Source organism: Actinoplanes sp. TBRC 11911 (assembly GCF_012933445.1).
Lineage (GTDB): Bacteria > Actinomycetota > Actinomycetes > Mycobacteriales > Micromonosporaceae > Actinoplanes.
Window position 1 is genome coordinate 169767 of the sequence record NZ_JABBNC010000002.1, and the last position, 57671, is coordinate 227437.

Here is a 57671-nt window from a genome sequence, read left to right on the forward strand (position 1 = left end):
CGGCCGCGCCGGCCCACCGTGACCACCAGCCGGGACCGGGCGTGCTCGACCGCGTTGGTCACCAGTTCCGACATCAGCAGGCGGGCCGGATGCAGCAGGCTCCGCATCTGCCAGAGCAGGCAGGCATCGGAGACGAGGTTGCGGGCCAGGCTCGGCGCGTCCGGTTCGGACCCCAGGCTCAGGCGGAGCCGGTCGGTCATCGGCAGCCGGCCGGCGATCGCCACCCGGGCCTGCCGCACCTTCGCGTGCACCGGCAGCCCCTGGCCGCTGCCCAGCCGCTGCACCCGGTCGGCCAGCGGAAGGTCCGGCGGGATGCACAGGGCCAGCTGCACCGGCGGGTCCTTGAGGGCGGCCGTGTGCCGGGCCTCCAGCCAGGTCGGCAGGCTCAGCCCGGCCGGATCGTCGAGTTCGGACAGATCCACGATGAGCGCCTCGGGATGCTCGGCGAAGCACTTCTGCAGGGCGCACGTGGCCGCCTGCCACAGCTTCCGGTTCCACGTGCCCCGCACGGCCAGCAGGGCCACCGCGGCGTCGACGTCACTTTCGATCCGGACGTCGGGCAGACACGCTGCGCTCACAGGCATACCGTTACGGTAGTGGTGCGGGGTGATCGTTGCGCGCTCGCTTAGCTCCGCCGGGTGATCGGACTTAAGTACTGCAACGTTGTATAGTCCAACTTCGTGCCGCCGGGCCTCAAGGACGTTGCCGCGCGGGCCGGTGTGTCGATCAAGACGGTGTCCAACGTCGTCAACGGATACGTGCACGTGGCCCCGGCGACCCGCGCCCGGGTGCAGGCCGCGATCGACGCGCTCGGCTACGTACCGAACATGGCGGCCCGCCAGCTGCGCAGCGGCCGCTCCGGGGTGATCGCGCTGGCGGTCCCCGAACTCCAGTCACCGTACTTCGCCGAGATGGCCGGGCTGATCGTCCAGGCCGCCGAGCGTCGTTCCTGGACCGTCCTCATCGACCAGACGGACGGGCACGCCGAGCGGGAACGCAATCTGGTCGCGGGGCTGCGCCGGCACGCCATCGACGGCTTGATCTTCAGCCCGCTCGCCCTGGCCGGAGACGATCTGCCGAAGCGTACGGAAACCCCGATCGTGTTGCTCGGTGAGCGGGTGTGGCACGGACCGGCCGATCACGTGGCGATCGACAGCACGGCCGCCGCGGCCGAGGCCACCCGCCACCTGATCGGCCTGGGCCGGCGCCGGATCGCGGCGATCGGCGTACAGGAGGACCCGTCGGCGGTGACCGCGCATCAGCGGCTGGCCGGCTACCGGCTGGCGCTGGCCGAGGCCGCGCTGCCCCCGATCGAGGCACCCGCGGCGAGCTTCCACCGTGCGGACGGCGCCGCCGCGATGGCCCGGCTGCTGGACGGGGATTCCCGCCCGGACGCGGTTTTCTGCTTCAACGACCTGCTCGCCCTCGGCGCCATCCGGACGCTGCTGTCCCGCGGCTGCCGCGTGCCCGGCGACGTCGCGGTGATCGGCTTCGACGACATCGAGGACGGCCGGTTCTCCACACCGACGCTGAGCACCATCGCGCCGGACGCGCCCCGCATCGCCCAGCTGGCCGTCGACCTGCTGGGCGAGCGGCTCGGCGACGGCTCGGCCGCCGCCGGACCACCCCGCGAACTGCGCGTCGACCACCGGCTGGTGATCCGGGAGAGCACCGCGGGCCAGGGCTAGCTTGCGCGCATTACCCGGGCACGAGCTGCCTAAAGCCGGGGCTAGGGACAGACTTCGACGTGAGTCGCAGGCAGGCGGACCGAACGGCCGTCGTCAGCCATCTGGATCAGCAGCTCGTACGCCTCGGGGCAGCCGACCTCGTCGAACGCGAAACACTGCTCGATGATCGTGCGAGTGTCGAACGCCTGCACGCCGCGCCGCTGGGCGAAATCGAGCGCGGAGCGGTCGTCAGTCACGAGTAAACCGCCAGCCTGCCCGTACTGCAGGTGGTAGATGAGCTCCGCCTCGCCTAGGTGCTGTGTCGGCGTTCCGGGCAGAGCACCCAGGGCTCGACGAATATTGTCGATCTCGGTCAGTGCCGTGGGTGTTCCGGATATTTCCACGGGGTCACCCAGCCAGCCGGCATCGAGGATCTGTTGCAGATACGGCGCCGCGGGGAGGCCGCGCTTGACCTCCCACTGCACGGTTTCGGTCCACCGGGCGCGATAGCCATATCGCTGTTCAAGAAGATCGAGGCGGCCGATGGCGGCGAAGTTCGACAGCGTGCAGGTATCGAAGTAGACGTCGCCGACGCGGGCATTCACAGCGCGTATCCCTCGCTGTCGTCCTGCGGCGTGGTGCGTCCGCTCGGCGGCGTCAACTCGTCGAGGAGGACGTCCGGGTGTATCTGCAGCAGATCGGCGAGAGGTCGGACGCTGACCTTGGCCTGGACGTACGCCTCGATCGTCCGGCCGAGCAGGGTGCCGGGTGCGCGGCGGTCATTACGTGCCTGGAGGTCGGCGACCCGGCCGCTTCGCAGCGCGATGCGATTCGACGACAAGGACCTGATGCGGTCGCGGCCCGCGGAATTCACCACGCCGACGTTGTGCAGCCGGAAGGCGAGCGCGTCGAGGCTGACGCCGAACCGCCCGAGCAGCGCCGCCACGATCTCCTCGCTGACGCCGTGGGGGACCGCGGTGCGGACCGCTCTCTCGGGCATGAGGAAGGCGGCGGCGAAGGCGTTCGCCCTTGTTTCCGCCCGTGACTTCGTGCCGAAGACGTCCTCATCGACGAGCAGGTCCTGAGAATCACCAGCCATGAGATGCCCAAGCTCGTGTGCGATGGTGAATCGTTGCCGGGTTGCCGAGATCCCGCTGCTGACCAGAGCGGCCGCCAGCCCATCAGAGGCGACGCTCAAACCGTCGAGCCCGTCCGGCAGCGGCTCGAAGCCGATGTCGAGGCCGAAAGAGCGTTCCAGGAGATCGCACAGATCGGAAAGTTGATACGGCAGGTCGTTGTCGCCGATGCCCATCGCCCGGCGGACTCGTTCGGCGAGGGCTACGCCCTGGTCGTGCGCCGTGCCGGACCGCAACGGGTCATCGAGGACAGTCGCGTGCCAGTCGAAACCCAGGTCGGTGAGCAACCTGTGCAACTCGAGCAGGAAGTTGACGCGGGCCAGCGCGGCCTGCAGCGCGGGACTGGCGTCGGGCTGTGCTCGCGCGGCGACCGCCACCGGTGGCGCGGGAGAATCGGACAGCAAGTCACTTGCCGACAGTTCGAGGTGCTCGGCAATCAACGCGACTTCGAGGGACTTGAAGTTCCGGGCGCCGTTCAGCGCTTTCGAAAGCGCGGTGGCGTCTAGCCCGATGGCTCGCGCCAGGGCTTGTTGACTGACCCCTCGGACGCTCATGGCAGAGCGGATCCGGGAGCGAAGCATGTCGGGCGTAACGGGCATGACAAGAACGCTAGGCGGCGGTTGCGGAAATCGCAACGACGCTGCCTAGCGGCACTTGCGTGATGAGGCGAGAGCTGCGTTGTGGTGCGAAAAGCGCAATAAACGAACAGGCGTTCGAGCTAAATTCGGGTCGCGCCTGGGCCGGCTGTCACCGTCCAGCAGGTGGGGGCGGTGAACCGGTGGCCGGCGTACGCGGTCTCGACGGCCTTGATGGTGTCGGCGGCGCGGTCGGTGTCGATCAGGGCCAGGACGCAGCCGCCGAAGCCGCCGCCGGTCATCCGGGCGCCGTACGCGCCCGCCGACAACGCGGCCTCGACCGCGACGTCGACCTGGGCGACCGTGATCTCGAAGTCGTCGCGCATCGAGGCGTGCGAGGCGGTCAGCAGCGGGCCGATCTCGCGCGGTCGGCCGGCCTTGAGCAACGCGACAGTGTCGAGCACGCGCTGGTCCTCGGTGACGATGTGCCGCACGCGGCGGCGCATCACGTCGTCGTCCAGGCGGGCCAGGGCCGCGTCCAGATCGTCGGGCGTGACGTCACGCAGCGCCCGTACGCCCAGGATCCGCGCGGCGTCCTCGCAGCTTTTACGGCGTGCGCCGTATTCGCCGTCGACGTGCTGGTGCGGCGCGTTGCTGTTGATCACCAGCATGGCCAGCCCCGCGGCCGCCAGGTCGAACGGGATCTGCTCGACCTCGTACGTGCGGCAGTCCAGGAACAGCGCGCGGCCCGGCTGGCAGCGCATCGACGCGGACTGGTCCAGGATGCCGGTGGGCGCGCCCACGTAGGCGTTCTCGGCGCGCTGGGCCAGCGCCGGTCGCTTCTCCAGCGGCAGGTCCAGGCCGCCCAGGTCGGTCAGCGCGGTCAGCACCGCCGACTCCAGCGCGGCCGAGGACGACAGGCCGGAACCGACCGGCACCTCGGAGGACAGCGCGATGCGGGCGCCGGGCACGTCGAACCCGGCCTCGCGCAGCGCCCAGACCACGCCGGCCGGGTAGCTCGCCCAGCCGGTGACCTCGCCCGGCTCGGTGATGCCGAAGGAGACCGGCTCGTCGGCGAAGGTCGAGCTGACCGTCCACTCGCCGGCCGGGGCCGGGCCGACCGCGGCGACCGTGCGCTGCGGCAGGGCGAAGGGCAGCACGAAGCCCTCGTTGTAGTCGGTGTGCTCGCCGATCAGGTTGACCCGGCCGGGGGCCGCCCACAGACCGGTCGGTTCGTCGCCGTAGACCTCGCGGTAGCGGCCGGTGGCGTCGGAGGTGACTGTCATGATCGTGATCAGATCACGCGACGTGCGAGCGGTAGAAAGCCCAGGCGTCGCCGATCATCTCGGCCAGCGTCGCCTTCTCCGGAACCCAGCCGAGCTCGTCGCGCGCGCGGGCCGAGGAGGCGACCAGCGTGGCCGGGTCACCCTCGCGGCGCGGCGCGAACTCGATCGGCAGCTCGGCGCCGGTGACCTCGCGGGCCGCCTCGACGACCTGCTTGTTCGAGAAGCCGTTGCCGTTGCCCAGGTTGTAGATGCGGTGCTCACCGGCCTTCGTCGCGTCCAGCGCCAGCAGGTGGGCGCGGGCCAGGTCGGCCACGTGGATGTAGTCACGGACGTTGGTGCCGTCGGCCGTGGGGTAGTCGTCGCCGAAGATCTGCAGCTTCTCCCGCTTGCCGGCCGCGACCTGCAGGGTGATCGGGATCAGGTGGGTCTCCGGGCTGTGCCGCTCGCCGATCTCGTACGCGTCGCGGATGTAGGCTCCGGCGACGTTGAAGTAGCGCAGCGAGACGGCGGCCAGGTTGTGCGCGTACGCCTCCGAGGTCAGCGCGTGGTCGAAGGTGAGCTTCGTCGCGCCGTAGGTGTTGGTCGGCGCCTTGACCGCGGACTCGGTGATCGGCAGCTCGACCGGGTTGCCGTAGACGGCGGCGGTGGAGGAGAAGATGACCCGCGGCACCCCGGCGGCGCGGATCGCGTCCAGCAGGGCCAGCGACTTCACCACGTTGTCATGCCAGTACAGCTCGGGCTTGACCATCGACTCGCCGGCCGCGATCAGGCCGGCGAAGTGCAGCACCGCGTCGAAGCCCGCCCCCGGGGTGAGCACCCGGGCCGCGTCGCGGATGTCGGCCTCGACGAAGGTCGCGTCCGGCGCGATCGCCTCGCGGAAGCCGGTGACGAGATTGTCCAGGACGACCACCTCGTGGCCGGCGTCCAGCAGCAGGCGGCTGGTGACGCTGCCGACATAGCCGGCACCCCCGGTGACGAGCAGTTTCACGTCAGACCCTTTCCATCGTTGGGATCCATCGTAACCTATCAAAAAGAAACAATTCCGCACATCCGGGCGCCATGCCAGCCGTGGCCAGCAGCCCATTAGACTCTGCGTTTATGGCCGATCTCAGCCGCCGTCCGAGAGTGCTCTCCGGCATCCAGCCGACCGCCGACTCGTTCCACCTCGGCAACTATCTCGGAGCCGTGCGGAACTGGGTCGCGATGCAGGAGACCTTCGACGCCTTCTACTGCGTCGTCGATCTGCACGCGATCACCATGGGGCACGACCCGGTCGCGTTGCGCAACCGCACGCGGGTGTCGGCGGCGCAGCTGCTGGCCCTCGGGCTCGACCCGGATCGGTGCACGCTGTTCGTCCAGTCGCACGTTCCCGAGCACGCGCAGCTCGCCTGGGTGCTGTCCTGCATCACCGGCTTCGGCGAGGCCGGCCGCATGGTCCAGTTCAAGGACAAGTCGGCCAAGGCCGCCGACACCACCACCGTCGGGCTCTTCACGTACCCGATCCTGCAGGCCGCCGACATCCTGCTCTACCAGGCCGACCAGGTGCCGGTCGGCGAGGACCAGCGGCAGCACCTCGAGCTCACCCGCGACCTCGCGCAGCGCTTCAACACCCGCTACGGCAAGACGTTCACGGTCCCCTCGGCGTACATCGTGAAGGACACCGCGAAGATCACCGACCTGCAGGACCCGACCGCGAAGATGTCGAAGTCCGCGTCCTCGCCCAACGGCATCATCGAGCTGCTGGAGGACCCGGCCCGCTCGGCCAAGAAGGTCAAGTCGGCGGTCACCGACACCGGACGCGAGATCACCTTCGACGAGACGAACAAGCCGGGCGTGAGCAACCTGCTGACCATGTACGCGGCGCTCACCGGCCGGGCGATCGAGGAGCTGGTCGAGGCGTACGCGGGCAAGGGTTATGGGGATCTGAAGAAGGACCTGGCCGAGGTGGTCGTCGAGTTCGTCAAACCGGTCCAGGAACGCACCCGCGCGTACCTCGACGATCCCGGATACCTCGACAAGGTGCTCGCGATCGGAGCCGAGAAGGCGCGGGCCGTCTCCGCCGTCACGCTCGCCGCGGCGTACGAGAACGTGGGTTTCCTCGCCCCCGCCCGCGAAGCCTGATCGAGGGCCGGGACGGACGTGGCCGCTGGCGCCCCGACGACGCGGATCGGCGTCGCGATCGACATTCCCGAACCGTGGGGCAGGCAACTGACCCACCGCCGGGCCGCCAGCGGTGACCCGCAAGCGGCGTACACCCCCGCGCACGTCACCCTGCTCGGGCCGACCGACGTGCCCACCGAGGCGATGACCGCGGTGGAGAAACATCTGGAGTCGGTGGCGGCCGCGCACCGGCCGTTCACCATCCACCTGCGCGGCACCGGCACGTTCCGCCCGATCACCGAGGTCGTCTTCGTGACCCTCGCGATCGGGATCAGCGAGTGCGAGATCCTCGCCGGGGCGATCGCGTCCGCCTCGGACATCGAACGCGACGCCCGCTTCCCCTACCACCCGCACGTCACGATCGCGCAGGACGTGCCGGCGCCGGCGCTGGACGCCGCCTTCGAGGACCTGTCGGCCTTCTCGGCGCGCTTCGAGGTCGCCTCGTTCACGCTGTTCTCGCACGGTGGCGAGGGTCCCTGGCGCCCCCGGCGCGACTTCCGTCTGGGCGCCTGAGTTTCGCGCGTGGTGATTTCGGTTACCGTCGGCCGGTGAACCCGATCGACCGGGCGTACGCCGCCGCCGAAAAGCGGGTGATGTGGCTGCGTCACCGATCGAGAGTTTTCGATCACTTCAGCCGGGCGGTGCTGCGCTACGACGAAGTCCAGGGCGGGCGTCTCGCCGCCGGGATCGCGTACTACGGCTTCTTCGCGATCTTCGCGCTGCTGCTGATCGGCTACTCGATCTTCGGCATCCTGCTGCAGCGCAACGCCGCCCTCTTCGACGTGGTCCGGGACTTCCTCAGCCAGAACCTGCCGTTCATCGACGTGCAGGCGATCCTGGACAGCGGCCGCACCGTGGGCATCGTGGGCATCGTCGGCCTCACCATCACCGGCATCGGCTGGGTCGAGGCGATCCGCAGCTCCCAGCGGCTGATCTGGCAGCTCAACCAGAACCCCGGCTACATCATCGTCCGCCAGGCGCTCGACATGGTGGTCCTGCTCGGCGTCCTGCTCCTGCTCGCCCTTTCCCAGCTTGCCGTGTACGGGGTGGAGCAGCTCCTGGAGTTCATCGACGCCGGATTCCTGCACACGGTGGCGAGCTGGACGCTGACGATCGCGGTCAACATGGTGCTGGCGGCGGCGCTGCTGGCGGCCGTGCCCCGGCTGCGGATGACGGCCCGACGGCTGGCCCCGCCGGTGCTGCAGGTCGGCATCGGGATCACGCTGCTCAACACGGTCGGGCGCTCGTTCGTCGGCCTGGTGCAGCGGAATCCGGCGTACGGGCTGGTGGGTTCGGCCGTCGGCGTGCTCGTCTACCTGTACATCTTCAATCAGCTGCTGCTCTTCGGCGCCTCGTGGGCGGCGACCAGCCCGCACGGCCGCGTCGTCGATCTGTCAGCTGACGATAAAACTGCTCCGGTGGGGCAAAATACCTGGATTCGGCACAGCGGCCCGGAATGATGGGCCCGTGGGCACTCTCGTGACGCTTGACCTGCCGCCGGGCTCGCCGGTCGCGGATTTGCCCTGGGTGATCACGATCGGTGCGCTCGGTGACGAGGAGGACTGGGAGCCGGTGGTTTGCGGGCCTTACGAGTGGGCGCATGCGCTCGCGCTGGCCCAGGCGGTGGTTGCCGACGAGGATCTGATGGCGGTGGTGGAGCCGTTGTTGCCGCGGTTAGATGCGGACGCGATCCGTGCGGAGATCGAGTTGGCCCGCTCGGCCGGTGAGTCCGGCGACCCCGAGGGGGACGTGGTGGAAGATCCGGAGACCCGGCGCGTACGGCCCGGGAGGGCGCCTACCGGGGCTGAGGTGCGCGAGGGGTGGGCGCGGATCGCGGAGCGCCTGACCAGCGGAATCAGCTAGACGATCAGTAGCCGGGTTGCTGTTTAGGCGCGGCAGCCAGCGAAAATAGTCGGCCGTGCAGCCGCGCAGCCGCGCAGCCGTGCAGCCGTGCAGCCGTCGAGCCGTCGAGCCGTCGAGCCGTCGAGCCGTGGAGCCGTCGAGCCGTGGAGCCGTCGAGCCAGCGCAGCCGAATAGTCGGCCGCCCAGGCACCCGGCCGCCCAGTCACCGAGCCAGCGAGTCGGCCGGCCACCTGGCTAGCCGAGCGGCGCCCGCGGGCCGGAGGCGGCATGCTTTTATGCTGATATAGGGGATATTTAGCCGTTTGGCGAGCGGCGCTGCGGGAGTTCTGACGCCTGGACATGGCTGTCGTCTCAGGATGCGGGCACGAGCGATCGCATCGTGGACGAATGTCCCAATAGGACGCTCGCTTCATGCGGATTCGCGGCCTTTGTCCCATCGATTCGGCGCCTAAATTTGCGACCTTGGAGAGTTACGCCCACATACGAGCCCTAACTCTCCAAGGTTCCGAATATCCGGCCGTCGCGGCTGGGGCGGCGACAGTTGAGACGGTCAAAGGTCATGAAACGGGGCGTTTGGCCATCCGATCGAGGCTGGTCGGGGGCTGGTCGGCTAGCGGTTGAGCAGGGTGCGCATGCCGGCGACGTACGTGTGGCGGTCGGGGTAGCCGGTGAGCATGTTCTGCAGGGCGAAGCCGGGGATCATGCCGTAGATCGCGCTGGTCACCGCGTCGATGTCGGTGGTGGCGGGTAGCTCACCGCTCTCCACGGCGTGGGCCACCAGTCGTCGCACGCTGGTCCGCAGCTCCTCGAACGTGTTCCGCACGATTCCGCCGATCGTCGGGTCCAGGGTCGCCTCGCCCCACACCTGCAGGGCGATCCGGAGGTTTCCGTCCGGGCCCATCTGGCGGTCGATGCCCTCCAGGATCAGCTCCACCGACTCGCCGAGGGGCAGGTGCCGGTCGGCGACGGCGTCGATGTGCCGGCCGAACTCGCTGGCCACGCGGGCCGCGATGGCGGTGATGATGTCGTTCTTCGATTTGAAGTAGCGGTAGACCGCGCCGATCGACAGCCCAGCCTCCTTGATCAGGTCCTGCATCGACGTGTTGTGCAGGCCCTTGCTCAAGAAGCAGGTGCGGGCGGCGGCGAGGATCTGCTCGCGGCGGGCGTTGAGGTGGTCCTCCGAGACTCGTGGCACGACGCACAGTATAAAACGAACGCTCGTTCTTGATTCGATCTCGGCTCCGGGTGCATGCTGAGGAAATAAAAGAACGAACATTCGTTTTAGGAGGAGATCATGCGCCGCAGTGCTCTCCGTCTGGGCGTTCTCATCGCGATCGTGGTGGTCGCGGCTCAGGCTTTGCTGATTCCCTTGTTCGCCGCGCCGGCTGCGAAGCTGGCGGCGCGCGATCTGCCGATCGCGGTCGCCGGGCCGCCGCAACTGGTGGCCGGGTTGAACGTGGCGCACCCGGGCGCATTCGACATCACGACGGTGGCCGACCCGGCCGCGGCCGACGCCGCGATCCGGGACCGGGACGTGTACGGCGCCGTCGTCGTCACCGCTGCCGGGCCGGAAGTGCACGTCGCCTCGGCCGCGAGCCCGACCGTGGCCATGTTGCTCACCCAGGCCGCCGCGGCCCTCAACGTCGCGCCGACGGGTGGCGGTGCACCCGCCGGCGCGGCCACCGGTCCAGCGGCGGGGACGACTCCCGATGCGGCGACCGGTCCGGCGGCGGGGACGACTCCCGATGCGGCGACCGGTCCGGCGGCGGGGACGACTCCCGGCGCGGCCACCGGTCCAGCGGCCGGTGCTACTCCCGGCGCGGCCGCCGGCCTGGCGGCCAACGCGACTCCCGGTGCGGCCACCGCCCCTGCCGCCGGTGCGGTCGTTCCGGTGCGTGACGTCGTGCCGGTGGATTCGGACGATGCTCGGGGTGCCGGGTTCGGGGCCGCGTTCCTGCCGCTGGCCATCACCAGCCTGCTCGCCGGGGTGCTCGTCTTCCTGCTGGTGCGGCGCCGGGGCGCTCGGGCGATCGCGCTGGTCACGTTCGGTGTCCTGGCCGGACTCGCGGGGGCCGCGGTGCAACAGGCCTGGCTCGGGATTCTGCCCGGCGACTACCTCGCGGTTGCCAGCGTGCTCGGCCTGTTCGCGCTTGCCATGGCCGGGACCACGGCCGGGCTCGGTGCGCTGCTCGGGCGGGGTGGGCTGGCCCTCGGGGCGGTCGTGCTGTTCCTGGTCGGCAACGCGCTGCCGGGCATCGCGGCGGCTCCCGAGCTGCTGCCTCAGCCGTGGGGTGCGGTCGGTCAGTGGCTGCCGATCGGCGCCGGTGGGACACTGCTTCGCTCGGTCGCTTACTTCGACGGCAACGGTGCCCTGTTCGCGGGGACGGTGCTCTCGGCGTACGCAATCGGGGGTTTGGTCCTGGTCGTGCTGGGCCGGCACGGAGTGAGCCGGACGCGGCCCGAGCTCGCCAAGGCGCCGGAGAGCCCGTCGGAGCTGGTCACGGCCTCCTGAGATAGTGAGGGCATGGTCCTCACTCGGCGATGGGCGGTCTTCCTGACGGTGGTCGGAGTGTGGAGCTGGGTCATCTGGCCCCGCTTCGCGCTCGCCATCGTGCAGGACGACCATTCGTTCTCCGGCGGCGCGCCCACCGCCTTCTTCTGGGTGCACGCCTTCCTGATCGTGACGTCGCTGGCCTTCGGTACGGTGCTGGGTGTCCTCGGCGTCCGGGCCTGGCGGGCAAGTCTGCGCGCGACGCGGACAAGCCCGCGCAAGACGCGGCAAACCGAAGAATTCGTGGCTGTCGAACGCTCCGCGCCGCAGGATTAACGGCATGTTACGGCTCAAATCGCGCTTACTTCGGCCTATACCGACCTTCGGCCCTTAGCGATTGCGGCTGCATAACGGTGCGCCAACAGTCCGGCTCAAACTTCGGTTGCGGCTCTGGCCTGCGGCTACGCTCCCCGCGTGAAGACTCACCGGCAGATGTCGGTGCGCGTTGGAAGGAGGGCGTCTTGCGCCCAGTACGTGGGAAGCGAATCGTTGCGATTCTTGCAGCGGGCGGGATGGCTCTCGCCGCCGCCGCTTGTGGCGACGCCCCTGACTCGACCCCGAGCGGCAGCGGAGGAGCGAGCGCTGCCGCCGCGTATCAGGCCTGTATGGTCACCGATACCGGTGGCATCGATGACAAGTCGTTCAACGCCTCGGCGTGGGCCGGCATCCAGGCCGCCAAGGGCCAGGCCAGCAACGTCGATCCGAAATACGTCGCGTCGACCTCCGAGGCCGACTACGAGCCGAACCTGCGCGGCTTCGTGACGAAGAAGTGCAACTTCATCCTCTCGGTCGGCGGCCTCATGGGCGACGCCACCAAGAAGGTCGCGTCGGAGAACACCAGCTCACAGTTCGCCATCGTGGACAGCGCGATTGCGGGCGCGAGCAACGTCTACCCGATGCAGTTCGCCACCCACCAGGCCGCGTTCCTCGCCGGATACCTGGCCGCGGGCTACTCGAAGTCGGGCAAGGTGGCGACGTTCGGCGGTCTGAAGATCCCGCCGGTCACCATCTTCATGGACGGCTTCGCCGACGGCGTCGCGCAGTACAACAAGGTGAAGAGCAAGAACGTCCAGGTGCTGGGCTGGGACAAGGCCAAGCAGAACGGCTCGTTCACCGAGGACTTCGCCAACCCGGCCAAGGGCAAGGCGCTGGCCAGCACCTTCACCGCGCAGGGCGCCGACGTGATCATGCCGGTCGCCGGCGGCACCGGCCTGGGCGCCGCCGAGGTCGCCAAGGCCTCCAGCGGCAAGGTCTCGATCATCTGGGTCGACCAGGACGGTTGCGTCAGCACCCCACAGGACTGTGACGTCTTCCTGACCACGGTGGTCAAGAACATCAAGGACGCGGTCGACAAGGCGGTCGTGTCCGGTGCCACCGGTCAGCCGCTCGCGGCCACCCCGGGCTACCTGGGCACGCTGGAGAACAACGGTGTCTCGCTGGCGCCGTACCACGACTTCGACAGCAAGGTCGACCCGGCGCTGAAGGCCGAGGTCGACAAGCTCAAGACCGACATCACATCGGGAGCCATCAAGGTCGAGTCGGCCAGCGCGCCTCAGTGATCCTTGACTAGGTAACATTCGGCCGCCGCACGGTTGCGAGTTTGGTTCGCGACCGGGCGGCGGTTCGACATATCCATCGGGGGCAGAAGGGCAGGAGATTCCGCTGAGACTCGAACTGCGCGGCATCACCAAACGCTTCGGCGACCTGGTGGCCAACGATCACATCGACATCACCGTCGAACCGGGCGAGGTGCACGCCCTGCTCGGCGAGAACGGTGCCGGCAAGTCCACCCTGATGAACCAGCTCTACGGCCTGCTTCAGCCGGACGAGGGCGAGATCCTGGTGGACGGCGAGGTCCGCACGTTCCGCAGCCCGCGGGACGCGATCGCGGCCGGCATCGGCATGGTCCACCAGCACTTCATGCTGGTCCCGGTGTTCACCGTCGCGGAGAACATCGCGCTCGGCGCCGAGGAGACCCGCGGCGGTCCGCTGGGCTGGCTGGACCGGCGGCGCAACCGCCGCGACGTGCTGGAGACCTCCACCAAGTACGGCTTACCGATCGACCCGGACGCGCTGGTGGAGAACCTCCCGGTCGGCGCACAGCAACGGGTCGAGATCGTCAAGGCCCTCACCCGCGAAGTCGACCTGCTCATCCTCGACGAGCCGACCGCGGTGCTCACCCCCCAGGAGACCGACGAGCTGCTGCGGGTGCTGCGCGCTCTGGCCGAGACCGGCAAGTCGATCGTCTTCATCACCCACAAACTTCGCGAGGTCAAGGCCATCGCCGACCGGATCACCGTGATCCGCCGCGGGCGTACGGTCGGCACCGCCACCCCGGATACGTCCGAGGACGAACTGGCCGCGCTCATGGTCGGCCGCGACGTCAGCCTCGAGGTCACCAAAAAGCCGGCCACGCCCGCGCACGAGGTGCTCAAGGTGACCGGCCTGGTCGTCGACGACGACCGTGGGGTGCGCGCCGTCGACGGGGTCGACCTGGTGGTCCGCTCCGGCGAGGTGCTGGGCATCGCCGGCGTGCAGGGCAACGGGCAGACCGAGCTCGTCGAGGCGATCATGGGGTTACGCGAGATCCGCGCCGGCCGCATGGAGCTCGAAGGCCAGAACCTGACCGGCATGAGCACCAAGAAGATCCTGCGGGCCGGCGTCGGGTACGTGCCCGAGGACCGCAGCCTCGACGGCGTGGTCCGCGAGTTCTCGGTCGCCGAGAACCTGGTGCTCGACATGTACGACAGTGCGCCGTACGGCAACGCCTGGCGCCTCGACCCGAAGGCGATCGGATCCTCGGCCGCCCAGCGGGTCGAGCAGTTCGACATCCGTACCGGGTCCACCGACTCCGCGGTGAGCACGCTGTCCGGCGGCAACCAGCAGAAGGTCGTGGTGGCCCGGGAGATGTCGCGCCCGCTGCGCCTGCTCATCGCCTCGCAGCCCACCCGCGGCGTGGACGTCGGCTCGATCGAGTTCATCCACAACCAGGTCGTGCACGAGCGCGACATCGGCACCGCGGTCCTGGTGGTCTCCAGCGAGCTCGAAGAGATCTACAGCCTGGCCGACCGCATCGCGGTGATGTACCGCGGGCGGATCCTGGCCATCGTCGCGCCGGACACCCCGAGCGAGGAGATCGGCCTGCTGATGGCGGGCGTGACCGGCACCGCCGGGGAGGACGAGAAGTGACCACCGAAGAAGTCGAGGCGCCCCCCGCGCCGGAGAAGAAGCCGGACTCCTTCGTCACGCTCTTCCTGCGCAACCTCTGGTCCGCCAACACGGTCACCGTGACCATCCTGTCGATCTTCCTGGCGCTGGTCATCGGCGCGGTGCTGATCGTCGTCTCGGACTCCGAGGTGCTGTCCCAGTTCGGTTACTTCACGTCAAGGCCCGGCGACGCGCTGAACTCCAGCTGGGCTTTGATCAGCCACGCCTACGCCGACCTGTTCAAGGGCGCGATCTTCGACCCGGCCTCGGTGCAGGCCTGGATCAACGGCACCGGGACGTGGCAGGCGGCGTTCAACCCGATCTCCGAGACACTGACGTACGCGGCGCCGCTGGTCTTCACCGGCCTGTCCGTGGCGATCGCCTTCCGTGGCGGCCTGTTCAACATCGGCGGCCAGGGTCAGTCGATCATCGGGGCGATCTGCGGTGGCGTGGCCGGCTTCGCGATCTCCCTGCCGGTCGGGCTGCACCTGATCGTGGCGATCGTCGCCGGGGCCGTCGGCGGCGCGCTCTGGGGCTTCCTGCCCGGCTTCCTCAAGGCCCGCACCGGCGCCCACGAGGTCATCACCACGATCATGCTGAACTACGTGGCCCTGCTGTTCCTGAGCTGGCTGATCCTGCAGAGCGGCATCCAGGATCCGAACCGCACCGACGCGATCAGCAAGACCATCGGGCACAACGCGCAGCTGCCGGCGCTGCCCGCCCCGCTGCGGGTGCACCTCGGCATCGTGCTCGCCGTGCTGGCCACCGCCGGGGTCGCCTGGATCATCAACCGGTCGTCGTTCGGCTTCGAGCTGCGCGCGGTCGGCGTGAACCCGCCCGCCGCCAAGACCGCCGGCATGAGCGTCGCCAAGACGTACACCCTGTTGATGGTCGTGGCGGGTGCGCTGGCCGGTCTCGGCGGCGCGACCCAGGTACTGGGCACCGCGGACCGGCTCACCGCGCAGGTCGCCGGCCAGATCGGATTCAACGGCCTGCTGGTCGCCCTGCTCGGCCGGAACCGGCCGTGGGGCACGCTGTTCGCCGCGATCCTGTATGGCGCGCTCAGCGCCGGCGGCAACCTGATGCAGGTGGACGTCGGTGTCTCGCTCGAACTCGTCACGGTCCTGCAGGCCCTCATCGTCATCTTCATCGCCGCCCCCGCCCTGGTGAAGGCGATCTTCCAGCTCCGCGCCGCCCGTTCCGCACGGCTCGGCGCCTCGATGGCGAAGGGCTGGTGATCCACGTGTCGACCGCGACCGCGGAGGACCTGACCGAGGTCAGCGCCCCGGAACGCTTCTGGAACCGCCCCCGGCGCCTCGGTGCCGGCGTGGTGATCATCGGACTGCTGGCGATCTGCCTGTTCGGTCCGCTCGCCTCCTCGAAGACCGCGAGGTTCACGCTGAGCGAGGACAGCGGCGGCGCCGCCCTGTCCATCAACGGCGACGTCGGGGCGTACCTGTTCGGTGCGATCACCGTCGTGCTGGGCGTGCTGATGCTCGCCGGTGTCGCCAAGCGCTGGCACACGGCGTTCCTGGTGATCGGGATCGTGACCTTCGTGTTCTCGTTCCTGTGCTGGCAGGTGGCGGGCAACTTCCTGCCGGTGGTCTCGATCGCGGACGGAACCTTCGACTTCGCGCTGCCGCTGATCCTGGGCGCGCTCGCCGGGGTGCTGGGCGAGCGTTCCGGTGTGGTCAACGTGGCGATCGAGGGCCAGTTCCTGATGGGGGCCTTCGCCGCCGCGCTGGTCGGCACGCTGGCCACCAGCGTCTGGGCCGGGCTGATCGGCGCGGTCCTCGGCGGGGTGCTGATCGCCGCCCTGCTCGCCGTGCTGGCCATCCGCTTCCTGGTCGACCAGGTCGTCGTCGGCATCGTGCTGAACCTGCTGGCGCTGGGCATCACCGGCTTCCTGTACGAGCGGCTCATGCAGCCCGACTCGGCGAAGTACAACCAGCCGCCGCACATGCCGACGTGGAGCATCCCCGGCCTGTCGAACATCCCGGTGATCGGGCCGGTGCTGTTCCGCGCCACGCTGCTGCTGTGGATCGCGTTGATCCTGGTCTTCGTCATCCACTTCGCGTTGCGGCGCACCCGCTGGGGCCTGCGCACCCGCGCGGTGGGTGAGCACCCGACCGCGGCCGACACGGTCGGTGTGCGGGTCCGCGGGCTGCGCTACACGAACGTGCTGATCGGCGGCGCCATCGCGGGCGCCGGCGGCGCGTACTTCACGCTGATGGCGACCAGCGCGTTCAACAAGAACATGACCGGCGGCGCGGGCTTCATCGCGCTGGCCGCGCTGATCTTCGGCCGGTGGACGCCGTTCGGGGCGCTGGGCGCGGCGCTGTTCTTCGGGTTCACCCAGCAGCTCGCGTACTACCTGAGCGCGGGCGTGGGCTCCTCGGTGCCGAACCAGTTCCTGAACATGCTGCCGTACCTGGCGACGATCGTGGCGGTGGCCGGTCTGGTGGGCCGCGTGCGCGCCCCGGCGGCCGACGGTGTCCCGTACACCAAGAGCTGACCAGTCAGGCAGAATCGGCGGCATGGAGATCGACTGGAGTGGCTTGCGGGCCTCGGCGATCGAGGCCATGTCGCACGCCTACGCGCCGTACTCCGACTTTCCGGTCGGGGTCGCGGGGCTGGTGGACGACGGCCGGGTGATCGTCGGCTGCAATGTGGAGAACGCATCGTACGGGGTCACGCTGTGCGCCGAGTGCGGGCTGGTCAGCTCGCTGCACGCGACCGGCGGCGGGCGGCTCGTGGCCGTCTCCTGTGTGGACGCCAACGGCAACCCGCTGATGCCGTGCGGGCGGTGCCGTCAGCTGCTCTGGGAGAACGGCGGGCCGGAATGCCTGGTCGAGGCGCTGCCCCGGCCGCTGAAGATGTCCGAGCTGCTGCCGCACGCGTTCGGGTTCGACGACCTGGAACGCGTCACCGGGTCGGCGGCCGGCCACGAGGTGCCCAGCGACCTGGCCAAATGGCGGGGGCGCGGCACGGTCTTCGTGCACCCGGACCTGTCCGGCGGCGAGACGGTCTGGACGGCGTACTGGGAGCGCTCGGGCGGCGCGACCGACGACGCCGAGAAGGGCGTGCTCGAAGAGGGACCGAACTTCCCCACCACCGCGCAGGCGGTGTCCTGGGGCCTTGTCCGTACGCCACGGATCGTGGTGGTCGACGCCGACGGCGGCCTGAGCTGGGCCGGCGAGTCTGAGCCGCCGGACGGCATTCCCGAGAGGTGGCAAAATGAGTGAGTTCGCGGCCGTGGACGTGATCCGGGCCAAGCGGGACGGGCGTCGGCTGAGTGACGCGCAGATCGACTGGGTGGTCGACGCGTACACCCGGGGGATGGTCGCCGACGAGCAGATGTCGGCGCTGGCCATGGCGATCCTGCTGCGCGGCATGGACCCCGGCGAGATCGCCCGGTGGACCGCCGCGATGATCGCCAGCGGGGAGCGGCTGGACCTGTCGTCGGTCACCCGGCCGACCGCGGACAAGCACTCCACCGGCGGCGTCGGCGACAAGATCACGCTGCCGCTGACCCCGCTCGTGGCCGCCTGCGGTGCCGCGGTGCCGCAGTTATCCGGCCGGGGGCTCGGCCACACCGGAGGCACGCTCGACAAGCTCGAATCCATTCCGGGCTGGCGGCCCACGCTGAGCAACGACGCCTTCCTGCGACAGTTGCAGGATGTAGGGGCGGTCATCTGCGCGGCCGGTGCGGGCCTGGCCCCGGCCGACCGCAAGTTATACGCCCTGCGCGACGTCACCGGCACGGTCGAGGCCATCCCGCTGATCGCCAGCTCGATCATGAGCAAGAAGATCGCCGAAGGCACCGGCGCGCTGGTCCTGGACGTGAAGGTGGGCGCCGGGGCGTTCATGAAGGAGCTGGACGCCGCGCGCGAACTTGCCTCGACGATGGTGCGGCTCGGCAAGGACAGCGGGGTCGAGACGGTCGCGCTGCTCACCGACATGAACACGCCGCTGGGGTTCGCGGTCGGGAACGCTGTCGAGGTGGCCGAGTCGCTGGAGGTGCTGGCCGGGGGCGGGCCCGCCGACGTGGTCGAGCTGACCCTGGCGTTAGCCCGGGAGATGCTGGCCGCGGCCCGGATCGATGCCGACCCGGCTCAGGTGCTGGCGTCCGGGGCCGCGATGGACTCGTGGCGGCGGATGATCCGGGCGCAGGGCGGCGATCCGGACGCGACGTTACCGGCGGCCGCGGAGACCGAGGTGCTGCGCGCTTCCGGCGCCGGCGTGGTGACGGAGGTCGAGGCGTACGGGATCGGGGTCGCGGCCTGGCGTCTCGGCGCCGGCCGGGCGCGCAAGGAAGATCCGGTGAGCTTCGGCGCCGGCGTGCAGTTGAAGGTCAAGCCGGGGGACCGGGTGAACGCCGGGGACGTGCTGCTTGAGCTGCGAACCGACGACGCGAGCCGGATTCCGGCGGCGCTGGCGGAGGCCTCGGCGGCCGTCGTCATTGGTGAGAAGGGTCCCACCCCTACAAAGCTTGTGCTGGACCGCATAGCCTGACGCACCATGACGAAGGCCGCACCCGACCCGCGCGCGGTCCGCGAGGCAAGTCTCGACGAGCTGGAGCGGCTCGGCCTGCCCGTGCCGCCGCCCGCGTTCCCGCTGATCTGGGAGCCCGGCGACACGATCGACCTGCGGACCACCGCGGAGATCGAGGCGCGGGCCGCGGTGCTGCACGTCGTGGTGGCGCGATGCTTCGGCATGCCCACCGAGGTCGCGATGAGCTGGCTACTGGGGTCTCATCTGGTGGAATTCGTCACACCGCCGGAGTGGCAGTTCGTGATCGGGGCGAAGGGCGATCACCGATCGTTCGTGCTGCACCATGACGCGGTGTTCGCACTCGCCTGGCTGCTCGGGCTGGCGCGGCATCTGGATCCGACCGCGCCGCCCGAGGAACGCCTGATGTCGCAGATGCCGGATCTGCCGTCGGGGGAGTCGTTCAACAGTTGGCGGTCGCGGTCGCTGATGTCACCGCGGGATCCGATCGAGGCGGCCGTCCTGCTTGATCTCTACTACTGCCTGGACTGGGCGTTCCAGGAGCTGGAGCAGAACGGGATGCCGTTACCCGGGGAGATCGACGGGAACGCGATCGGGCAGCGGCGGTGGGCGCTGGAGTGGGCGGTGATCTTCCAGGGGCCGTTCCACGAGAAGCCGGCCGAGTGGGAAGAGGTCGATCTCTCGATCTAGCTGTGCGGCGGCGTTGCCGCGTTGCCGCATCAGCGGTACAGCGTCAGCTCGACCGCCGCCGTCACCGTGACGTCCTTGTCCGGAAATTTCGGCATATGTCGTGCGCTGGGAGTCATGCCGATCAGCGTGTGGGCCTCGGCGGCGGTGAGCTTGAGCTCGCGTCGCAGCGTGTGGGTGCTCCCGGCGGTGAAATGATCGCCGAGAGCCTGGGAGACTTTTCCCGATTTATCAGGATCCACCCCGATCATCCCGTACGCCTCCACGAGCTCGACGAGATGATCGGCAGCCGGCGTCACGACGAGCAGAATCCCGCCCGGCCGGAGCACGCGACGGAACTCCTCGCCGTTACGGGGCGCGAAGACGTTCAGGATCACCGAGGCCGCCCCGGAAGCCACCGGCAGCGGCCCCCACAGGTCCGCCAGCACCGCCGCGGCCCGCGGGTGGACCCGGGCCGCCCGCCGCAGCGCCGGCTTCGACACGTCCATTCCCAGGCCGGTCGTCGCGGGCAGCGCGTCCAGCACCCGGGCCAGATAGTCGCCGGTGCCGGTCCCGGCGTCGAGCACCAGGCCGTCGCCCGCGCTCGAGCGGGCCAGCGCCTCGGCGATGAAGTCGTAGTGGCCGGCGGCCAGAAATGCCGCGCGGTCCGCGACCATCTCGGCGGTGTCGCCCACGTGCGGCATCCGGCCGGCGGTCAGATCCGCGTACCCCTGCCTGGCCATGTCGAAGCTGTGGCCGCGCGGGCACCGCAGGCTCCGATCGGTGCGGGAAAGCGATTCACGGCACACCGGGCACCTCAGGTACGGCAATGCGCCGTCGATCATTCAACTCCTGCCTTTACCCTCGTTTGATGGCCGCCATCGCACAATCCGACATCGTCCAGGCCCCGAAGGCGCTGCTCCACGACCACCTGGACGGTGGCCTGCGCCCCGCGACCATCATCGAGCTCGCCGACGCCGTCGGTCATCAGCTTCCCGCCGGTGAGCCGGCTGCGCTGGGTGACTGGTTCGTCGCGGCGGCCGATTCCGGCTCGCTGGAACGGTACCTGGAGACCTTCGCGCACACCGTCGCCGTCATGCAGACCGTCGAGGGCCTGCACCGGGTGGCCAGGGAGTGCGCGCTCGACCTGGCCGCCGACGGCGTCGTGTATGCCGAGGTGCGCTACGCCCCCGAGCAGCACCTGGAGCGCGGCCTCACCCTGGACCAGGTGGTCGACGCGGTGAACGCGGGCTTCGTCGAGGGCAGCGCCGAGGCGGCCGCCGCCGGCAACCCGATCCGGATCGGGGTGCTGCTGACCGCCATGCGGCACGCGGCCCGCTCGCAGGAGATCGCCGAGCTGTCCGTGCGCTACCGCGACGCGGGTGTGGTCGGCTTCGACATCGCCGGGGCGGAGGCGGGCTTCCCGCCCACCCGGCACCTGGACGCGTTCGAGTACCTGCAGCGTGAGAACTTCCACTTCACCATCCACGCCGGCGAGGCCTTCGGGCTGCCGTCGATCTGGCAGGCCATCCAGTGGTGCGGCGCGGACCGGCTGGGTCATGGCGTACGGCTGGTGGACGACATCACAGGTTCGCCCAGCGGCGGTGACACGGTGCTGGGCCGGCTCGCCGCCTACGTACGCGACAAGCGGATCCCGCTCGAGCTCTGTCCATCGTCCAATGTGCAGACCGGCGCCGCGCGCTCGATCGCCGAGCACCCCATCGGACTGCTGCACGATCTTCGCTTCCGGGTGACGGTGAACACCGACAACCGCCTGATGAGCGGCACGTCCATGTCGCGGGAGATGGCTTTGCTGTCCGAAGCGTTCGGCTGGGGCTGGGCCGAGTTGCAGTGGTTGACGATCAATGCGATGAAGTCCGCGTTCATTCCTTATGACGAGCGGCTTGCGATCATCACGGAAGTGATCAAACCGGCGTACGCAAAGTTGCTTGGTTGACCCTCCGGCGCGCACCAATGACGATTCGTCGGCGCCGATCGTCCTTTCGGTCAGAATGGTCACTACAAACAATGCAAAATCGGGCATCTCACGTTGCCGATGAACGAGGACCGCGCCATCGTCTGTCCTGCCGCGATCCATTACGATCGGGCGCGATCGGACGGCGTCACCCCCGCGCCGAGTCGATTGGCGTGAGTGACGCTGAGAGACGTAAAGCTATACAGGCAGTCAAAAAGAGCCGGTGATGTTCCACTTCGGCGGGCCAAAGTCCCGTCACACAACCGGTCCGTGTCAGCCTGGTCTTTCTCTTTGACACTCGTCGTGATGGAATCTCGGGGGCCCGACGCGGCAGTCGGTCGCGTGCGGGGCCCGGCGAGCCGAATGCCGGGCTCGAATCAGGAGGACGGTGACGTGAGCAAGCGCCCCACGACGGCGACCGGCGTCATGTCGCGTCTCCGTCGGCCGGCCGATCGGCTGCGAGACCTGCCGATCTGGTCGAAGCTCGGCTTGATCATGTTGGTACCGACCCTGGCGACGATCATCGTCGGCGTCAGCGGTCTGGTGGACCACATCAACGAAGCCAGCAACGCGGAGCGCGCCCGCACCCTTTCGGTGCTGTCGCAAGCTGCCGGTGGTCTGGTCGACCACTTGCAGAACGAACGAGCCTACGGCGTCATGATCGTCACTAACGACGACGACAGCCACAAGCCGATTCACGACGCCGCATTGAAGGCGTACCAGGACGAGAACGTCCAGGTCGACGCCGCCAAGCTGGCGTACTCGCAGCAGAAATCGGGCCTGGAGAACGTGCCCGAGAAGGTCGGCACGCTGCTCCTGCGTCTCGACCGCAACCTCGAGGACCTACCGGCGAAACGCAGTCAGATCGCCAAGGGTGGGTTGGACGAGGCCACCGTCGACGACACGTACTCGAAGCTCATCGACGACCTCCTCGCGGTACGGGACGCGTCGGCGCAGCTGGCCGACGACCCGTCGCTGAGCGACCACATGCGGGCGGTCGCCGCGGTGGCCCAGGCGAAGGAGTACATCGCCGAGCAGCGCGACGTCGGTCACCTCATCCTCAAAGAGGGTGACTTCAACAACGACATGCGCCGTCGGTTCCTGGTCACCGAGACGGGCTTCGAGCTGGCGGGCACCACACTGCACACGGTCGGTACGGATGCCGAGATCCGCCTCTTCGACGGGATCTCGCTCACCCCGGACGCCCGCGCGGCAACGAACCTGACCACCCCGCTGAAGAACCTGGCGGGTCCGAACACCCACAACATCCCGTTCAACACGCAGGCGTGGGAAACGGCGATGCGGGGCTACAACACGCAGTTCCGCTCGGTCGAGGTCAAGATGGACGCGGACGACGTGGCGCAGGCCACGCAGCTCCGCAACGACGTGAACCGGCGAGTCTTCATCGAGACCAGCGTGCTGCTCGGCATGCTCCTGCTGGCCATCCTGTTCGCCTGGTTGGTCGCCCGGTCGATGGCCCGCTCGCTGCGCGAACTGCGCCAGGGTGCGCTTTCGGTCGCCCAGTACGGCCTGCCGCACGCGGTGAGCCGGCTGCGTGACCCGGCCCTGTCCACGTCGCTCACCCCGGCCCAGGTCGCCGACCAGATCGCCGAACCCCTACCGGTGCGAAGCCGGGACGAGTTCGGGCAGGTGACCGAGGCGTTCAACGCGGTTCACCTCGAGGCGGTCCGCACCGCGGCCGAACAGGCCGCACTCCGTGCCTCCGTCGCGACGATGTTCGTCAACCTCGCCCGTCGTTCCCAGATCCTGGTCGACCGTCTCATCGGTCACCTGGACCGTCTGGAGCGCGGCGAGGAAGACCCGGACCGTCTGGCCGAGCTCTTCCAGCTCGACCACCTGGCCACCCGAATGCGGCGTAACGACGAGAACCTCCTGGTCCTCGCCGGTGCCGACTCGACCCGCGTGCAGCGCGAGCCGGCCGCCCTGATCGACGTGCTCCGCGCCGCGCAGTCCGAGGTCGAGCACTACACCCGCATCGAGTTCGGCACGATCGACCGGGAGATCGAGGTGGCGGCGCACGCCGTCAACGACATGGTCCACCTGGTCGCCGAGCTCTTCGACAACGCGACGGCGTTCTCCCCGCCGAACTCGACGGTCATCGTCGAGGCCCGGCGGATGGGCGACAGCGCGGTGCTGTCGGTCGAGGACCGCGGTATCGGCATCAGCCGTGAGCAGTTGCGCGACCTCAACGAGCGACTGGCCAACCCGCCCATGGTGGACGTGGCCGTCTCCCGGATGATGGGCCTGGTCGTGGTCGCCCGGCTGGCGAACCGGCACGGCGTCAAGGTCGAGCTCCGCCCGGCCGACACCGAACGCGGTACCGTCGCCGAGGTGTCACTGCCGGTGTCCGTCCTGCTCACCGGCGCCCTCACGGGTCCGGGGCAGCCGGGCCTCAACGGCAACGGCATGCCCGCGATGCAGGGCGGCCGGCCCGGGTTCCCCGAGCCGCTCGCCCTGGAAAGCGGCAACGGCGGTGGTGGCTACCCGGGTGGTCGCCCCTTCGACCCGAACCCGCCGATGCCGTCCGGTGGCATGCTCGGCACGAACGGCCGGTCGGTGCCCGCGTGGTCCGATCTCACCGGCGCGCCGTCGTCGAACGGTTTCGGTGGCTCGAACGGTTTCGGCGGTTCGAACGGCAACGGCAATGGGAACGGCAACGGCAACGGCTTCTACGGCCCACGCAGCAACGAGGCGATCCCGCCGCTGCCGTCCGGCCCGATGTCGCCCGCGCCGCAGGGCTTCGCCGGCCCGGACGGGCTGCCGCATCGCAACGGCGGCGAGGAGAACAACGGGTTCGGTGCCACGATCCCGCGCCAGCTCCCGTCCAACCCGGAGAGCCAGGGCCGTGGCCCGGCGATCCCGCCGGTCTCGGCGCCGCCGGTCCCGTCCAGCCCGCCGTACAGCGGCCGCCCGATCTCGACGCCGCCCGGCGCCGAGCCGCCGGCCGCCGCCACTCCGGCACCCCCGGCCTGGCCGCCGGTCGCCGCGGAACGCGACCAGAACGGGACGCCACACGTCCCGGAGAGTCTCGCCGCAGCGCTGGACATGACGGCCGAGCTGCCGCGATACCGGCCCGAGCGCAACGACCAGCGTCCGCAGGTCGAGCGCCCGACCAACCCGCAGACCGCGCCGATCCCGTCATCGGCACCGCCGGTGTCCGGGACGCCGATGTCCGGGATGCCCGCCTCGGTCAACCCGCAGGTGGAGGCCCAGCGGGCCGCTGCGGCGGCGCGGGCGGCACACGAGCTGGCCGCGCACCAGGCGGCCGAGGCGCAGGCCACCGCGGCGGCACAGATCGCCGCCGCTCAGGCCGCCGCCCGGCAGCGCGACAACCAGGGCCAGTTCGCGGACGAGACGATGGAGCTGCCGATCTTCCGGGAGCTCGAGTCGGCGTGGTTCACCACCGGCCACCCGGCTGACCAGAAGCCGTCGAACGGCACCGCCGAGGAAGGCGTGACCGCGCAGCGGATCCCCACCGGGGAACCGATCCGCTCGGTCGGCGTTCCGCAGCAGGCGGTCTCGCCCGAGTCGCGCGACCTGAATCCGGCTACAGTGGGTGCCGGCGTGTCGAACGGTGTAGCGGCGGCAAACGGCACCAATGGCTCGAGCCCGTGGCAGACGGCTGCGGATGAGGGCTGGCAGGCGGCCCAGGCGGCTGCCGACAAGCCGGTCGACACCACTACCACGGCGGGTCTGCCCAAGCGCACTCCGATGGCGCAGCTCGTCCCCGGTGGTGTTGACCGGGGCGGTAATTCCGTCCAGCGCCGTACCCCCGAGGGTGTTCGCGGTCTGTTGTCCGCATACCACCGGGGTGTGCAGCGCGGTCGCGGCTCGGATCAATCGACCAACCCGGAGGGCACTCCGGGAGGGCAGCAGTCCTCGCAGGCTGGCAAGGAGCATGAGGCATGACATCAACGCAGGATCTTGGTTGGCTCTTGGCCAACTTCGCCGACCGCGTTCCCGGAGTCGCACATGCGATCGCGGTCTCCGCGGACGGTCTTCTCCTGGCAGCTTCGCGGGATCTGCCGCGTGACCGCGCCGACCAGCTGGCGGCTATCGCCTCCGGCCTGGTCAGCCTGACCCAGGGTGCCGCACGGTGCTTCGAGGGTGGCGCGGTGCTGCAGACGGTCGTCGAGATGGACAATGGATTCCTATTCCTGATGTCCATCTCGGACGGTTCGTCGTTCGCGGTCCTCGCCGCACGGAGCTGTGACGTCGGGCAGGTGGGCTACGAGATGGCTCTCCTGGTGGACCGTGTCGGTGAGGCGCTGACCCCCGCCCCGCGTTCCGCGGCCGGGGTCCTCGGCTGAACGGGCAGTTAGCCGGCTCGACCGGCTGCTGTCCAACGCATTGACAAAACAGACACTTCTATGGGTTCGAGGAAGGGGTGAGCGGTGACGATGCCCGAACGCGATGAGCCGACCGGCGCGCTGGTCAGGCCGTACGCCGTAACCCGCGGTCGGACCCGGCCGAAGCTTGAGATAGCGCTGGAAGCGCTGGTCGAGACAACTGTGCGCGGCCGATCGGGCATCCGCGGCGGACAGGGTGGAAGCGAGCATCAGTACATCGCGGCGATGTGTGACGGCGGCCGAGTGCAGTCGCTCGCGGAAATCGCCGCACGCATGCAACTGCCGCTCGGTGTGGCACGTGTGATCGTCGCCGACATGGCCTCCGATGGCCTTGTCGCGGTGTACGAGCCCACCTCGCTGGAAGACGAGACCGACGCGGTAGGCACGGAACTGCTGGAAAGGGTGCTGAGTGGACTTCGCAGGCTCTGACATGTCGCAACGTCCCGCTGCGGGACGCGTGACATCGGCGAAGATTGTCATCGCCGGTGGGTTCGGCGTCGGTAAGACGACGCTGGTCGGATCGGTCTCGGAGATCACCCCGCTGACCACCGAGGCCATCATGACCTCGGCTGGTGTGGGTGTCGACGACAACCGTCAGGTGCCGGGGAAGATGACGACCACCGTCGCCATGGACTTCGGCCGGATCAGCATCGACCGTGATCTCATCCTGTACCTGTTCGGTACCCCCGGCCAGACGCGTTTCTGGTTCATGTGGGACGAACTGGTGCGGGGCGCCATCGGCGCAGTGGTCATGGTCGACACGCGTCGCCTCGCCGATTGCTTCGCTGCCATTGACTTCTTTGAACATCGCCGCCTCCCATACCTGGTGGCGATCAACTGCTTCGACGGCATGCAGTATCACAATGTCCAGGACGTCCGGGACGCTCTCGCGATCTCGACCGACGTCCCGGTGGTGAGCTGCGACGCCCGCAACCGTGAGTCGACGAAAAACGTCCTCATCTCGCTTGTCGAGTATGTGCTGACGATGCGTCGCTCGCGTGCGGTAGCGCCCGCCTGACGATCGGTTGAAGCCCCGCTCCGCCGTGCCGGAGCGGGGCTGAGCTAGCCGCGCTCGATCGCGCGTGCGCCGCTGAAAGTTGATGAGTTCAGGCTGCGGCCGACGACGGCTTCGCCGGCGGCGCCCGCAGCCTGAACTCATCAACGCGGCAACGCGCTCCTCGCTGAATTGTCGTTACGTGGAAACGGCCGGGAGCGTTGCTCCCGGCCGTTCTTTACATGGCCGCCCGTGTCACCCGGCGGCCGGTAGGCTCAGCGGCCCCCGCCGTAGCCGGCGCCGCTGTTGCGGAAGTCGTCGGCCGGCTGGCCGTCGCGCGTGAAGTCCCAGCCGCCCGCTGCCTCACGGCCCGGGCGGCCGCCCATCGCGAAGCCGCCGATCTCCTGACCCCGCCGCCAGCCGCGGAAGTAACCCGTGGTGTGGGCGGCGATGCTGGCGGCGTCACGAACGATGCGTAGCGGCCGCTCGTCGCGCATCGGGGCGCCGGGCACCAGGTTGGCCTGGGGCACCCGCTTCGGCAGCCCTGCGGCCGTCTCAGACGCCACCTCGGGGGTGGACGCCTTCTCCGCCGCCCGCCAGCCGCTGTCGTTCGGGTTGGCCCACTCCAGGTTGGTCGGCGCGTCGTCGGTGTGGCCGGTGAACCAGGCCGAGCGGGCCGCCGCGAAGATGAGCAGGTCGCCGTCGCTGCTGTCGGCCGGGACCGGCGGCGTGACGCTGCGTTCCAGCGCGGTGATCGTGGTGCCGGTGGGGGCCGGGGCGCTACCGCCTCGCCGGGCGCCGTTGCGGCGGCCGCCGCGCTCCTCGCCCTCGATCAGACGCAGTGCCGGCGGGTCGCTCACCGGCGGCAGGTCGGTCACCGTGGCGTCGAGGTTGGCGGCCAGCTGCGACTCGACCAGGCGCAGCGCGGGCGGCTCCTTCGGCATGTCCTGCCACGGCGGCTTCACCCGGCCGTCGGTGGGCGGCGAGCTCGTCGACGCGGCGGGCAGGTCGTCGCCGGCGCTGTTGAGCAGCGGCCAGTTCGCCCGGGAGCCGGGCTCGGCGGTCTCCGCCGGGCGCTGGGCCGGCATCGGCAGCGAGAAGTCCGTGGGGCTGCTCGGGTCCCCGGTGGACGGCGGCCGGGCCGGGGTGGACGGCCGCGGCGGGATCACCGTGCGCTGGCGCTCGGCGCGAGCGTTGTTGATCGCCGCGTTGGTGAGCGTGGCGCGGAACGGCTGACCGCTGTCGGCCGGGGTGAGCGGGCCGGCCGGGGACGCCGGCGCGGCGGGCGGGGCCGAGGTGGGCGTCATCCGCGCGGCCGGCGCCGACGTCGGCGCCGGGGCGGGCCGTGAACCGGGTGTGATCGGTGTCATGCCCGGCGGGGGCGGCGGCACCGACACCGGGCGGTTGCCCGGTGCGGGCGCGCGGTTCGGGAAGGCGGCCGCGGCGGCCGGGACCACCGGCGGCGGCGCGACCGGACGCGGCGCCGTGGGCGGTGGCGCGATCGGGTCGGGCGCCGCGGGCGGCGTGTTGAGCGGGTGCGGCGTCACCGGGCCGGCACCGGCCGTGGACGGCTCGGTGCGGCCGCGGCGGCCGAACGACTGGATGGGGGTGGGCTCGGCGCTCTTGCGGGCGGCACGACGGCCCACACCGGACGTCGACGGCGTGCTGCGGCTCGCGATCGTGCTGATCAGCGACGCACAGGCCGCGTCGCTGGCGCGGACCGCGGCGATCGCCTGCCGGACCGTCTCGGCCGCGGCCGGAGCCAGCGACTTGTTGACGCCGCCGCGGCGCGGCGACTCGCTGATCGCGACGTGCAGCGCGGTGACCGCGGCGATCAACTCGTCCTCGGTGCCGGCGCCGGCCCGGATCAGCTCGGTCGCCACGTCCTCGGCGACGCGCTCGGACGAGCCGCCGTGCGAGGTCAGCCGGCCCGGTTCGGGCAGCGCGTCCAGCACGGCCAGCGCCAGCGGGTGCGCGGGGTCGGGATAGGCCCGCAGGGCGGCGGGGTAGAGCTCGCGCAGCGTCTCGCGCAGCGCGGTGGCGGCCGCGTGCCGGCCACTGAGCAGGGCCACGTGCGCGGCCAGGACCGGCTTGTAGCTCACCAGCTCACGCGGGACCGGCAGGTTGACCGCGCCGAGGGCGCCGGCCTGCAACGCGCGAGCCAGGCCGACCGCGCGACGGGCGGCCGGCGGGGCCTGCATCTCTTCGACGGAGTCGTCGTCGGCGAAGCGCTCGGCGAAGTCGTCGGTGGTGTCGTCGTCGGCCACCACCAGCGGGCGGCCGGCGGCGGTGAGCAACGAGGTGACTAGGTGGTCGTCGCTGTCGGCGGCCACCGCGGCGTCAGTGAACCCACTCGTCCGTTCCACGAGCAGCGAGCCGAACGCGGCATAACCAGCCGGATCGTCGCTGATCTCATGGACGCCGAGCAGCCGGCCTGCGTCGTCCACCACGGCGATGGTCAGTTGGGCGGCCGAGGCCGCACGCACCGATTCATCAGCCGACGCCAGACCGCAGTACACGCGCACGAGCGCCACGGCGTCGTCCTCCTCCCCGGGACTGCTGTATTAAGCCAAGCAATGATGGTCCCTGCTGAGGGGTCAGTCGCGCCAGTCCACAACGGCAGAGATCTTGCCAATTACCGAACGCCAGCCGAGGCTCGCCTGCTGTGCCCCGATCTTCTTCAACTTCCGGCGCCCGAAGAACCCGCCCATACCACCGCTTTCCGCGGACCTCAGGGACTCGTCCAGGTCATCGAGGGGCGAGCCCGCGTTCAGGGCCAGGATCACCGGCTTGAGCCGGAGTGCGTAACCCAGGTCCCGGGCGACCTCGCCCGCGGCGATGAGGAGCGGCAGGTCCCATGTGTCATGCCCGCCGCGCAGGTTCTCCACCACGAGGTCCAGCTCGTAGCGGTCGTCCGGCTGCGGGTCGATGTCGGTCGACTGTACCCGGTCGGCCACGGTGGCCCAGGAGTCGAGTTGTGCGAGGTCGTGCGGAGCACCCGAACGAATGAAGGAGACCAGCGACTCGGGTGTCTTGAACGCCAGCAGCTTGCCCTTGTGGCTGAGGAACATCGGCACCTCCTCGTCGGCCGCCGGATCTTCCTCCTCCTCGTCCTTTTCGTCCTCGAAGTCGGCCGGGTCGGGCTCGTCGGCGTCCGCCGTCTTCCCGTCCTTATCGGCCTCACCCTGCTCGAGCAGCGCCTGGAACTCCTCGTCGACGATGACCTCTTCCTCGTCGTCGTGGCGCGCGCCGCCCTTGCGGGCGTCGAACGGGTCTTCCTCCTCGGCCTCGATCTCCGTCGGCGTCAACTCGGAGGCCTTCCGATACGCACGCAGCGTCAGCCCGACGCCACCGGGGAGTGCGATCTCCACGGGCGCGATGCGAACCTCTTCCCACAGCGCGGGCCCGGAGAGCCCGGATGCGGACTGCTCGGGCGCGGACGCCTCGGGCTCGTCGGACTGGCTGGTCACGGTGACCTCCGGGTTGATTCTGCCTGCGAAAACGATGAGTCTGACGACACACCCTAGTGGGCGAGCCTGGTCAGAAACCTTTCGGGTGCCAGACCGTCTTGGTCTCCAGAAGCGCGGTCATCGGCCGTACCCCGGGGTCGGCGGTGAAGTCCGGCACACCGGCCGCCGGGCGGATCACCCGCTTGAGTGTCCCCGAGGCGGAACGCTCCAGGTCGGTGGCCAGATCGGTGTCGTCGAGGCCGGTCAGGTCGAGGGCGTTGACGTCGTCGTGCGAGGCCAGCCAGGGTGCGACCTCCGCGGAGTGTCCGGTCAGCACGTTCACCACGCCGGCCGGGACGTCGGAGGTGGCGAGGGCCTCGGCGAGCGTGATGGCGATCTGGGCGGCGGGTGTGATGACCACCACGGTGTTGCCGGTGACGATCGCCGGCGCGATCACGCTGGCGAGGCCGAGCAGCGAGGCCGGCGCGGTCACCGCGACGACGCCGGTCGGCTCCGGCGCGGAGAGGTTGAAGAACGGCCCGGCCACCGGGTTCGCGTTGCCGGCGACCTGCGCGATCTTGTCGGACCAGCCCGCGTACCAGACCCAGCGGTCGATGGTGGCGTCCAGCTCGGCGGTGCTCACCCCGAGCGCTTCGAACTCGGCCCGGCGGGCCTCGATCATCTCGGCGATGCGATAGAGGACCTGACCCCGGTTGTACGCGGTGGCGCCCGCCCACTTGGACTGGGCCTTACGAGCCGCCACCACCGCGTCGCGGGCGTCTTTGCGGGACGCGAGGGCCGCGTTGTCGCCGTCCACCAGATACGTCCGTCCTGATTCGCTGCGCGGGAACGCGCCGCCGATGTACAACTTGTACGTTTTGCGCACGGTCAGGCGTCCGGCCGGAACCGCGGCCGGCTCGTCCGGTTCCTGAGCCGGCTTCGCGGGCGGTGGCGGCGCCGGCACGTCGGCGGCCAGCACCGACCCCGGAGCGGCGGCGGCCCGGGCCCGCTTCGCGGCTTTCTTGGCAGGCCGGACTGACGCGTCCGCCTCCGGCTCGTCGGCCACGACCGAGGTGGCCACCGGCTTCGCTGACTTAGGCAAGGTAGGCCTCCAGGCCGTGCCGGCCGCCCTCGCGGCCGTAACCCGACTCCTTGTAGCCGCCGAACGGCGAGGCCGGGTCGAACTTGTTGAACGTGTTGGCCCAGACCACGCCGGCGCGCAGCTGGTCGGCGACGGCCAGGATCCGGGAGCCCTTCTCGGTCCAGATGCCGGCGGACAGCCCGTACGGCGTGTTGTTGGCCTTTTCCACAGCCTCGGCCGGGGTCCGGAAGGTGAGCACCGACAGCACCGGCCCGAAGATCTCCTCGCGGGCGATCCGGTGCGCCTGGGTCACGCCCGTGAAGATCGTCGGGGCGAACCAGAAGCCGCGGTCCGGCAGTTCGCACGGCGCCGACCAGCGGTCCGCGCCCTCGGACTCGCCGATTTGGGACAACTCGGTGATTCGGGCGAGCTGGGCTTCCGAGTTGATCGCGCCGATGTCGGTGTTCTTGTCGAGCGGGTCGCCGAGGCGGATCGTGGCCATCCGGCGCTTGAGCGAGGCCAGCAGCTCCTCGGCGATCGACTCCTGGACCAGCAGCCGCGACCCGGCGCAGCACACATGGCCCTGGTTGAAGAAGATCCCGTTCACGATGCCCTCGACGGCCTGGTCGATCGGCGCGTCGTCGAAGACGATGTTCGCCGCTTTGCCGCCCAGCTCCAGCGTAACCCGCTTGCCGGTGCCCGCCACCGAGCGCGCGATCTGCCGGCCGACCTCGGTCGAGCCGGTGAAGGCGACCTTGTCCACGTCCGGGTGTTCCACCAGGTAGCGGCCGGTGTCGCCGGCGCCGGTCACGATGTTGACCACGCCCGGGGGTAACTCGGCCTGGCGGCAGATCTCGGCGAAGAACAGCGCCGAGAGCGGGGTGGTCTCGGCCGGCTTGAGCACCACGGTGTTGCCGGTGGCCAGCGCGGGCGCGATCTTCCAGGCCAGCATCAGCATCGGGAAGTTCCACGGGATGACCTGGCCGGCGACGCCGAGCGGGCGCGGGTCGGACCCGAAGCCCGCGTACTTCAGCTTGTCCGCCCAGCCGGCGTAGTAGAAGAAGTGCGCGGCGACCAGCGGCAGGTCGAAGTCGCGCGTCTCCTTGATCGGCTTGCCGTTGTCCAGCGACTCGAGGACGGCCAGCTCACGCGCGCGCTCCTGGATGATCCGGGCGATCCGGAACAGGTATTTCGCGCGTTCCGAGCCGGGCAGCGCGGACCAGGACTCGAAGGCGCGGCGGGCGGCGGCCACGGCCCGGTCGATGTCCTGCGGGCCGGCCAGGGCGATCTCGGAGAGTGCCTCCTCGTTCGCCGGGTTGATCGTCTTGAAGGTGCCCTTGCCCTCGGCGAACTCGCCGTCGATGAACAGGCCGTAGGACGGCGCTATGTCGACGATCGAGCGGTTTTCCGGGGCGGGTGCGTACTCAAACATGCGGCAGCCCTCAGTCCAAGGTGAAGTAGTCGGGGCCGGCGTAGTGGCCCGTGGTCAGCTTCGTGCGCTGCATCAGCAGGTCGTTGAGCAGCGAGGACGCGCCGAACCGGAACCAGGCCGGGTCGAGCCAGTCGTCGCCGACCGTCTCGTTGATCAGCACCAGGTACTTGATGGCGTCCTTCGTCGTCCGGATGCCGCCGGCCGGCTTGACACCCACCTGCCGCCCGGTCGCGGCGCGGAAGTCGCGCACCGCCTCCAGCATCACCAGCGTCACCGGCAGCGTGGCGGCGACCGGCACCTTCCCGGTGGAGGTCTTGATGAAGTCGGCCCCGGCGAGCATCGCCAGCCAGGAGGCGCGGCGGACGTTGTCGTAGGTGGAAAGCTCGCCGGTCTCCAGGATGACCTTGAGATGGGCGTCCCCGCAGGCACTCTTCACCGCGACGATCTCGTCGAAGACCTTCGGATAGTCGCCGGCCAGGAACGCGCCCCGGCTGATCACCATGTCGATCTCGTCGGCGCCGCCGGCCACCGCGTCGCGCGTGTCGGCGAGCTTGACCTCGAGCGGCGCCTGCCCGGACGGGAAGGCGGTGGCGACGCTGGCCAGGTGCACACCGCTGCCGGCCAGGACCTCGGCGGCGACCGGAACCATCGCCGGGTAGACGCAGACCGCGGCCACCGGCGGGCAGCTGGGGTCGGCCGGGTCGGGCCGCAGCGCCTTCGCCGACAGCGCACGCACCTTGCCCGGGGTGTCGGCGCCCTCGAGCGTGGTGAGGTCGACCATCCGGATGGCGAGGTCGATCGCCTGGGCCTTGGCGGTCGTCTTCACCGACCGGGTGCCGAGCGCCGCCGTCCTGGCCTCGACGCCGACCTTGTCGACCCCGGGCAGTCCGTGCAGGAATGTCCGGAGGCCGGCGGCGGAATCGGGCAGGCCGGACAGGCTGGGGGTCGCTGTCACAGTCATGAAAACGATTCTACGCAGCCCCGGAGCAGGTGATCTTGAATGCCCGGTAGGTTGTCGGCGTGGACGTACTCGTCGTAGATCACCCGCTCGCCCAGACCCGGCTCACCGCGATGCGGAACGCGGAGACCGATTCGAGCGTCTTCCGTGCCGCCCTGGACGAGCTGACGACCATGATCGTGTATGAGGCTGCCCGCTCGTTCCCCACCGAGCAGTACGAGATCAGCACCCCGGTGGCGCCCACCCAGGGCATCCGCCTGGCCAACCCGCCGCTGATCGTGCCGGTGCTGCGGGCCGGGCTGGGCATGGCCAACGCCGCGCTGGGGCTGCTGCCCGAGTCGTCGATGGGCTTCGTGGGCCTGGCCCGCGACGAGGAAACCTTCGAGCCTCGGGCGTACATGGAGTCGCTGCCCGGCGACCTCGCCGGCCAGGCGGTGCTGGTGCTCGACCCGATGCTGGCCACCGGCGGTTCGCTGATGCACTGCGTGCAGCTGCTGGTCGACCGTGGCTGCACCGACGTGACCGTCTGCTGCGTGCTGGCCGCGCCCGAGGGCATCGACCGGCTGGACCGGTCCGGGTTGCCGTTGCGCCTGGTCACCGCCGCCATCGACCAGGGCCTCAACGACAAGGCGTACATCGTGCCCGGCCTCGGCGACGCCGGCGACCGCCAGTTCGGCGGCATGCGGCGGTTCTGACCACGGACGAGTGGAGTTCATTTCCCGTTTACCGCCTCTGCTAGTTTCGGCCCCTTGCCGGTGCCTCCAGGCACCAAGGTCGATCCGGGAGGGCGTGGGGAATGGGCTCCGTGCTGAGCGTCGTCGTGCCGATCTACAACGTCGCTCCGTACCTGGAGGAATGTCTCGCCTCGGTCGCGGCGCAGTACCACCGGCACCTAGAAGTGATCATGGTGGACGACGGCTCGACGGATGACAGCGGTGCGATCGCTGCCGCGTTCGCCGAACGGGACCGGCGGTTCATCCTGGTCACCCAGGCGAACGCCGGGCTGGGCGCGGCCCGTAACACCGGGACCAGGCACGCGACCGGTGACTATCTGATGTTCGTGGACAGCGACGACGTCCTGCCCCCGTACGCGGCGGAGTTGTTGATCTCCTCGATCGAGGCCACCGGGTCGGATTTCGCCTGCGGCAACGTGCTGCGGCTGACCAGCCGGGGCCTGCATCAGTCCGGGCTGCACAAGACGCCGTTCGCCACGACCAGGCTCGGCACGCACGTGAGCCGGCACTCCTCGCTGATGGACGACCGCACCGCGTGGAACAAGGTGTTCCGGCGCTCCTTCTGGGACGCGCACGAGCTGGCCTTCCCCGAAGGGGTGCTCTACGAGGACATTCCGGTGACCGTCCCGGCGCACGTGCTGGCCAAGTCGGTGGATGTGCTGGACGTGCCGGTCTACTACTGGCGCGAGCGCGAGGGCGCGGAAAAGTCGATCACGCAGCGCCGCGGCGAGGTGCGTGGCTTCCTCGACCGTCTGGCCGGCGTCCGCGAGGTCAGCCGGTTCCTGGGCGAGCAACGCCAGCGTAAGCTCAAGCGGATCTACGACGGGTCCGTCCTCACCGGCGACCTGATGATCTTCATGCGCGAGCTGCCGCGAGCCGGCGACGACTTCCGGGAGGCGTTCCTCGACGGCTGCCACGAGTTCCTGGACACCGTCGACGCCAGGGTGTTCGACGAGTTGCCCGCCCAGCAGCGCGTGCTGTGGCAGCTGGTCCGCAAGCGGATGCTCGCCGAACTGCTGGAGATCGTTCCGACGATCCGGGCCCGGCACGGCATCGTCCGCAAGGGCCTGTCCCGCTACCACAACCTGATGTATCTCGACGACGACCTGCCGGAGCTGCCGAGGTCGCTGTTCGCCGCCGGCACCCCGCACCCGCGTACCAAGCTGCACGAGGCGTACTGGCGGCGTGGGAAGCTGCACCTGCGCGGCCACGCCTTCATCCCGTCGCAGCCGGCCACGCACGCCTGGTCGACCACCCGGCTGATCTGGCTCAAGAGCGACGCGGGCGATCGCACCAAGCGCATCCCGCTGACCGCGCGAAAGTGCACCGACGCCACCGCCGAGCACGGCACCGCGTCCGTGTCGTACGACTGGTCCGGCTTCGCGGCCGAGATCGCCGCCGATCAGCTCCGCGGCCCGGACGGCACGTGGCGGGACGAGGTGTGGACGGTCCACATCGGCGTGCTCGGTCTCGGTCAGAAGAGCCGCGGGCCGTTCGAGGTGGGCGAGCACGCGAATCCGATCAAGCTGACCAGCCTCTATGTCGACCGGGACGTTCGCATCACCCCGGTGGTCTCGGACGGCCGTCTCCGGCTGCACGTGGAGCATGTCGGCGCCCGGGTCACCGGCGGCGGCGTGGACGGCGACTCGCTGGAGATCCACGGTCAGGTCACCCGTGCCGACCCGCGGCCCGAGACGGCCCGGCTGTCGCGTACGTCGGGGGTGGTCTGGGGCAGTTATCCGGTGCACCTGGACGGCGACCGCTTCTCCTTCCGGGTGCCGCTGGCCGACCTGCAGGCCCACGAGTATCACCGGCCGCTGCTGGTCGGCGAGCCGGGCGATCGCTGGGACGTCGAGCTGGCCCCGGGCGACGAGCACGCCACGCCGGTCCGGCTGGCCGTGGCCGGCGACTTCGCCTGGTCGCCGATCTACCTCGGCGGGCGCATGATCGGCATGCACGCGGACGGCAAGGGCCACCCGGTGCTCAGCGCGCAGCCGCCGGTTCCGGCGGTCACGTCGGTGACCGCCGACGGGACAACCTTCCGGGTGTCCGGCACGCTGCCGCCCGGCGGCTGGGCGCGCATGCGGACCGTGCTGCGGCTGGCCAACGGCCGGGAGCCGCGGGAGTTCCCGACCACTGTCGACGGCGACACCTGGACGGCGGTCGTCGATCCGCTGTCGGTGGAGTCGTTCGGCGACCGGATCCGGCTGCGGACCGGGACGTACAACCTGTTGTGCCGGGACGGCGACGGTCCGATCGGGCCGTTGCCGGCGTTCGAGGGCGGCCTGGGCGCCCTGCCGATGGATCTGCCCGCCGACCCGGGACGCGTCACGCTGGAGTGGCTCTTCGACGACCGGGTGGTGCTGCGCGTGCGCTCGGCGCTGAAGAACAACGAGCGCGGCAAGTACTTCGGCGCCCGCAACCGCGAGGAGCTCTACCCCGCACTGCGGCGGGAGCCGCTGCGCGATGCCGTCCTGTACAACAGCTTCACCGGCCGCCAATACTCGGACAGCCCGCGCGCCGTGCATCGGGAACTGGTCGCCCGGGGCGTGCCGCTCGAGCACATCTGGGCGGTCGTCGACGGTCAGGCGGCGATCCCGCCGACCGCCCGGTCCGTGGGGCTGTGGCAGCGCGACTGGTACGAAGCGCTCGCCACCAGCCGTTACATCGTGACCAACCAGCACCTGCCGGCGTGGTTCCGGCCCCGCGACGGCCAGGTGGTGGTGCAGACCTGGCACGGCACCCCGCTCAAGCGCATCGGTTTCGACATCGAGAACCTTCAGTTCGCCGACAAGAAGTACTTCGAAAAACTCGAGGTCGAGGCCAAGACCTGGACGCATCTGGTGTCGCCGAACCGCTTCAGCACGCCGATCCTCCAGCGCGCGTTCCGCTACGAGGGACGGATGCTGGAGACCGGTTACCCGCGCAACGACATCCTGTTCGCCGGCGGCGACCGGCGCGAGGCCATCGTTGCCGACGTCCGCCGGCGCCTCGCGCTGCCGGCGGGCAAGAAGGTGATCCTGTACGCCCCGACCTGGCGCGACGACGACTACTACCGGGGCGGCGCCTACAAGATCGCGATGATGCTCGACCTGGAGGCGGCCCGCGAGCGCTTGGGAAGCGACCACGTGCTGCTGGTGCGCCGCCACCCCAACGTGGTCGACGACATCCCCGGTGCGGGCAACGGCTTCGTGTACGACGTCGGGGCCTACCCGGACATGGCCGACCTGCTGGCGATCGCCGACGTGCTGATCACCGACTACTCCTCGGTGATGTTCGACTTCGCCGTCACCGGCCGCCCGATGCTGTTCTTCACCTACGACCTGGCCCACTACCGGGACAAGCTGCGCGGCTTCTACTTCGACTTCGAGGCCGAGGCGCCCGGGCCGCTGCTGAGCACCTCGGATCAGGTGATCGACGCGATCGGCGACCTGGAGCCGGTGGCCGAGGCGTACGCGGACCGGTACAAGGCGTTCGCCGAGCGGGCCGGCGACCTCGACGACGGTCATGCCGCCGACCGGGTCATCGAGGCCATGCTGGAGGCGGGCACGAAAGGGACGACCGGTGCTGCGTAAAGAGAAGCCCGACGAGGAGCGGAAGCTGGCGGCGGACGACCGCAAGATCCTCACCGACATCCGCTGGGAGCTGCAGGAACAGCGTAAATACCTGGAGATCTTCCGGCACGCCGTGGCGAGCGACGTGCTGGACCAGGTCGGCGCGTTCACCCTCCAGCGGCAGTACACGTTCGAGAAGACGGTGGAACAGATCGTCAGCCGCCGGCTGAGCTTCGCCCGGTTCGGCGACGGTGAGCTGCGCACGATGCTGCGCTCCGAGTTCAACCTGAGGTTCCAGCCGTGGTCCGCCGATCTGGCCGCGGACCTGCGCGAGGTGCTGCTCTTCGACGGCTACGACGCGGACCGGTTGCTGCTGGGCTTCCCGTACCCGTACCGGAGTCTGCACTGGTCTGGGGTGTGGCTGGACATCTGGTCCGAGGTGCGTCCGCTGCTGCGCACCGACCTGATGTACGGCAACAGCCACCTGTCCCGGCCGATCTTCTTCCAGCAGTTGGGTCAGCGTGGCGTCGACATGTGGCGCACCGTCTGGCAGGACCGCGAGATCTGCATCGTCACCGGCGAGAACTCCCGCTTCACCCTGGTTCCGCAGCTGTTCGACAACGTCAAGGACAGCAAGGTCGTGCACTCGACTCCGGTCAACGCGTACGCCGATCTGCCGCGGCTCATGAAGGTGCTCGAGGATGAGGACCCGGAGCAGCTGTTCCTGTTGTCGCTCGGCCCCTCCGGCACGCTGGTGGCCGCCTGGCTCGCCCGGATGGGCCGCTGGGCCATCGACATCGGTCACATCAGCGACAGCTGGGCGAACGTCTTCTCGGGCGGCAAGTGGCCGGAGTCCCTCGCGGTGCGGCGAAAGTAGGCCGTCCACGAAAGTGTCCGGGCGCTGTCTGAATCCGGTCCGCGTCGTTGTAGACGGGGTGAAGACGCTCATCGCGGGTGGTGCCGGGTTCATCGGAAGCACGATCGCGTCGTGTCTGGTCGATGCGGGGCACGAACCGGTCATTCTGGACAATCTGGTGACCGGGCGGCGGGAGTTCTGCGCGGGTAAGCCCTTTTACGAAGGGGACATCGCCGATCGGACGGTGCTCGACCGGATCTTCGCCGAGCACCCGGACATCGCCGCGGTCGTCCACTGTGCGGCGCTCATCGTGGTGCCCGAGTCGGTCCGGCACCCGATTCACTACTACCGCGAGAACGTCGCGAAGACGCTGGAGTTCGTCGACCACCTGGTCGCCAACGGCGTCACCCGGCTGCTGTTCAGCTCGTCGGCCTCGATCTACCGCCCCAACGGCGATTTCACCGTCGACGAGGACTCGGCCATCGCCGGCATGAGCCCGTACGCCCGTACCAAGCAGATCGTCGAGGAGATGCTCGCGGACATCGCCGTGGCAACCCCGATGCGGGTGCTCTCGTTACGGTATTTCAACCCGATCGGCGCCGACCCCAAGATGCGCACCGGCCTGCAGGTCCCCTCGCCGAGCCATGCGCTGGGTAAGTTGATCGAGGCGCACCGTGCCGGCCGGCCCTTCCCGGTCACCGGCGTGGACTACCCCACCCGCGACGGCTCGGGCATCCGCGACTACGTGCACGTCTGGGACCTGGCCGACGCCCACCTGCGCGCGCTGGAGACCTTCGACACCGTGCTCGCCGGTGAGTCTCGCAGCACGGCCATCAATCTGGGCACCGGGACCGGCACCACCGTGCTGGAGTTCGTCGAGGCCTTCAATCGGGTGGCCGGCACCCCGGTCGCGGTCCTGCCGTCGCCGCGGCGGCCGGGCGACCAGGCCGGCGCCTATACCCGCAGCCACCGGGCGGCGCGGCTGCTGGGCTGGCGGGCGGAACACTCGGTGACCGACGGCATCCGCGACACCCTGGCCTGGTTCGAGCGGCGCGACGAGATCCTGCCCGATCTGGCCGGTCGGCGATGAGGTGAACCGTTGGGTACGAAACGCGGAGCGGCCGGGGGACGCCGAGCGTGAACCGGGCCACTATTGTTGCGAGCCATGAGCACCATTCCGCTCGCCGAGGAACTGCTCCTCCTCGCATATGACGACCAGACCGGCAAGGCGACCGGCTCCCGGATCGGGCTCGACCTCGGCATGTCCGCGGCCGTGCTGATCGATCTGGCACTGGCGGGGCGGATCGCCTACGTCGACGGCTACCTCAAGGTGGTCGATCCGAGCCCGATCGGTGACCCGATCGCGGACGCCGTGCTGGCTCGGGCGGCCGAGGACGAACCGCACACCCCGTCGCAGTGGCTGCAGCGCCTGCGTCACCGCCTGCGCACCCGCGTCCTGGAGGACCTGGTGTCCCGCGGTGTGGTCAGCGACGTGGACGAGACCCAGATGGGCGTCATCCACCTCCATCGCTATCCGACGACCGACCCGCAGTACGAGGCGGAGATCCGCCGCCGGCTCGCCGAGGCATTGATGACCGAGACGATCTGCGACGAGCGCACCGCCGCGCTCGCCACGCTGCTCTCGGCCTGCCGGATGGAACCGGCGCTGCGGCTGCCGTCCGACGAGTCGGCCCGCGCCCACCAGCGCATCGAGGAGATCGCGGCGGGCGCCGGGTTCTCCGGCAGCGCCAACCTCGAGGACTCGATCGTCCGGCCGAGCGTCGCGCTGGTGGTGGCCACCCTGGGCAAGGCCATCTCGGCCGCCCTGGGCGCCCCCAAACCGGCCTAGACCCCGAGCGCGGCCGCGACCTCGGTGCGGAGAGTGCGCAGCGAGGCGGCGGCGCGCTCGCGGGCCCCGCGCACGTCGCCCTGGCCGACCGGTTCTACCACTTCCAGGTACGCCTTGAGCTTGGGCTCGGTGCCGGACGGCCGGATCACCACGCGGGCCGCCGCGGTGCGGAACGTGAGCACGTCGTTGTCCGGTAACAGGTCATCGATCGCGGTCAGCGGCGCGCCGAGCAGCGTGGCCGGCGGCTCGCGACGGGCCCGGCCCATCGCCACCCCGATCTCGGCCAGGTCGTCCACCCGCACCGACAGCTGGTCGGTGGCGTGCACGCCGAACTCGGCCGCCAGCTCGTCCAGCCGGTCGGCGAGCGTGCGGCCCTCGGCCTTGAGCCCGGCGGCCATCTCGGCCACGTTCAGCGCGGCGGTGATGCCGTCCTTGTCGCGGACCAGGGCCGGCGCCACGCAGTAGCCGAGGGCCTCCTCGTAGCCGTACGCGAGATCCTCGGCGGCCCGCACGATCCACTTGAAGCCGGTGAGCGTCTCGGCGTAGGGCACGCCGCGGGCGGTGCACAAGCGGCCCAGCAGCTGTGACGAGACGATCGTCGTGGCGTACGTGCCGGGAACGCCCCGCCGGATGAGGTGGTCGGCGAGCAGGACGCCCAGCTCGTCGCCGCGCAACGGCCGCCACCCGCCATCCGAGGGGATCGCGACCGCGCACCGGTCCGCGTCCGGGTCGTTCGCCACCGCCAGGTCGGCACCGCCGAGGCCGGCCAGCGCGAGCAGGTGGTCCATCGCGCCCGGCTCCTCCGGGTTCGGGAACGCCACCGTCGGGAACTCCGGGTCGGGGGTGAACTGGTCGGCCACCACCGCGGGCTCGGCGAAGCCGGCGGCCACGAACGCGGCGGCCAGCGTCGAGCCACCGACACCGTGCATCGGCGTGTACGCCACCGCGAGGTCCCGCGGGCCGCCCTCGGTGAGCACGGCCGCGGCGCTTCGCACGTACCCCTGCGGGATCGCGTCGTCGAGCAGCTTGCCCGGCTCGCCCAGTGGCACGTCGGCGATCCGGCCGACCGCGCGGATGGCCGCCTCGATCCCGGCGTCCGCGGGCGGCACGATCTGCGCGCCGTCGCCGGCCGGGCCGCCCAGCGCGCGGCCGAGATAGACCTTGTACCCGTTGTCCTGCGGCGGGTTGTGGCTGGCCGTCACCATGACCCCGGCGACCGCGTCCAACGCCCGTACGGCGTACGCGAGCACCGGCGTGGGTAACGTGCCCGGCATGACCAGGGCCTCGCGGCCGGCCCCGGTGGCGACCCGGGCGGTCTGCTCGGCGAACGCCTTCGACCCGTGCCGCGCGTCGTAGCCGATGACCAGCGGGCCCGTCCCGCCGCGCGCGGCCAGCCAGGACACCAGGCCGGCGGCGGCGCGGGTGACCACCGCGAGGTTCATCCCGTTGGGCCCGGGGCGCAGCCGGCCGCGCAGCCCCGCGGTGCCGAAGGTGAGTGGTCCGGCGAACGAATCCCGCAGCTCGCCGGCCGTGCCGGGGAGTCCGTCGATCAGCGCGCGAAGCTCGGCCCTGCTGCGCGGATCGGGATCGTCGGCCAGCCAGGCCTCGGCCTCGGCCCGCAGCGCGGCGTCATCGTTGGTGGTCACTTGCGATTGATAGCACAGGGCCGGCGCGAGCTCGCGCCGGCCCTGCGTCGTCGTCACCCGAGCTTGTACGTCTCGACCATCTTGTCGTAGTACTTCTTGTTGGCCGCGAAGTTGACTTCCTCGGTGGTGAGGTAGAAGGAGTACATCTTCCCGTTCACCGTGGTCATCCGCCAGATGCCGTGGCGCTCACCGTCACCGGTGCCGCACTGGTACTGGAACTCGGCGCCCGCGTGGCCGGAGATGTCGACGTCCTTGGTGCCGAGGTGTTTGAACGGCTTCGGGCAGCTCGTACCGTTCTTCAGCCCGGTCGGTGCGGTCGTGTTGGCGAACTTGTCCGGCGAAATCGACCCCTTCTCGACCAGGACCCGCACCTTCGTGTCCTTGTCGTTCGGGTCGACGTAGTCGACGTAGGAGCCGCCCGCCGCCCGCGTCCAGCCCTTCGGCACCTGCACCGAAACGGTACTGTCGCCCTTGTACGCCTGGGTCTCGACGCCGGACTGGTCCGGTTGCGCGTTGCCGGCCGGCAGCGCGTCCGGCGGCGGTGTGTCGCCGCCGCCACCGCCCAGCGAGAAGACCAGGATCAGCACCAGCACCAGGGCGAGCGCGCCACCACCGGCGATCATCTGCTGCTTGCGCGACCAGCCCTTCACCGTGTCGGCGACCCGGCCCGCGGTGTCTCGGGCGCCGGTCATCGCCTTGTCCATCGTGGCCTTGCGCTTGGCGCCCGGGCTCATCACCACCGTGCCGGGCCGGCCGCTCTGCCACGCGTCGCGCGGCGGGATCACGCTGGTCGGGCCGGTGCCGCCGGGCATCTGCGCGGCCGGCATCATGCCGGTCGGCGCGACGGCGGCCTGCGGCTCGACGCGGCGCCGGCGTCCGGCCCCGCCCCCGGCGTTCTCCTGCTGCAGCTTCTGCAGGTGGTCGGTGAGCGAGTCGCCGGCCGCGAGCATGGCCCGGCCGCCGATCTGGCCGGACGGCGGCGGCGCGATCGGCTGCGTCTCGGCCGGAGCCGCGACGGGCGGACGCTGCGACGGGACCACCGAGTACGGGTCGGTCATCATGTTCGGCGGTGCCTGGCTGGCCAGCGGGCCGGCCAGTTGCTGGCGCAGGATGGTCCGGGCGGTGATCACGTCCATCCGGCGGTCCGGGTCCTTCTCCAGCAGACCCATCAGCACCGGCGTGAGCGACCCGGCCCGCACGGCCGGGGCCGGCGGGTCCTCGACCACCGCGTGCATGGTCTCGATCGGGTCGCCCTTGTCGAATGGGGGCCGGCCCTCGACCGCGGTGTAGAGCGTGACGCCCAGCGAGAACAGATCGCTGGGCGGCCCGAACTCGCTGCCCATGGCCCGCTCGGGCGAGATGAAATGCGGTGAGCCGAGCACCATGCCGGGCGTGGTCAGCTGCACGTCGGTGGGCATCCGCGCCACGCCGAAGTCGGTCAGCACGCACCGGCCGTCCGAACAGATGAGCACGTTCGCCGGTTTCACGTCGCGGTGCAGCACGCCGTGCGCGTGTGCCACCTCGAGCGCGCCGAGCAGCGCGATGCCGATCTTGGCGACCACGCGGCCCGAGATAGGTCCGTCCTCGATCACCATGTCGGCGAGCGAACGGGCGTCGAGCAGTTCCATCACGATCCACGGCCGGCCGTTCTCATGAACGACGTCGTAGACCTGCACCACGGCGGGGTGTTGCAGCGCGGCGGCGGCGCGGGCCTCGCGCATGGTCCGCTCGTACATCGCGTCGCGGTCGCTCGGCGCCAGGCCCGGCGGGAGCACGACCTCCTTGATCGCGACGTCGCGGCGCAGCAGCGTGTCCGCCGCTCGCCAGACCGTGCCCATGCCGCCGTGGCCGACCGCGGCGCGGAGTGTGTACCGCCCGCCGATGAGCGTGCCCGGAGCTGCGCGTCCGCTGGTGGGAGCCGTATTACCACCGCTCCACGTCGGAATCTGAGTCACTGAGGATGCCACCGAGGGGGTATAGGGGGCTTTCGACCAACCAGGCTATCTTGCCGGTTGCTCCCCATGATTTGAAAGTCGCGACGCCGGTGTTTACCAGAACTCGACCCTAGGTGAGCGGCGCATCGCATTCGGTGGCATTTTTCGGACGCTGAGTACGAAACCGGTAACTCGGTCCACCCTTTAGGATCGGGACGTGAACGCGGAGTCGGGTTTCGAGATCAAGCCGGTCTATCACAGCGAGGATGTCCCGCCCGACGTCCCGATCGGGGAGCCCGGCGAATTCCCGTACACGCGTGGTGTCTATTCGACGATGTACACCAAGCGGCCCTGGACGATGCGGCAGTACGCCGGTTTCGGCACCGCTGCCGAGTCCAACGCGCGCTATCACCAGCTGCTCGCGGCCGGCACGATGGGCTTGTCGGTCGCTTTCGACCTCCCCACCCAGATGGGGTACGACTCGGACGACCCGATCGCGCACGGCGAGGTCGGCAAGGTGGGCGTGGCGATCGACTCGATCGACGACATGCGGCGGCTCTTCCACGACATCCCACTGGACCAGGTGTCCACCTCGATGACGATCAACGCGCCCGGTTCCGTCCTGCTGCTGCTCTACCAGCTCGTCGCCGAGGAGCAGGGGGTGCCGGGCAGCGCGCTGCAGGGCACCATCCAGAACGACATCCTGAAGGAGTACATCGCCCGCGGGACGTACATCTTCCCGCCGAAGCCGTCGCTGCGGCTGGTGGCGGACACGTTCGCCTACTGCCGGGCCGAGATCCCGAAGTGGAACACGATCTCCATCTCCGGCTACCACATGGCCGAGGCCGGTGCCTCGCCCGCGCAGGAGATCGCGTTCACCCTGGCCAACGGCATCGAGTACGTCCGTGCCGCGCTCGCCGCCGGCCTGGCCGTGGACGACTTCGCACCGCGGCTGAGCTTCTTCTTCGTGGCGCGTACGACACTGCTCGAGGAGATCGCCAAGTTCCGCGCCGCCCGCCGGATGTGGGCCCGGATCATGCGCGAGGAGTTCGGCGCGACCAACCCCAAGTCGCTCATGCTGCGGTTCCACACCCAGACCGCGGGCGTGCAGCTCACCGCCCAGCAGCCCGAGGTCAATCTGGTACGCGTCGCGATCCAGGCCCTGGGCGCGGTGGCCGGCGGCACGCAGTCGCTGCACACGAACGCCTACGACGAGGCGATCGCACTGCCGACCGAGAAGTCGGCCCGGCTCGCGCTGCGCACCCAGCAGGTCCTCGCCTACGAGAGCGGCCTCACCGGCACGGTCGACCCGTTCGCCGGCTCGTACGCGATCGAGGCCCTGACCGACGAGGTCGAGCGGCAGGCCACGGCGCTGATCGAGCGGGTCTTCGAGTACGGCTCCGCGGTCGACGCGATCGAGGCGGGCTTCCAGAAGCAGGAGATCGAGACCTCGGCGTACCGGATCGCGAACGAGATCGACGACGGCGAGCGGGTCGTGGTCGGTGTGAATCGCTTCACGGTCGACGAGGAGGAGCACTACGAGCCGCTGCGCGTGGACCCGGCTATCGAGGCCGCTCAGCGCGCTCGTCTGGCCGATTTACGGGCGAATCGGTCGGCCGCCGCGGTCGAGTCGGCACTGGCTGATCTCGCGAAGGCCGCCGAAGGAAGCGCGAACGTCCTACCGTTGATGAAAGAGGCGTTGCGACTGCGCGCGACCGTGGGCGAGGTATGCCACACGTTGCGCGGCGTATGGGGCGTGTACCACCCCGTCGAACACTTCTGAAACCGTTTTGAAACGGACTCGTGGTGTGCTGGAAGTGCGGTTGATCGGTCGATCCTGAAACCGCGTCACCTCCACGATTCGTTACCCGTTGTAGGAGGTGAGAGGCGCGATGCTCAGCAGGGACGACACCCCGAGCAACCCTCTCCCCACGCCGAGCCGCTCTAATCAGGGCATTCGTCACCCTGCGCAATCCGACGGGTACGGGAATGGCGTTGCACAGCGTCACCAAAAACGGTCTAAGCTGTCGCGCGTCGCGGAAACCCGACAAAGAAACATCTCTGCCCAAGAACTGGAAGCCGACGTGACTACTGCTCTGACGGAGCCCGAAGGGGCCCAGACGGAGTGGCCCGGGCCGCTGCCCGGCGCCGAACCCCTGCCCGGCCAGCTCGACCGCTGGCTCGCCTCCCGAGGCGCGGAGCTGGTAGCGATTCGGCGGCATATTCACGCGCATCCGGAACGCTCGAACCATGAGTTCGAGACCGCCGCACTGGTCGCCCGCGAGCTCGCGGTCGCCGGCCTCACGCCGCAGATGCTGCCCAAGGGCAACGGTCTGATCTGCGACATCGGCGAGGGGGACCGGGTGATCGCCTTCCGCGCCGACCTCGACGCCCTGCCGCTGGCCGACCTCAAGGACGTGCCGTACCGCTCGACGGTGGAGAACGTGGCGCACGCCTGCGGCCACGACGTGCACACCACGATCATGCTCGGCCTCGGTCTCGCGCTGGCCCAGCTCGCCGAGCGCGGTGAGCTGCCCGGCCGGGTCCGGCTGATCTTCCAGCCCGCCGAGGAGACGTTCCCGTCCGGCGCGCCCCAGGTGGTCGCGTCCGGTGCGCTGAAGGACGTCGCCGCGATCTTCGCGCTGCACTGCTACCCGCAGCTGCCGGCCGGCCTGGTCGGGGTCCGGTCCGGACCGTTCACCGCGGCCGCCGACACGGTCGAGGTCAAGCTGACCGGCCCGGGCGGCCACACCGCCCGCCCGCACCTGACCGCCGACCTGGTGAACGCGCTGGCGCGGGTCATCGTCGACGTGCCCGCGCTGCTCGACCGGCGGATCGACCCGCGCGCCGGCGTCTCCATGGTGTGGGGCTCGGTGCACGCGGGGCAGGCGTTCAACGCCATCCCCGGCGAGGGCGAGGCCCGGGGCACGGTCCGGATCCTCAACCGGGAGGCCTGGCGGCAGGCGCCCGAGCTGGTCACCCAGCTGATCAAGGACGTGGTCGCGCCGACCGGCGCCCAGGTCGAGGTGGGCTACGCCCGCGGCGTGCCGCCGGTGATCAACGACCGGATGGCGTCCGCGGTGGTCGCCGCCGCCGCCGGTGCCGCGCTCGGCTCCGACCGGGTGGTCGAGGCCGAGATCAGCATGGGCGGCGAGGACTTCGCGTTCTACCTCGACCACGTGCCCGGCGCGATGATCCGGCTCGGCACCGCCACGCCGGGCTCGGACGAGAAGCGTGACCTGCACCAGGGCGACTTCGACGTGGACGAGAACTGCATCGGCTACGGCCTGCGCGTCATGGTGCACACCGCGCTGGCCGCGCTGTCGACCGCGGCGTTCTAGCCCTGATCCGGCCCGTCCGCCTTCTGAACGGTGGCCGGCGGGCCGGCCGGGACCAATGCCGGCTTTCCCGGCCGGGCCCGGCGGATCAGCCACCACACGAGCAACGCCGGCACCCCGATCGCGAGCACCCACGGCAGCACGGCGCCCAGCACGGTCAGCACCACCGCCAGCGAGCTGACCAGCGCCTTCCATCCGCCGGCGAGCCCGCCCAGGAAACCCGCCGGTCCGTCGTCCGCCTTGAGCACGGCGGCCTGCGGCCCGAGCAGCGTCACCGTGATCGTGGACAGCGCCGTCAGGTCGGCCAGGTGGCGCTTCTTGGCCTGCAGCGACGCCAGATCCGACTCGCGGGTCGCCACCTCTTTCTCCAGCATCACCAGGTCGTTCAGCGACTTCGCCTGGGCCAGCAGCCGGCGCCCGCTGTCCACCCGGGCCTGCTGCACCGTGATCCGGGCGTCCAGGTCGACGGTCTGCTCGGTGACGTCCTCGGTGCTGATCTGGCGCTGCTCCTCGGTGCCGCTGAGCTGCTTGGCCAGCTGGTCGACGAAGGCGGTGAACTTGGCGGCCGGCACCCGCAGCTCCATGGTCGCGGTGTCCGCGCCGCTGCCGCCGCTGCTGCGGTTGTCCCCGCCGACGTAGCCGCCGGCCGTCTGGACGATCCCGCTGGTCTGGCTCGCCGCGGCGTTGACGTCCTGCACGCGTACCGAAAGGGAGCCGCGATAGATGATGGAGCGCTGGTCGACGCTGAGATCCGGCGCCTGCGCCGGGGTGTCCTTGCCCTCGGCGGCACCCTGCGCCGTATCGACGCCGGCGGCCGGCGCCTCCGGCATGGCGTTCGAGACACCGGCCCCGGAGGAGGCGGCCTGATCGGTCTGGCCGTTGCCGGTGCAACCGCCGACGAGCAATCCCACGATCAGAGCGGTACTCACTAATAGGATTCGGTGTGCACGCATGGTTTCTCCCATCCCCGTGAAGGCGTGCCGGTGGGACGTGCGCCGGAACCGGATCGGTTCCGGCCGAACGTGGGAGAAGTGGTCACGAATTGGCAGCGGAGGGGTCCCGTGCAGATCACGAAGTTCTCGCATTCCTGTGTACGCGTCGAGGGAGCCGGCGTGCTCGTCCTCGATCCCGGCGTGTGGAGCGAACAGTCCGCACTGGACGGAGCGGACGCCGTACTGATCACCCACCAGCACGCCGACCACGTGAACGTGGACGCGGTCACCGAGGCGGCCGCCCGGCAGCCCGGCCTGCGGGTCTACGCGCACGCCGACGTCCTGGCGACGCTGCCCGCGATCGGCAGCGCCGGCACGGCGATCGATCCCGGCCAGGAACTGGAGGTGGCCGGCTACCGGGTACGCACCTCGGGCGGCGAGCACGCGGTGATCCATCCGGACATCCCGGTCATCCCGAACGTGGCAGTGCTGGTCAGCGACGACTCCGGTAACTTCTTCCATCCCGGTGACTCGTTCACCGTTCCGGAGGACACCGAGGTGGACACGCTCTTCGTTCCGTTGAACGCTCCGTGGATGAAGGTGTCCGAAGCGATCGACTTCGTCCGGGCGATCCACCCCCGCCGCGCCTACGCCCTGCACGACGGGCTGCTCAACGACACCGGCGCGGGCCTGTACGGCTCGTTGCTGGAGCGTCTCGGCGGCACGACGTACAAGCGGCTCGCGCCCGGCACCACGATCGACTGACCGTGCCCAGCGCGACCGACCAGATCATCCAGCGGCTGTACGAGGCGCCGCCGGACGGCTTCGTCGCGGCCCGCACCGCCGCGATCGACGACGCCCGCAAGTCCGGCGACAAGGCCACCGCGAAACGGCTCGCCGCGCTCAAGAAGCCCACGGTGGCCGCCTGGGTCGTCAATCTGCTGGCACTGCGCCGGCCCGAGATGATCGACCAGCTCGTCGAGCTCTCCGCGTCGCTGCGCCAGGCTCAGCGCGGTCTGCAGGGCTCCGCGCTGCGCGAGCTCACCGCGCAGCGCCGCCAGGTGGTGTCCGCCCTGGTCGCGGCCGCCCGCGAGCTGGCCCAGGCGGAGGAGCCGGCGACCAAGCTGCCGCTGGGCGAGGTGGAGGCGACGCTGACCGCGGCCCTGGCCGAACCGGACATCGCCGCGCAGGTGCGCACCGGCCGGCTGATCCGGGCCGCGAACTACGCCGGTTTCGGTGAGGTGCCGAAGCCCCGGTTGCGGCTGGTGACGGATGAGGCCGCCGAGGAGGCCGAGGTCGTCGCTTTCCCCCAGCAGCCAGCCCGGGAACCGGCCGCCGCCGACCGCCGCCGCCGGGAACGGGAGAAGCGCGAGCGTGAACTGCGCCGGGAGCTGAGTGCCGCGCAGTCCGCCGAACGCCGCGCCGACGAGCAGCTGGAACGCGCCGAGACCGCCGAGCGCGACGCCGGGCACCTGGTCGAGGACCTCGACAACGAGCTCGCCGAGCTGGAGCGCCGCCGCACCGAGGCACAGGCCGACGTGGCCCGCCGCAAGCAGGCGCGGCGCACGGCGGAACGGGAGGCCGCGGCGGCCCGGCGCCGGGTCGGCGATGTCCAGGCCGCGCTCGAGGACCTCGAGCCCGCGGACGAGTCGGATTGACCGGAATAGTCTTCCTCCTCGGGAAGAAAATTTTCCAGAACCCGTCTGCGGGAGCAGAATCGGCGCGTGACCCCCGAACAGGCTGCCGCCAACGCCAGGACGGGACTCGCCACGATCATTGGTGCCTTCGCCGAGTCGCCGCAGACGTTGCGCCGTGCGCGCCTGCTCGGGCTCTCCGGCTGGGCGTACCACGTGTCGGCGCGGGCCGGAGCCCTGGGCGATGTCCGCCCCGAGACGGTGGCCGCGGCCATCGGTTTCATCGCGCCGGAGGCCGTTGTGGACGGCTGGGAGGCGACCGCCAAGAGCTCCGCACCCATGGAGGTCGCCACCTGGCACCTGCATGAGCTCTGCACGTGGGGGGCCGACCAGATCGGCGGCTTCCCCCGGCTCACCCGGCTGCTCGAGCTGGCCCGCCGGGTCGTGGACGCGGTCGACTGCGCCGGGCTGCCGTTGTTTGCCGCGTGGCGGGCCATGCCGGTGCCCGACCAGGCGCCCGGCGCGCAGGCCGCGGTGCTGCTGCACCTGCTGCACGAGCAGCGGCTCGGCGTGCACGTGGTCGCGGTCCGGGCCAGCGGGCTGTCCCCGCTGCAGGCGATCATCGCGGGTCCGGAGGGGGAGACCGGCGCTGTCGCATTCGGCTGGCAGCCGCCCTACCCGGCGGCCGGCCCGATCGTCCGGCGGCTCATGTGGGCCGACTCGGTGGCCGACGCGCTGGCCGGGCAGGCGTACGGGACGCTGGACACGGCCGAGCGGGTGGAGCTGGCCGGGCTGCTGGAGTCGCTGACCCACCGGCTCACCCGGTGACCCGTCAGACCTCCGGCGAGGACGTACGCGTCGGGCGGTGACGAAGGTCGTCGACGTAGTCGTCCGGGGCGCCCGCCTTCTCCGCGGCGTTCGCGATCTCGGACAGATACCACGCCGTGGGCAGCCCACCCTCGTAGCCGTCGTAGACGTACACCCACGCGCTGAACTCGCCCTCGAGGGTCAGCACACGCACGGTGAGCTTCTGATACGCGCCCGCGGACACGCCCTCGACCTCGTCGAGCTGGGCGGCGTCCCACGGGTGCACGTCGTACAGCGAGACGAACACCCGGTCACCGGGCGACTCGACGATCGTGGTGACCGCCCCCTCCCAGCCCATCTCGGCGTCACCGGCGAAGGTCAGGCGCCAGCCTTCTATCCAGCCCACCCCCACCATCGGGGAGTGCGGGCAGTAGGCCCGCATGCGGGCCGGGTCGAGGTTTGAGCCGTACGCGGCGTAATGACGCACGGCGATGACGATAGCCGGATAACGCGGTGGTGGAGAATACAAGAAGTGCGTGTCGGCACAGTTCGACTTAGAGGTGGGAGCGTCGTGAGCCGGATCGTGATCATTGGTGGTGGGCCGGGCGGCTACGAGGCGGCCCTGGTCGCCGCGCAACTCGACGCCGACGTGACGCTGATCGAGGAGGCCGGTCCCGGCGGGGCGTGCGTGCTGACCGACTGCGTGCCGTCGAAGACCTTCATCGCCAGCTCCGACGTGATGACCGGGTACCGGCACAACGACCACTTCGGCATCCGCTCGGCCGGCCTCGGCGGGGTCACCGTCGACGCGGTGGCCGTCAACGAGCGGGTCAAGAAGCTGGCGCTGGCGCAGTCCGCGGACATCCACGCGAAGCTCGTCAAGGTCGGCGTCGACGTGGTGGCCGGGCGGGCACGGCTCGGCGAGGACACGCTCGGGCACACCCACCAGGTCCTCATCACCCCGGAGGGCGGCGAGACGTACGCGGTGGACGCCGACACCGTGCTGATCGCCACCGGTGCCACTCCGCGGGTGCTGCCGACCGCGCGACCGGACGGTGTCCGCATCCTGGACTGGCGGCAGCTCTACGACCTGACCGAGCTCCCGTCCCATCTCGTGGTGATCGGCTCGGGGGTGACCGGCGCCGAGTTCGCGAGCGCCTACCTGGCGATGGGCATCAAGGTCACCCTGGTCTCCAGCCGTGAGCGGGTGATGCCGCACGAGGACGCGGACGCCGCGATGGCGATCGAGCGGGTGTTCCGCGACCGCGGCATGACGATCCTGAGCCAGGCGCGCGGCCGGTCGGTCGTCAACACCGGCGACGGCGTCCTGGTCACGCTCGCCGACGGCCGCGAGATCGAGGCGTCGCACGCGCTGATCGCGGTCGGCGCGGTGCCGAACACGGCGTCGCTGGGGCTGAGCGAGTACGGCGTGCAGGTCGGCGACGGCGGCCACGTGACCGTCGACCGGGTGTCGCGCACGAACGTGCCGGGAATCTACGCGGCCGGCGACTGCACCGGTGTGCTCGCGCTGGCCAGCGTCGCCGCCATGCAGGGCCGGATCGCGATCTGGCACGCGATGGGCGAGGCGGTGTCACCGCTCCGGCTGCGCACGGTCGCGTCGAACGCGTTCACCGACCCCGAGCTCGCCAACGTCGGGGTCTCGCAGAACGACGTCGACAGCGGCCGGGTGCCGGCCCGGCAGGTGATGCTGCCGCTGAGCGGGAACGCGCGCGCCAAGATGTCGGACGTGCACGACGGCTTCGTGAAGCTGTTCTGCCGCCCGGCGACCGGTCAGATCGTGGGCGGCGTGGTGGTGGCGCCGAAGGCGAGCGAGCTGGTCCTGCCGATCACGATGGCGGTGGAGAACAACCTGACCGTGGACCAGCTGGCCCACACGATCACTATCTACCCGTCATTGTCGGGGTCGATCGCGGAAGCGGCGCGTCAGCTGATGCAGCACGAGCTTCAGTGAAGTCGTCGCCGCCCGCCGCGAAGGCCTCCATGACCTCGTCCTCGATCTCCTCGACCGCTTCCTTGGTCTTGCGGCCCCCGAAGATCGCCAGGATCCAGCCGGCCGTACCGAACACGACAGCGGCGGTGGCGGCGATGACGAACAGGCGCCACGCCGACTGGGTCACCGCGGTGCCGCCCACGTGGCCGACCAGGCCGCCGTACGTCGCCCAGGCGAGCGCGGCCAACCCGTCGTACAGGATGAACTTCTTGACCGGGTAGCCGGTGCGGCCCGCGTGGAAGCCGGCCGCCATCCGGCCGCCCGGGACGAACCGGCACAGCAGCAGCACGAGCGGGCCGGGCTGGCGCAGGCCGCGGGTGAAACGCTCGGCGGCGCGCTTGGCACGCGACTCGGTGCGGGGCTGGTCGTCCTTGGGCCCGAACCGGGCGCGAAGCGAACCGAACCTCGTGCTGAACCAGCCGCGGCCGATCCGCCCGGCCGAGGAACGGCCCAGCAGCAGAGCGATCGCGTCGCCGGTGAACATGCCGAGCGCGCCGATCAGAATCACGAGCGGAAGATTGAGGTTGCCGTAGATCGTCAGGGCACCTGAGGTGATCATGATGGCCTGGATCGGCACCACCGGGAACATGGCATCGACGGCTAAGAACCCGAAAAGCGCGAGGTAGGCCCAGGCCGGTGCTGCCATCATGGTCAACAGTTCGGTCATCGGTAAGGCCACCTCATACGACGTCGGGGCTCCCGACATCATCGGTCAACCCACCTGAGAAAGTGCTGTGTTCAGCATGCGCCCTGATCGCGCCCTGTAGTGGGTGACAACTGACACGGTACGGACTCGAACCTGGCCGGTTTTGGACACTCAGGCCTCGGGCGTACCGTGAGACTCGCCGGAGACGCCGGGTCCCCCGTTCTCGGTGTCCCGGTGGCGGGCCGTCGGTAGGTCCCGTACCGACGGCCCGGCCTGACTCCTCCGAGCGGGCGTAGTCTGCTGGGCCGTGCCCGCTTCGCTGATCCTGCCGGTGCCCCGGATCCAACCGTCCTTCCTCGCGGCGATGGACGAGTACGTCGCCGAAGGTCGTGGCGCGCCCTCCGATCAGACCAACGTGGGGCGCGACATCCGGATTTTCGGCGATAAATGGGCAGACGCCGCTGAATTCAGGCACTTTGTGGATTCCGTACGCCTGCAGGCGTTCGAGGACACGCCACGGCCCTCGACGTTCGTGCCGACGACGACGCTGTGGTGGGTGGACGGCGACGAGTATCTGGGCCGGGTGACGATTCGGCACCGGCTCGCGCCCCGGGGGATCGGCGAACGAAACGGCCACATCGGATACGACGTACGCCCGTCGGCCCGCCGAAAGGGACACGCCACCGCGATGCTCGCCGCGGCCCGTCCGTGGGCCGCGGAGGTGGGGCTGTTCCGGGCGTTGATCACGTGCGACGTGCTCAATGAGCCGTCCCGCCGGGTCATCGAGACGAACGGCGGAGTCTTTATCGACCGCTTGGACGAGAAGCTGCGCTACTGGCTGCCGGTGTCCGCTACTGGATAGCGTCGGCGGCTGAGTCTCCGGTCGGCTTCCCGGCCGGCCGGACAGCGCCGCCGACCGGCTTCTCGGCCGGCCGGACGGCGCCGCCGACCGGCTTCTCGGCCGGCGGGACGGCGCCGCCCGGTGCCTGAACGGCCGGCGTCAGTCGATCGTGCAGATCGCCGCGCCCGCGGTCACCGTGCCGCCGACCTCGACGGACAGGCCGGACACCACGCCCGATTTGTGTGCCTGCAGGGGCTGCTCCATCTTCATCGCCTCGATCACGACGATCACGTCGCCTTCCTGCACCGAATCGCCGTCGGCCACCGCGACCTTCACGATCGTCCCCTGCATCGGGGCGGTCAGGGCGGCCGCGCTCCCGGCCCCGGTCGCGGCCGACGCCGCACCACCGGACCGGCGAGCTGACGGGCGGGGGGTGCCGGGCACCGGCGTACCGGCAAGCAGGGTTTTGGGGAGGCTCACCTCCAGGCGCTTGCCGCCCACCTCGACCACGACGGTCTCTCGTTCCGGCTGGTCGGCGGGCGCGGCCGCGGGCGCCGTGAAGGGCGGCACCCCGCCCGCCCACTCCGTCTCGATCCAGCGGGTGTGCACCGCGAACGGCGCGGCCGTGAACGCCGGATCGCGCACCACCGCACGATGGAACGGCAGCACCGTCGCGATGCCCTCGATCGTCGTCTCGTCGAGCACCCGCCGCGCCCGTTCCAGCGCCTCGTCCCGGGACTCGCCGGTCACGATGATCTTCGCGAGCAGGGAGTCGAAGTTGCCGCCGATCACGCTGCCCTGCTCGACGCCGGCGTCCACCCGCACGCCCGGGCCCATCGGCCAGCTCACCGCGGTCACCGCACCCGGCGCGGGCAGGAAGTTGCGGCCAGGGTCCTCGCCGTTGAGACGGAACTCGATCGCGTGGCCCCGGGGTGCCGGGTCCTCGGTGATCGCCAGCGGAGAACCGGCCGCGATGCGGAACTGCTCGCGCACCAGATCGATGCCCGCCGTCTCCTCGCTCACCGGGTGCTCGACCTGCAGACGGGTGTTGACCTCGAGGAACGAGATCGTGCCGTCCTGGCCGACCAGGTATTCGACGGTGCCCGCGCCGTGGTAGCCCGCTTCGCGGCAGATCGCCTTCGCGCTTTCGTGGATGGACGCGCGCTGCTCGTCGCTGAGGAACGGCGCCGGCGCCTCCTCGACCAGCTTCTGGTGGCGGCGCTGCAATGAACAGTCACGGGTGCCCACCACAAGCACGTTGCCGTGGGTGTCGGCCAGGACCTGGGCCTCGACGTGGCGGGGACGGTCGAGATAGCGCTCGACGAAGCACTCGCCCCGCCCGAACGCGGCCACCGCCTCCCGGGTCGCGCTCTCGAACAGCGCCGGGATCTCCTCGAGCGTGCGCGCCACCTTGAGCCCGCGGCCGCCACCCCCGAACGCCGCCTTGATGGCCACCGGCAGGCCGTGCTCCCGGGCGAACGCGATGATCTCGCCGGCCTCCGCGACCGGCTCGGCCGTGCCCGGGACCAGCGGTGCGCCGACCCGCTGGGCGATGTGCCGCGCGGTCACCTTGTCGCCCAGGTCGCGGATCGCCTGCGGGGTGGGGCCGATCCAGGTCAGGCCGGCGTCGAGCACCGCCTGCGCGAAGTCGGCGTTCTCGGAGAGGAAGCCGTAGCCGGGGTGCACGGCGTCGGCGCCGCTGCGGGCGGCGACGTCCAAGAGCTTGTCGATGCGCAGATATGTCTCGGCCGCGGTCTCCCCACCCAGCGCGTACGCCTCGCCGGCCAGCCGGGCGTGCGGGGTGTCCCGGTCGCTGTCGGCATAGACGGCGACGCTGGCCAGGCCGGCGTCCTGGCAGGCCCGGATGACCCGGACGGCGATCTCACCACGGTTCGCGATCAATATCTTGCGCACCGGCTGAGCCTATCCTCCGCTTCCGGCGGTCTCACGCTGGCTGCGGATCGGGCCGATCGTGCGGCACTTCTGTCTCTGCTGCGCAACGTAGTCTTCGCTGCATGATAGAGACTCGCGGGTTACGCAAGTCGTTCATGTCGCGCCAGGGGCGCGAGAAAAAGACCGTCGAGGCCGTACGCGGTGTCGACCTGGACGTCGCCGCGGGCGAGATCTTCGGATTCCTGGGCCCGAACGGCGCCGGCAAGACCACCACGCTGCGGATGCTGGCCACGCTCATCGAGCCGGACGACGGCACCGCCACCATCGCGGGCGTCGACCTGCGTCGCAACCCCGGCGAGGTGCGGCGCCGCATCGGCTACGTCGCGCAGGGCGGCAGCACCTGGGACGACTCCACCGCGCGGGAAGAGCTCGTGCTGCAGGCCCGGCTCTATGGCCGGTCGAAAGCCGCGGCGCTGGTGCGCGCCCAGGAGGTGCTCGACGGATTCCAGCTCAGTGAGTACGCGGACCGCAAGTGCAAGACGTACTCCGGTGGACAACGCCGCCGTGTGGATATCGCGCTCGGCATCATCCACGAGCCTAAGGTGGTGTTCCTGGACGAGCCGACCACCGGCCTCGATCCGCAGAGCCGGGCACACATGTGGGACGAGATTCGCCGGCTGCGCGCGGAGGGCATGACCGTCTTCATCACGACCCACTACCTGGACGAGGCCGACGCTTTGTGCGACCGCATCTCCATCATGGACCACGGGGAGATCGTCGCCTCCGGTACGCCCGCCTCGCTGAAACGCGAAATTTCCGGCGATGTCGTACGCGTCGGACTGCCCGTCGACGCGGTCGCCGCGGCTTTCGAAGCGTTGAACGGCTACAAGATCGAGGCGTTCGAGGACGGTGTGCGGCTCAACGTGGACGACGGCGCCACCGCGATTCCGCAGATCCTGCGCGCCCTGGACGCCGCCGGGGTGCCACTCGGCACCATCGAACTGCACCGCCCGAGTCTCGACGACGTGTTCCTGACCAAGACCGGCCGATCGTTGCGGGAGAGCTGACCATGAAGCTGGCACGCGACACCTCACTGATCTTCCAGCGGCAGATG

51 protein-coding genes (2 of these 51 cut by a window edge) are annotated in these 57671 nt (G+C 70.2%); 33 read left to right on the forward strand and 18 right to left on the reverse strand.

The annotated features are described in order from the left end of the window. Positions 1-584 carry the 5' portion of an ATP-binding protein gene (locus HH310_RS03835; protein WP_211191702.1) on the reverse strand. The gene continues 268 nt to the left of window position 1, outside the view, so only the first 584 of its 852 coding nucleotides appear in the window; its start codon is at positions 582-584; the stop codon falls past the left edge of the window. Between the two features lie 96 nt (positions 585-680). Between HH310_RS03835 and HH310_RS03840 the strand changes: the two genes are divergently transcribed. Continuing rightward, a complete protein-coding gene (locus HH310_RS03840) occupies positions 681-1688 on the forward strand; it encodes a LacI family DNA-binding transcriptional regulator (protein WP_169173976.1) in 1008 nt (335 codons plus the stop codon). A 41-nt stretch (positions 1689-1729) separates the two neighbouring features. On the opposite strand, the gene HH310_RS03845 is transcribed toward HH310_RS03840, so the two are convergent. The 4 genes from HH310_RS03845 to galE (HH310_RS03860) all read right to left on the reverse strand — a co-directional run bounded on the left by HH310_RS03845 (position 1730) and on the right by galE (HH310_RS03860) (position 5652). Further along, a complete protein-coding gene (locus tag HH310_RS03845; RefSeq protein WP_169173977.1) occupies positions 1730-2272 on the reverse strand; it encodes a hypothetical protein in 543 nt (180 codons plus the stop codon). Next, positions 2269-3402 carry an XRE family transcriptional regulator gene (locus tag HH310_RS03850; RefSeq protein WP_169173978.1) on the reverse strand — a complete coding sequence of 378 codons (1134 nt, stop codon included), beginning with the start codon at positions 3400-3402 and terminating at the stop codon, positions 2269-2271. Before HH310_RS03850 ends, HH310_RS03845 begins: the two co-directional genes overlap by 4 nt. A gap of 119 nt (positions 3403-3521) precedes the next feature. After that, complete coding sequence (gene galK / locus HH310_RS03855) at positions 3522-4664, reverse strand: galactokinase (RefSeq protein WP_169173979.1); 1143 nt, start codon at positions 4662-4664, stop codon at positions 3522-3524. Between the two features lie 13 nt (positions 4665-4677). Then, positions 4678-5652, reverse strand: a complete 975-nt coding sequence (gene galE, locus HH310_RS03860; protein ID WP_169173980.1) for a UDP-glucose 4-epimerase GalE — start codon at positions 5650-5652, stop codon at positions 4678-4680. Between the two features lie 110 nt (positions 5653-5762). Here galE (HH310_RS03860) and trpS point away from each other — a divergent pair, with 110 nt between their 5' ends. Genes trpS through HH310_RS03880 form a run of 4 tightly spaced genes read left to right on the forward strand, consistent with a single transcriptional unit; the run spans position 5763 to position 8687 of the window. Beyond that, positions 5763-6785 carry a tryptophan--tRNA ligase gene (gene trpS / locus HH310_RS03865; RefSeq protein ID WP_169173981.1) on the forward strand — a complete coding sequence of 341 codons (1023 nt, stop codon included), beginning with the start codon at positions 5763-5765 and terminating at the stop codon, positions 6783-6785. An 18-nt stretch (positions 6786-6803) separates the two neighbouring features. Next, positions 6804-7337 (forward strand): 2'-5' RNA ligase family protein, encoded by a 534-nt coding sequence (locus HH310_RS03870; protein WP_169173982.1) that lies wholly within the window; start codon positions 6804-6806, stop codon positions 7335-7337. Between the two features lie 35 nt (positions 7338-7372). Then, positions 7373-8284, forward strand: coding sequence for a YihY/virulence factor BrkB family protein (locus HH310_RS03875; protein WP_169173983.1), 912 nt, complete (start codon positions 7373-7375; stop codon positions 8282-8284). 7 nt (positions 8285-8291) lie between these two features. Next, positions 8292-8687, forward strand: a complete 396-nt coding sequence (locus tag HH310_RS03880) for a hypothetical protein (RefSeq protein ID WP_169173984.1) — start codon at positions 8292-8294, stop codon at positions 8685-8687. Between the two features lie 610 nt (positions 8688-9297). Here the strand turns inward: HH310_RS03880 and HH310_RS03885 are convergent. Then, entirely contained in the window at positions 9298-9882 is a 585-nt protein-coding gene (locus HH310_RS03885) for a TetR/AcrR family transcriptional regulator (protein WP_312033812.1), read from the reverse strand. 99 nt (positions 9883-9981) lie between these two features. Here HH310_RS03885 and HH310_RS03890 point away from each other — a divergent pair, with 99 nt between their 5' ends. The 9 genes from HH310_RS03890 (at position 9982) to HH310_RS03930 (ending at position 19647) form a co-directional block, all read left to right on the forward strand. Beyond that, the gene (locus tag HH310_RS03890) at positions 9982-11199 is read left to right on the forward strand and encodes a hypothetical protein (RefSeq protein ID WP_211191705.1); all 1218 of its coding nucleotides are present in this window, start codon (positions 9982-9984) and stop codon (positions 11197-11199) included. Positions 11200-11211: 12 nt separating this feature from the next. After that, positions 11212-11514, forward strand: a complete 303-nt coding sequence (locus HH310_RS03895) for an SCO4848 family membrane protein (RefSeq protein ID WP_169173985.1) — start codon at positions 11212-11214, stop codon at positions 11512-11514. A 236-nt stretch (positions 11515-11750) separates the two neighbouring features. Next, positions 11751-12797 carry a BMP family protein gene (locus tag HH310_RS03900; protein ID WP_169173986.1) on the forward strand — a complete coding sequence of 349 codons (1047 nt, stop codon included), beginning with the start codon at positions 11751-11753 and terminating at the stop codon, positions 12795-12797. A gap of 148 nt (positions 12798-12945) precedes the next feature. Then, positions 12946-14427 carry an ABC transporter ATP-binding protein gene (locus HH310_RS03905; protein ID WP_312033813.1) on the forward strand — a complete coding sequence of 494 codons (1482 nt, stop codon included), beginning with the start codon at positions 12946-12948 and terminating at the stop codon, positions 14425-14427. Beyond that, positions 14424-15683, forward strand: coding sequence for an ABC transporter permease (locus tag HH310_RS03910; RefSeq protein ID WP_169173987.1), 1260 nt, complete (start codon positions 14424-14426; stop codon positions 15681-15683). The genes HH310_RS03905 and HH310_RS03910 overlap by 4 nt, the downstream gene beginning before the upstream one ends. 5 nt (positions 15684-15688) lie before the next feature. Further along, complete coding sequence (locus tag HH310_RS03915; protein ID WP_169173988.1) at positions 15689-16960, forward strand: ABC transporter permease; 1272 nt, start codon at positions 15689-15691, stop codon at positions 16958-16960. 22 nt (positions 16961-16982) lie between these two features. Then, positions 16983-17690: a cytidine deaminase gene (locus HH310_RS03920; protein WP_169173989.1), complete on the forward strand. Its 708-nt coding sequence runs from the start codon at positions 16983-16985 to the stop codon at positions 17688-17690. Next, positions 17683-18960 carry a thymidine phosphorylase gene (locus HH310_RS03925; protein ID WP_169173990.1) on the forward strand — a complete coding sequence of 426 codons (1278 nt, stop codon included), beginning with the start codon at positions 17683-17685 and terminating at the stop codon, positions 18958-18960. The genes HH310_RS03920 and HH310_RS03925 overlap by 8 nt, the downstream gene beginning before the upstream one ends. Before the next feature lie 6 nt (positions 18961-18966). Beyond that, a complete protein-coding gene (locus HH310_RS03930) occupies positions 18967-19647 on the forward strand; it encodes a DUF4272 domain-containing protein (RefSeq protein WP_169173991.1) in 681 nt (226 codons plus the stop codon). 29 nt (positions 19648-19676) lie between these two features. On the opposite strand, the gene HH310_RS03935 is transcribed toward HH310_RS03930, so the two are convergent. Beyond that, the gene (locus tag HH310_RS03935; RefSeq protein WP_211191706.1) at positions 19677-20468 is read right to left on the reverse strand and encodes a putative RNA methyltransferase; all 792 of its coding nucleotides are present in this window, start codon (positions 20466-20468) and stop codon (positions 19677-19679) included. Between the two features lie 26 nt (positions 20469-20494). On the opposite strand from HH310_RS03935, the gene HH310_RS03940 reads away from it, so the two are divergent. From HH310_RS03940 to HH310_RS03960, 5 genes are all read left to right on the forward strand, one after another. Next, positions 20495-21580: an adenosine deaminase gene (locus HH310_RS03940; protein WP_169173993.1), complete on the forward strand. Its 1086-nt coding sequence runs from the start codon at positions 20495-20497 to the stop codon at positions 21578-21580. 411 nt (positions 21581-21991) lie between these two features. Continuing rightward, entirely contained in the window at positions 21992-25528 is a 3537-nt protein-coding gene (locus tag HH310_RS03945) for a sensor histidine kinase (protein WP_169173994.1), read from the forward strand. Next, positions 25525-25929 carry a roadblock/LC7 domain-containing protein gene (locus HH310_RS03950; protein WP_014447580.1) on the forward strand — a complete coding sequence of 135 codons (405 nt, stop codon included), beginning with the start codon at positions 25525-25527 and terminating at the stop codon, positions 25927-25929. The genes HH310_RS03945 and HH310_RS03950 overlap by 4 nt, the downstream gene beginning before the upstream one ends. Before the next feature lie 90 nt (positions 25930-26019). Then, on the forward strand, positions 26020-26397 hold the full coding sequence (locus HH310_RS03955; protein ID WP_169174333.1) for a DUF742 domain-containing protein: 378 nt from the start codon (positions 26020-26022) through the stop codon (positions 26395-26397). A 1-nt stretch (position 26398) separates the two neighbouring features. Beyond that, positions 26399-26986: an ATP/GTP-binding protein gene (locus HH310_RS03960; RefSeq protein WP_169174332.1), complete on the forward strand. Its 588-nt coding sequence runs from the start codon at positions 26399-26401 to the stop codon at positions 26984-26986. Positions 26987-27237: 251 nt separating this feature from the next. Here the strand turns inward: HH310_RS03960 and HH310_RS03965 are convergent, their stop codons facing one another. The 5 genes from HH310_RS03965 to deoC form a co-directional block, all read right to left on the reverse strand. Next, the gene (locus HH310_RS03965; protein WP_169173995.1) at positions 27238-29496 is read right to left on the reverse strand and encodes a transposase; all 2259 of its coding nucleotides are present in this window, start codon (positions 29494-29496) and stop codon (positions 27238-27240) included. A gap of 63 nt (positions 29497-29559) precedes the next feature. Beyond that, positions 29560-30432, reverse strand: a complete 873-nt coding sequence (locus HH310_RS03970) for a DNA primase (protein ID WP_312033815.1) — start codon at positions 30430-30432, stop codon at positions 29560-29562. Between the two features lie 70 nt (positions 30433-30502). Beyond that, the gene (locus HH310_RS03975; protein ID WP_211191771.1) at positions 30503-31303 is read right to left on the reverse strand and encodes an aldehyde dehydrogenase family protein; all 801 of its coding nucleotides are present in this window, start codon (positions 31301-31303) and stop codon (positions 30503-30505) included. Positions 31304-31505: 202 nt separating this feature from the next. Beyond that, positions 31506-32924, reverse strand: a complete 1419-nt coding sequence (locus HH310_RS03980; protein ID WP_169173996.1) for an aldehyde dehydrogenase family protein — start codon at positions 32922-32924, stop codon at positions 31506-31508. Positions 32925-32934: 10 nt separating this feature from the next. Then, positions 32935-33885: a deoxyribose-phosphate aldolase gene (gene deoC, locus HH310_RS03985; RefSeq protein WP_169173997.1), complete on the reverse strand. Its 951-nt coding sequence runs from the start codon at positions 33883-33885 to the stop codon at positions 32935-32937. Positions 33886-33944: 59 nt separating this feature from the next. Between deoC and upp the strand changes: the two genes are divergently transcribed. From upp to HH310_RS04010, 5 genes are all read left to right on the forward strand, one after another. Then, on the forward strand, positions 33945-34577 hold the full coding sequence (gene upp / locus HH310_RS03990; protein WP_169173998.1) for a uracil phosphoribosyltransferase: 633 nt from the start codon (positions 33945-33947) through the stop codon (positions 34575-34577). Between the two features lie 101 nt (positions 34578-34678). Further along, positions 34679-38191, forward strand: coding sequence for a CDP-glycerol:glycerophosphate glycerophosphotransferase (locus HH310_RS03995; protein WP_169173999.1), 3513 nt, complete (start codon positions 34679-34681; stop codon positions 38189-38191). After that, positions 38181-39047, forward strand: coding sequence for a GT-D fold domain-containing glycosyltransferase (locus HH310_RS43550; RefSeq protein ID WP_169174000.1), 867 nt, complete (start codon positions 38181-38183; stop codon positions 39045-39047). The genes HH310_RS03995 and HH310_RS43550 overlap by 11 nt, the downstream gene beginning before the upstream one ends. Positions 39048-39105: 58 nt before the next feature. After that, a complete protein-coding gene (galE, locus tag HH310_RS04005; RefSeq protein ID WP_169174001.1) occupies positions 39106-40116 on the forward strand; it encodes a UDP-glucose 4-epimerase GalE in 1011 nt (336 codons plus the stop codon). Between the two features lie 75 nt (positions 40117-40191). Then, complete coding sequence (locus tag HH310_RS04010) at positions 40192-40875, forward strand: GPP34 family phosphoprotein (protein WP_169174002.1); 684 nt, start codon at positions 40192-40194, stop codon at positions 40873-40875. Here HH310_RS04010 and HH310_RS04015 read toward each other — a convergent pair. Together HH310_RS04015 and HH310_RS04020 are read right to left on the reverse strand one after the other, a co-directional pair. Further along, on the reverse strand, positions 40872-42521 hold the full coding sequence (locus HH310_RS04015; RefSeq protein WP_312033816.1) for a phospho-sugar mutase: 1650 nt from the start codon (positions 42519-42521) through the stop codon (positions 40872-40874). The two genes, HH310_RS04010 and HH310_RS04015, sit on opposite strands and share 4 nt — an antisense overlap. Positions 42522-42574: 53 nt before the next feature. Continuing rightward, on the reverse strand, positions 42575-44476 hold the full coding sequence (locus HH310_RS04020) for a serine/threonine-protein kinase (RefSeq protein WP_169174004.1): 1902 nt from the start codon (positions 44474-44476) through the stop codon (positions 42575-42577). Positions 44477-44672: 196 nt separating this feature from the next. On the opposite strand from HH310_RS04020, the gene HH310_RS04025 reads away from it, so the two are divergent. Together HH310_RS04025 and HH310_RS04030 are read left to right on the forward strand one after the other, a co-directional pair. Next, entirely contained in the window at positions 44673-46238 is a 1566-nt protein-coding gene (locus tag HH310_RS04025; RefSeq protein ID WP_169174005.1) for a methylmalonyl-CoA mutase, read from the forward strand. A gap of 301 nt (positions 46239-46539) precedes the next feature. Beyond that, positions 46540-47796, forward strand: coding sequence for an amidohydrolase (locus HH310_RS04030; protein WP_169174006.1), 1257 nt, complete (start codon positions 46540-46542; stop codon positions 47794-47796). On the opposite strand, the gene HH310_RS04035 is transcribed toward HH310_RS04030, so the two are convergent. Next, on the reverse strand, positions 47793-48722 hold the full coding sequence (locus tag HH310_RS04035; RefSeq protein ID WP_312033817.1) for a DUF4349 domain-containing protein: 930 nt from the start codon (positions 48720-48722) through the stop codon (positions 47793-47795). The two genes, HH310_RS04030 and HH310_RS04035, sit on opposite strands and share 4 nt — an antisense overlap. A 132-nt stretch (positions 48723-48854) precedes the next feature. On the opposite strand from HH310_RS04035, the gene HH310_RS04040 reads away from it, so the two are divergent. The 3 genes from HH310_RS04040 to HH310_RS04050 all read left to right on the forward strand — a co-directional run bounded on the left by HH310_RS04040 (position 48855) and on the right by HH310_RS04050 (position 51187). Further along, positions 48855-49490, forward strand: coding sequence for an MBL fold metallo-hydrolase (locus HH310_RS04040; protein WP_169174008.1), 636 nt, complete (start codon positions 48855-48857; stop codon positions 49488-49490). A gap of 2 nt (positions 49491-49492) precedes the next feature. Further along, positions 49493-50383 carry a hypothetical protein gene (locus HH310_RS04045; protein ID WP_169174009.1) on the forward strand — a complete coding sequence of 297 codons (891 nt, stop codon included), beginning with the start codon at positions 49493-49495 and terminating at the stop codon, positions 50381-50383. Between the two features lie 66 nt (positions 50384-50449). After that, complete coding sequence (locus tag HH310_RS04050) at positions 50450-51187, forward strand: SCO6745 family protein (protein ID WP_169174010.1); 738 nt, start codon at positions 50450-50452, stop codon at positions 51185-51187. A gap of 4 nt (positions 51188-51191) precedes the next feature. Here the strand turns inward: HH310_RS04050 and HH310_RS04055 are convergent, their stop codons facing one another. Further along, a complete protein-coding gene (locus HH310_RS04055; protein WP_169174011.1) occupies positions 51192-51653 on the reverse strand; it encodes a gamma-glutamylcyclotransferase in 462 nt (153 codons plus the stop codon). An 84-nt stretch (positions 51654-51737) separates the two neighbouring features. Here HH310_RS04055 and HH310_RS04060 point away from each other — a divergent pair, with 84 nt between their 5' ends. Further along, on the forward strand, positions 51738-53138 hold the full coding sequence (locus HH310_RS04060; protein ID WP_169174012.1) for an NAD(P)H-quinone dehydrogenase: 1401 nt from the start codon (positions 51738-51740) through the stop codon (positions 53136-53138). On the opposite strand, the gene HH310_RS04065 is transcribed toward HH310_RS04060, so the two are convergent. Further along, positions 53068-53844 carry a DedA family protein gene (locus HH310_RS04065; protein ID WP_169174013.1) on the reverse strand — a complete coding sequence of 259 codons (777 nt, stop codon included), beginning with the start codon at positions 53842-53844 and terminating at the stop codon, positions 53068-53070. The two genes, HH310_RS04060 and HH310_RS04065, sit on opposite strands and share 71 nt — an antisense overlap. Before the next feature lie 343 nt (positions 53845-54187). Between HH310_RS04065 and HH310_RS04070 the strand changes: the two genes are divergently transcribed. Next, positions 54188-54685: a GNAT family N-acetyltransferase gene (locus HH310_RS04070; protein WP_169174336.1), complete on the forward strand. Its 498-nt coding sequence runs from the start codon at positions 54188-54190 to the stop codon at positions 54683-54685. Between the two features lie 138 nt (positions 54686-54823). On the opposite strand, the gene HH310_RS04075 is transcribed toward HH310_RS04070, so the two are convergent. Beyond that, positions 54824-56578, reverse strand: coding sequence for a biotin carboxylase N-terminal domain-containing protein (locus HH310_RS04075; protein WP_169174014.1), 1755 nt, complete (start codon positions 56576-56578; stop codon positions 54824-54826). A gap of 101 nt (positions 56579-56679) precedes the next feature. Between HH310_RS04075 and HH310_RS04080 the strand changes: the two genes are divergently transcribed. Beyond that, positions 56680-57624, forward strand: a complete 945-nt coding sequence (locus HH310_RS04080) for an ATP-binding cassette domain-containing protein (protein WP_169174015.1) — start codon at positions 56680-56682, stop codon at positions 57622-57624. A 2-nt stretch (positions 57625-57626) separates the two neighbouring features. Further along, positions 57627-57671, forward strand: partial view of an ABC transporter permease gene (locus HH310_RS04085; protein WP_169174016.1) — the 5' portion only. It continues 711 nt past the right edge of the window; 45 of the gene's 756 nt are visible here — the first part of the coding sequence; the start codon lies at positions 57627-57629; the stop codon falls past the right edge of the window.

What these genes read in the sequence shown, in the direction of transcription:
- HH310_RS03960 (WP_169174332.1), top strand. Translation starts at nt 26,399, where the DNA reads ATGTCGCAACGTCCCGCTGCGGGACGCGTGACATCGGCGAAGATTGTC.
- HH310_RS03850 (WP_169173978.1), bottom strand. Translation starts at nt 3,402, where the DNA reads ATGCCCGTTACGCCCGACATGCTTCGCTCCCGGATCCGCTCTGCCATG.
- HH310_RS03955 (WP_169174333.1), top strand. Translation starts at nt 26,020, where the DNA reads ATGCCCGAACGCGATGAGCCGACCGGCGCGCTGGTCAGGCCGTACGCC.
- HH310_RS03930 (WP_169173991.1), top strand. Translation starts at nt 18,967, where the DNA reads ATGACGAAGGCCGCACCCGACCCGCGCGCGGTCCGCGAGGCAAGTCTC.
- HH310_RS03890 (WP_211191705.1), top strand. Translation starts at nt 9,982, where the DNA reads ATGCGCCGCAGTGCTCTCCGTCTGGGCGTTCTCATCGCGATCGTGGTG.
- HH310_RS03935 (WP_211191706.1), bottom strand. Translation starts at nt 20,468, where the DNA reads ATGATCGACGGCGCATTGCCGTACCTGAGGTGCCCGGTGTGCCGTGAA.
- HH310_RS04065 (WP_169174013.1), bottom strand. Translation starts at nt 53,844, where the DNA reads ATGACCGAACTGTTGACCATGATGGCAGCACCGGCCTGGGCCTACCTC.
- HH310_RS03950 (WP_014447580.1), top strand. Translation starts at nt 25,525, where the DNA reads ATGACATCAACGCAGGATCTTGGTTGGCTCTTGGCCAACTTCGCCGAC.
- HH310_RS04070 (WP_169174336.1), top strand. Translation starts at nt 54,188, where the DNA reads ATGGACGAGTACGTCGCCGAAGGTCGTGGCGCGCCCTCCGATCAGACC.
- HH310_RS04080 (WP_169174015.1), top strand. Translation starts at nt 56,680, where the DNA reads ATGATAGAGACTCGCGGGTTACGCAAGTCGTTCATGTCGCGCCAGGGG.
- HH310_RS03980 (WP_169173996.1), bottom strand. Translation starts at nt 32,924, where the DNA reads ATGTTTGAGTACGCACCCGCCCCGGAAAACCGCTCGATCGTCGACATA.
- deoC (WP_169173997.1), bottom strand. Translation starts at nt 33,885, where the DNA reads ATGACTGTGACAGCGACCCCCAGCCTGTCCGGCCTGCCCGATTCCGCC.
- HH310_RS03920 (WP_169173989.1), top strand. Translation starts at nt 16,983, where the DNA reads ATGGAGATCGACTGGAGTGGCTTGCGGGCCTCGGCGATCGAGGCCATG.
- galK (WP_169173979.1), bottom strand. Translation starts at nt 4,664, where the DNA reads ATGACAGTCACCTCCGACGCCACCGGCCGCTACCGCGAGGTCTACGGC.
- HH310_RS04010 (WP_169174002.1), top strand. Translation starts at nt 40,192, where the DNA reads ATGAGCACCATTCCGCTCGCCGAGGAACTGCTCCTCCTCGCATATGAC.
- HH310_RS03995 (WP_169173999.1), top strand. Translation starts at nt 34,679, where the DNA reads ATGGGCTCCGTGCTGAGCGTCGTCGTGCCGATCTACAACGTCGCTCCG.
- HH310_RS03895 (WP_169173985.1), top strand. Translation starts at nt 11,212, where the DNA reads ATGGTCCTCACTCGGCGATGGGCGGTCTTCCTGACGGTGGTCGGAGTG.
- HH310_RS03940 (WP_169173993.1), top strand. Translation starts at nt 20,495, where the DNA reads ATGGCCGCCATCGCACAATCCGACATCGTCCAGGCCCCGAAGGCGCTG.
- trpS (WP_169173981.1), top strand. Translation starts at nt 5,763, where the DNA reads ATGGCCGATCTCAGCCGCCGTCCGAGAGTGCTCTCCGGCATCCAGCCG.
- HH310_RS03925 (WP_169173990.1), top strand. Translation starts at nt 17,683, where the DNA reads ATGAGTGAGTTCGCGGCCGTGGACGTGATCCGGGCCAAGCGGGACGGG.
- HH310_RS03900 (WP_169173986.1), top strand. Translation starts at nt 11,751, where the DNA reads ATGGCTCTCGCCGCCGCCGCTTGTGGCGACGCCCCTGACTCGACCCCG.